This is a genomic window from Eionea flava, from assembly GCF_055393785.1.
Map to the genome: position 1 here is coordinate 1,567,101 of NZ_AP036018.1, position 57,671 is coordinate 1,624,771.

The window sequence follows — 57,671 nt, forward strand, 5'->3', positions numbered from 1 at the left end:
GAAGCACACCAAAGTACACTTAATACTTACCAGCAAGCAGCGCAGCATGCGAATAATATCGGCCTTACTGTAAATGCCGGGCATGATCTCAATCAAAAAAACCTCTCCGAATTTCTGGCCATTGCGCCAATTGCTGAAGTCTCGATTGGTCATGCATTAACGGTTGAGGCGCTAGAAAACGGTTATACTGCAACAGTATCGGCTTATAGTAATATTTGCCAATTCGACTACAATAAGAAATAACTTAATGGTGTACTACTGAATACAATTTAAAATAATACTCGGAGAGCTGCCTTATGCATTCAATACTTGTTACTGATTATATGGATCACGACCCTCATGCTATTCACGCCTCAACGAGCATTAAAGAGGCCGTTGCCATGATGCTAAAAGAAGGCGTTATTGGTGCACCCGTTATTGATGAAAAAAAGCAGCTTATTGGGTATTTATCAGAACAAGACTGCGTAAAAGATATGCTAAATGATGCTTTTTATTCTGAAGAACCCGGCGCCGTATCCAGCGCTATGCAAACCGATGTGGTGAGTGTTACACCAGAAACCAGTATCGTTGAAATTGCACAAACCATTATGACTAACCGCCCTAAAAACTATCCCGTTGTTACCGATGGAAAACTCGTCGGCCTGATTAGCCGAAGTGATGTATTACGCGCATTGCTTGAACATGAAGAAGACGGTTATTTTACAAAACCAAACGTACAAAGGTAGCCAAGCCTCTTGGTATAAAGTCAGAGCTATTTGAAAAAATAGACTCTGGCAGCGCTGCACCATTGCTATCTCAACTTTTACGGGTATTGAAAAAACACCACGATTTTGGTGCTTCTCTTCTAGTACGCCGTTATTTTAAAAGCACACCACATATTTTATGCCATCTGATACCGAACAATACAAACAAAAAAAGCAATTTTTTAATCAAGTCGTAACACTCTTTGGTCGAAAACCTGTGTTAGAAATACTACAGGACAAAACACTAACTATTTATCGTTTGCACCTTGCGGATAGCAATAAACCCCAAGGTATCATTCAAGATATTGTCGATATTGCTAAAAAACGTAATATCGACGTGCTTTATCATAGTAAACAGGCACTATCGCGACTTTCAAAAAATAGTAAACAAGACCAAGGCGTGTGCATTGATGTGCTCTGCCCACAGCACCGCTCTTATAAGGATTTTTTACATCATGTGGAAAATGCTAAAAAGCCCATCCGCCTGATAGCATTAGATCGTATTACTAATCCGCAAAATCTCGGCATGATCATCCGCTCGGTATGTGCTGGGCAAGTGGATGGTTTATTGCTACCGGATAAAGGTTGCGCAGCGATTGACTCACTGGTTGTCAAAGCCAGCGCAGGCACACTATTTAAAGCGCCTATCTTACACTGCAAATCATTAGCTGAAGCGCTAGCAGAAGCCAAGCAACATAACGCCTGTGTCTATGGCTTATCATCTCATGCTAAGCATTCGATTAATGACCCAATAGGTGAAGCATTTATTATCTATGTATTAGGGAATGAAACCGATGGAGTGAGCAAAGAAGTGGCTCAGCAGTGTGATCGCTCGATTGCCATACCGATGAATAACGGTGTGGAGTCACTGAATGTTGCGGTAACCGCTAGTTTGTTAGCGTTTAAGGATGTGTTCTCTTAGTGTTGCCCTGTATAGGATACGTATCAACATTGGGGTATAGAACACTACCCGGCAGTATTTTTTCATACTCTTGAAAACGCTCGTTAGCATCAACGGCATAACGATCAGCTGCACGTGTAGAGTCTACTTCTAGCTGCTGTAAATAGTGCGCCCCCGAAGCAGTAATAACGCCGGCAACCGCCATTGACATAATCGTATTAAACACTTTCTTCCCCAAACGCAAAAAGCGTATTAAAGCCAACGATAAGCATCGCGGCAATAAAATAGTCATTAGTTAGGATGATCAAATACTTGGAATTTCTAGATTGTTTGTTAAAGAGGCTGAAGTGTAAGTGCCACTTTTGATTATAATTTTTGACAATATAGAAAAGAACTCAGTAAAGAATGGGCTATATGCTAATGCCAAAATGGTTGAAATTCAAGCAATAAGTATAGTTTTTGTTCTATACACACTCATCAAGGCTTATTAACGCTTGTCGTTTCCACATCCCATAATGCTCTAACCCCCATTAAAGCCGCGAACATCAACAAACTGGCAATACCACTCACTTTTAACAAATCCATAACCCCCCACCATTGCACAGCGTAACCAGCAAATAGTGCGCCGAGAGGTGCAAAACCGAATAGACATAACTGATAAAGAGAAATCATATAGCCGCGACAATGATCCGGTGCCATTGATTGCAAAATTGTGCGCCCCATAGTAGCCGAGACACCCACCACAACCCCCCAAAAAAATAGCAATACAAATAAACCAACAATGGTGGGCTTTGCACTAATGGATAGGAGAATAACACCGCCATAAAGCAAACCAAAAATGACCCTGCGACCCGGTGAATCTAAGCCCTTCTTAAAAATGACAGCCAAGGTGGTCACGATTGTCCCCAATAAAAAAACAAGCTGTAAACCGCTAAAATAGATGACTGACTGCCCATACACTTGCTGAACAATTAATGGCAAGGCAACAATAAAAACACCGATATGAAAGAAACCATTAAAGGCAACAATACACAGTAAACTGCGCAATGCAGGTAAACACCACATCTCTTCCCAACTTGTTTTTAGCAACTCGATTATTGGTTGACTACGATGACTTAACGCATTTTTTCCACCAGTATTATTATCGATTTTATTAACCGCAAGCGAAGAGAGCAAATGTTGTACCCGATAAAAACCGAAAATAGACAAGCCTACAAGGCAGAGCTGAATAAGTAATAACTGCTCAGAGCCTATAATATCCATCGTTGATGATAAAAAAACACCAGCCGCTTGCCCGATATAAACACAAAGACTCGACTTTGCCACTAATGACGGTAAACCGTCGTCACTATGGCTTTCAGAATGATGATTAACCTGATGAAGCAAATATTCGCGCCAAGGCTGAACAAACGCATTGGTAATACCTAAAGCACCGGCATACCCCAGTAGCAATACAATACTTAACCAATGTGAATGAATAATATAAGCGAGCATTCCATGTAACAGACCATTAACAAGCAATACAAGCCACAAATAACGGACACCATCTCGATCGGCCGACAAACCACCTAACAATAACAACAATAAGTTAGGGATCAACACCGCCGCTTGTATCCACCCTACCCAAACAGAAGACAAAGACAGTTCATCAATCACCAACCATGGTAATAGAATAAGCTGAATGCCCAGAGCGACAGATAAAGCTGACAAAGCAAAAAGGTAAAAAAAATGAGGAGTCACGCAATATGCCTATAAAGGTGATGAACGAAGTGGGTAATATTAGAGCGTGTTGGCACTAACATTATCTCGCAATCATCCGTTAGTTTGTGTTGCCAACTGACAGCTTTTCACCCTTTAAGTCTTTGGCTATCAGCATATAAATAGAGGGGATAACAAATAGGGTAAATAAAGTCCCAATAGCCATACCACTCACCAACACTATACCAATAGAGTTTCGAGCTTCTGCACCAGCACCTACAACAAGAATAAGGGGGAAATGTCCGGCGACAGTGGCAACACTTGTCATCAAGATCGGGCGTAGTCGAGTCGTCGCCGCTTCCTTAACCGCGGCGAGCTTTTGCATTCCTTGCTCTTGCAGCTTATTAGCAAATTCAACCACTAAGATACCATTTTTGGCAACGAGACCAATGAGTGTTACTAAACCAACTTGCGAGTAAATATTTAACGTTGTTGTCCAACCGTCTGTCCAAAAAGGCAGTTGCGGGTTAGGCATTTTCAGAAAAATAAAAATCAATGAACCGAACATAGCTAACGGAACAGAACCGAGAATAATCACCAGTGGATCGCGAAAGCTATTAAATTGCGCAGCTAAAACAAGAAAAATTAACACGATAGCTAGTACAAATGCCGGTAAAAATTTATTCCCTTCTCGCACCAACTGTCGTGACTCTCCGGTGTAATCAATACCATAATGCGATGGCATTATTTGGTCTGCTTCATTTTTAAGAAAGTCTAAAGTTTCGGCAAGCGGCTTAAGACTAACGCCACTCAGCTTTACTGCATTTTGTTGTTGGAATCGATTTAAACTGCGCGGCACAACCATTTCTCGAATACTCGCAACGGTACTCAACTTAATGAGACTGTCATCGGGGCCAGAAATATACAGGTTTTCTAACTGTTCAGGGTTAAGACGTTCAGAACGTTTTACTTGAGGGATCACCCGATAACTGCGCCCCTCGATATTAAAACGATTAACAAAATTACCGCCCAACAAGATGCCTACATCTGTACCGACTTGCTGCAAAGTTAATCCTAGATCAGCAACTTTGTCACGATCAATCACCAACTCTGCTTGGGGTTTATCTATTTTAGTATCAATAATGGGAGGAAACGGAAATAAACCGGCTTGCATTCCCTTTTCTTTTAATTGCTCAACAACACTAAGAATATCAACCGCTTCATCGGTTGAGGTAATAATAAATTCCACTGGAAAATTACCTCCACCGGGTAAAGCAGCGGGAGTAATGGGGAACATATTAATACCTGGAATGGTCGATAGCTCGGTTTGCACATCGAGCAGCACATCAAATACCGTTCGTTCACGCTGATCCCAAGGCTCAAGTACCATACCTCCAAACGTTGCGCCTGGTGCAATTAACTGAAAAACAAAGTCGGTTTCTTCTGGTGAAGAAAAAATGCGCTCCGCCTCATCTGCATAGAATATCGCCTGATCTAAATTTACATTCGCGGCATCTTCTACAATGCCAAAAATTACGCCTTGATCTTCGGTGGGCGCTAATTCACTAGAAGACATCATAAATAATGGAACACAAAGTAAACTAGCAACAATCCATACACCGAGAACCAAAGGTCTGGCTTCTAGCGTCGCATCCAACCAACGAGCATACCGCGCTTTAAAACGATTAAACGCTTGATGTACTTTGAGTGCAAAACCGGTTTCATCATCACCTTCTTTCAATACCCTTGATGACATCATAGGTGAAAGCGTTAATGCCACAATACTCGAAATAATAACCGCACCAGCCAGTGTAAAGGTAAACTCTTTAAACAAAGAACCCGTTAAGCCGCCCTGTAAACCAACCGGTAAATAAACCGCAACTAGTACGGCTGTTGTTGCGATCACCGGCCCGACTAATTCGCGTGCGCCCTGCAGTGCGGCTTGCACTTTACCCTGCCCCTCACTAATATGCCGCTGTACGTTTTCCACAATAACAATGGCATCATCCACCACTAGTCCAACAGATAAGACCACCGCGAGTAATGTCAGCAGGTTTAAACTGAAGCCCATCATTTGCATAAGAAATATGGCACCGATCAGTGAGATAGGAATAGCAATTACGGGAATAAGAACGGTGCGTACTGAGCCTAAGAATAAAAAAATCACTAAAATAACAATCAATAGTGTTTCAATTAGCGTATTGCGTACTTCGTTAATCGACGTATCAATATATTTAGTGGCATCGTAAGCAATACGCGCTTGCATGCCCGAAGGCAATGTTTCTTGAATAGCCTCCATCTCTTCTCTTACTAGAGCGATCACATCCAAAGAATTTGCATTGGGTAATGGCCAAATCCCCATAAAGGTAGCCGTCTGCCCTGAAAACCGAACTTCTGCATTATAGGACTCAGATCCTAATTGAACATCAGCAACATCGTTAAGACGGATAACAGCGCCTTCGTCTGACGTTCTTAACACCAGTTGCTCAAACTCTTTGACGGTTTGCAAATCGGTATTGGCCGATAAACTCACCGTTACCAATCCGCCTTTTGTTTGCCCCAAAGCCGATAGGAAATTATTAGCTGCCAATGCCTGCCTAACATCCGTTGGAGAAATATTGTGAGCGGCTAAACGTTCAGGTTTTAGCCATATACGCATAGCAAAATTACGCGCCCCTAATACATCCGCACGCTGCACACCATCAAGCGCAGATAAACGCGGTTGCACAACACGCACAAGAAAATCGGTAATTTGGTTGCTATCAAGAATATCAGAGGTAAAACTCAGGTAGGCAGATGCAAACTGGCTATCGGCCGACTCGACATTAATCACAGGTACTTCGGCCTCAGCAGGTAAATCATTACGTACCTGATTAACTTTCGTATTAATTTCGGACAGTGCCTTTATCGGATCGTAATTTAACTCTAGACGCACATTAATCGTCGATATACCTAGTTGGCTAGATGACTCGATATAATCGATGCCTTCGGCTCCAGCGACTGCTCTCTCGATCGGTGTTGTGACAAAGCCGCGAACAAGTTCAGCACTAGCGCCAATATAACTTGTTTGAATGGTAACAACGGCGTTATCACTCCTTGGGTATTGGCGAACAGAGAGGGAGCTTATCGCTTGTAACCCCGCGATCACAATCACTAAACTGACCACAATAGCGAGTACTGGGCGACGAACAAAAATATCAGTGAAACTCATAAGAATGCTGACTCGTTAATCTTGGTTTTAAGCAATCAACGTCGTATCAAACGCTGTATCAATAACAATGACTTATTGGTCTTGTAACGTGGGGGCTAGGTTAAACTCGGGCACAACCTTATTATTAATAACAACCGAAGCACCATTGCGTAATTTAAAGACGCCGGCATTAACAATTTGCTCACCTTCGCTAAGACCTTTCGTCACAACAACAAAATCACCTCTAGCCTCGCCTAAACGCACAAATTGTTGGCGAGCGATAAGTGACGGTTGCCTATCAGCATTTTCCGTATCACTTACGTTATCTAAAGACGCTACAGCCGTATCCTTTTCTGTTGGTTTAGAAAGTGAATTGTTTGAACCAGCAGTATGACTGTCACTATCAGGCACTGCTTCTGAAGCATCATCGATTTTTTCTTCGATAACAAAAACCGAATCACCATAAGTGGAATAACTCACTGCCGTAATCGGTACCAGAAGCACGCGCTGAACATCAGGCAACATAACATCAATACTCGCGAACATACCCGGCAATAACGTGTTATCTGGATTAGATAAAATTGCTTGAATTTCGACACTACGCGTATCGCTGTCTATTTCAGGATTAATCGCGTTAATGGTGCCGGTAAATACCGTATCGGGCACAGCATCACTCGTGAGACGTATAGTCAAACCACTAGCTAGCAAAGGAAGATTTTGCTGTGGCAAGAAAAAATTAACGAACATTTGATCGGTCGCTTGTAGTGAAACAACCGGCTCACCGGCTGAAATCGTTTGCCCTAAATTAACCAAGCGAATACCTAAGCGACCATTAAAAGGGGCTCTAATACTTTTTTTCTCGATAGAAGCATTAATATTATCAACATCCGCTAATGCGGATTGGTAAGTGTTTTTTGCATTATCGAATTCAGACTTGGAGGCGACTTTACGCTCATAAAGTTGACGAATGCGAGTAAAGTTACTTTTAGCTAATGCCGCCGCTGAAGTTGCTGATCGCAGCTGTGCTTTTTCGACGGAAATATCTTGTTCAACCAGTAAATCACCCGCTTCAACTTCACTGCCTGCCTCAAATAAAATACGATTAATTCTACCCGATAAGTCTGCGGTCACCTCTAAGCCTTTTGCTGCTTCTAGAGAACCAATTGCTTGTAGAGTCGTTTCCCATTCATGCGCTTCAACAATACTCGATGAAATTGTCGTCGGGGGTTCTTGCATCGCCTTTCCGGATTCAATCAAGGCCGATATTTGTAAACCCTTGACGAAGGCAATAGCGCCAACAACAAAAATAATACCCACAAGCGTAAGAAGCACACGTGTAATAGTCATTAAAATACCCTGAGATAGCGTTGTACTAATGAGTTAACGATAAGTTGATTAATAGTAACGTTGATTATAATTAAACCCACGTAGTGTCATTCATACGACAAGACAGCGATGTGGTTTTATATTAGGTTAAATTATTGGCAAAAAAAGATAACACACCGTTAAAGTGCAGCGATGCCTCGTTGGCAATCCGCAATAATATCGTTAATGTCTTCTAAGCCAACGGCAATGCGAATAAGGTTTTCGGTAATCCCTGCCTGCGCTTTTGCTTCATCCGATAAGCGGCTATGCGTGGTGGTTGCTGGGTGAACAATCGTCGTTTTCGTATCACCTAGATTCGCCGTTAACGATAAGATCTTAACTGCATTAATAAAGCGCCATGCTTCTGCACGACCGCCCTTTACACGAAATGATAATACACCACCAAAGGCTTGTTGTTGCTGACGAGCTAATGTATGTCCATCGTGAGTGGGTAAGCCGGCATAAAACACTTTTTCAACAGCGGCTTGTTCATTCAACCACCACGCTAGTTCTAGTGCGTTGTTTGAATGGGCTTGCATGCGTATACGTAATGTCTCTAAACTTTTCAAAAACACCCATGCATTAAATGGGCTCAACGTCATACCGCACGTACGTATCACGGCCAATACTTCGTCCATTTCCTGTTGTCTGCCAACAACCACACCGCCCAAGCATCGCCCTTGCCCATCAAGATATTTTGTTGCTGAGTGGATAACGATATCAGCGCCGAGCTCGATAGGACGTTGTAAAGCCGGTGTACAAAAACAATTATCAACAACTAACAAACAATTTTTTGATTTAGCCAGTGTGGATAAGGCGCTAATATCAGCCACTTCACATAAGGGATTAGACGGGGTTTCTAAAAATAGTAAGCGTGTTTTATCCGTAATAGCTGATTGCCATTCATCATAATCCGTTAATGTGACAAAACTAATATCAATACCAAATTTACTGAGATATTTAGTAAATAACACATCCGTCGTACCAAACACACTACGGGAACAAACAATATGTTCTCCGGCATCTAACAAAGCAATACATGTTGTTAGTATCGCCGCCATGCCTGATGAGGTAGCAACCGCCGTTTCTGCGCCTTCTAAAGCGGCTATACGATCTTCAAAGGTACGCACTGTCGGGTTGGTATAACGCGAATAAACATTACCGGCTTCATCGCCGGAAAAACGTGCGGCGGCCTGTTCAGCAGAGTCAAACACATAACTTGAGGTGGTAAATATCGGTTCGCAATGTTCGCCCTCACCGGTACGAGAGATACCCGCACGAACAGCTAAAGTATCTAAGCCTAGGCTAAGCTCGTAATCTTCGATAAAAGATTCTTTAGGGCTTTCATCAAAAGGATTTTTAAGAGAGTCGTCTCGGTTAAGCGATGTATTATTTCCGATATTAACGGCTAATTGCTCTTGAGGCTCTTTACTCATTTATCCGTTTTCCACTGAGTCGTTGTGAATACCGACAACACTACTACTATCTAAATCTAATTCTCTTTGTTTGGTTTGCGCTTTTTCATTGCGCTTTTCTGCCAAGCGATCGAGATATGATTCGTCCACATCATGGGTCACATAATTACCATCAAAAACCGCGCAATCAAAAGATGTGATTTCAGGATTACCTTCCGACGATGCCATCACCAAGTCTTCTAAATCTTGGTAAATAAGCCAATCAGCACCTATGGCTTTACACACTTCTTCGGTCGTCAAACCATGGGCTATCAGCTCTTGTGTGGTTGGCATATCAATACCATACACATTCGGATATTTAACAGGAGGAGCAGCTGAAGCTAGATAAACTTTAGCCGCACCCGCATCTCTCGCCATTTGAATAATTTGTTCAGACGTGGTGCCTCGAACAATTGAATCATCAATTAACAAGACATTTTTGCCTTTAAACTCAAGAGAAATAGGATTGAGTTTTTGTCGAACCGATTTTTTTCGTTGTTGCTGACCCGGCATAATAAACGTACGACCAATATAACGGTTTTTTACTAAGCCTTCTCGAAACTTTACCCCTAATGTATGCGCCAGCGCCTGACCTGCAACTCGGCTACTATCAGGAATAGGAATCACTACATCGATGTCATTTTCAGGAAACTCTCGAAGAATTTTTTCTGCGAGCTTTTCGCCCTGACGCAAGCGTGCTTTGTAGACTGAAATACCATCAATAATTGAATCTGGGCGTGCGAAATAGACATGTTCAAAAATACACGGGGTGCATTCTGCAACTTCTGCGCATTGACGAGTATGTAATTCGCCCTCTTTGCTAATATAAATCGCTTCACCGGGACGAACATCACGAGTCAGCGTAAAGCCAGCCACGTCTAACGCGACACTCTCTGAGGCGATCATATATTCAGTACCCAAAGGCGTTTGGCGCTCGCCAAATACTAAGGGGCGAATACCATGAGGATCACGGAAGGCAACTAAACCGTAATTAGCAATTAAACTAACCACTGCATAACCACCAATAATACGTTTATGCACACCTTCAATAGCGCCTAAAAAATCTTCAGCGACGGGTTGGTGTTTATGAATTTTTTGCAATTCCTGTGCAAAAACATTCAATAACACTTCGGAATCAGAATCGGTATTCATATGACGTAGATCAGTACGATATAAATCTTCACATACCGACTCTGCATTGGTTAAATTACCATTGTGGGCTAACGCAATACCGTAAGGCGAATTCACATAAAAAGGCTGAGCAAGCGCGGGACCAGAGCTTCCTGCTGTGGGGTAGCGCACATGAGCGATACCATAGTTACCAACAAGACGCTGCATGTGTCGAGTACGAAACACATCTTTAACTAAGCCATTCGCCTTTTGCTGTGAGATACGGCCGTCATCACAAGTGACCATACCTGCCGCATCTTGCCCACGATGCTGTAACATCGTCAGCGCATCATACAATTGAAGATTTACGTCACTTTTACCAACAACGCCAACAACACCACACATAGGCTATAACTCTTAGATAATAAAACGGAAACTATACAGGTTGAGAAAAAATAGCAGAAAGACTAGAAATTATGCCATGAAAATCTTCTTCCATACTGAGGAAGTAAGGGATTAAAGCAGACTCCATCCACCAACTATCTTGATCAATAGGCACAACAATGGGCACGTATAATACAATCGCTAATATCACCAACACGCCTCGAGCAAAGCCAAAGAATACACCGATTACTTTATCTGCATTAGATAAACCAGCAACACTAACCAAAGACGCCAGCAGATAACTCGCCGCACTGCCCAGTAGCAAAGTCACAATAAATAAGGTAGAAAATGCAGCCATTTTTTGAGTCGATGGTGCCGAGGTATAAGCTTCAAAATGAGGTTCTAGATGAACACTAAACGTCGTCGCAACAATAAAGGCAACTACCCATACCGCAAGCGACAGTGCCTCTTTTACAAAGCCACGTTTTAAGCTAATAATGCTAGATATCAGCAAAATAAGAATGATGACCCAGTCAGCCCAGTTCATTGCCATGATTACACGCCGTGCTATCGAAGATGCGGCATTTTAACAGAGCCTACCTTGGGTTTATAGCCAAGTGTGCGAGCTTTTACTGCCAAAAACCTTTATTTAGAAGAAAATCGCAGTATTTGTCCTTTAACCTTATAGGTTTTATCTACCACTACCTTGTCAGTCTCCGCTCGCGATTGGCTAATATAGGGGCCAATTAGCACTCTAAAGAACTGGCCCTTGGAGGTTTTAACGGGTCGTACATAGGCTTTCAGGTTTTTGCCACGCAGCTTATTCATTAAAGCCTCTGCATGTTCTTTCGATTGAAAGCTCGCAGCCTGTATCACCCAAGATTTCGGTAAACCGCTCGTATCGATGCGCAGAGCATTATCATCAATAGTCTTTTTCTCTGGTGCTTTCGGCGATACTTTAGGCTCGGTCGATGCCTCAGGCTTATCATTATCCACATCACTATTACTTGAAGATGCCGATAATAAATGCTCTGTTGATGGTTGAAAGGCATCACTGGGTTTAGCTGCTGGAGGTTGCTGAGTCGCATTGGGCGGCCTAATAACAATAGTGCGAACCACAGGTTTAGGAGGGATAACTGATTGAGTATCCACAACGGTACGCTCACCTGTATCGCGATAAAATAGCGATGGTAAGAATATAATACCTAACGATAGTAGCACCATAACACCTACAAGGCGCTGCTTTAGTGTTATATCCAACGTTTTCTCCTAATTTGAACGGCTTTGATTCGAATCCACAGTGTATACATTTCTGTGACGAATATGCTCTTGTATTGCAGCAACAGTAAAAAATGATCCAAACACAACGATTCTATCATGCTCTGCTGATTCGCTTAGCGCCTGATCAAAGGCCTGCTCTATAGTTTCCACACCGTAGTAATTCTTTGTTTGTTCCTTTAACACGTCAATCACAAGGCTCGCTGGCGCACTACGTAGATTATTCGATAAACCACCAAGGTACCAATGATTAATAACCCTGTGTAACGGGTTAACAATGCCAACAATATCTTTGTCTTCCATAACGGAAAAAACGGCAAACGTCTTTGATACTATATTTTCCTTATCATTGCTGGCTTTCTGAGATAAGCGATGAGCCAATACCAATGAAGCTGCAGGGTTATGCGCTACATCAAATATTACCGTACGATTGTCAATACACTGCTGCTGATAGCGACCCGCAAGAGATAATACTGACAGTACCTGGCGACATTGTGCGATATCCGGTAATAGATCGCTTAATACTAACGCCTCCATCGCTGCTGCAACACTGCTAAGTGGAAGTGATGGTAACGGTAAGGAATAACTGGTTTCACGATGCTGCCATCGCCATAAATTTTGACCATCGGTAGTTGCAGAAAACGACTCATTAATCACAGACAGATCGGAAGACTGACGATGTTGAGCAATAAACTCATACAAACTATCCGTAAGATGCTGTTCAGCAATCACTACAGGACTGTTAGCTCGAGTGACACCTAACTTTTCTCGTGCAATTTGCTCTCGATCACTGCCCAACCATTCTTCATGATCAACAGCAATAGATGTCACTACCGCAATATCAGCATCGACTATGTTCACTGCATCCAAGCGGCCACCTAAGCCCACTTCAAGAGCAATATAAGGGATGTTACGCTGTGCAAATATCCAGAGTGCAGCTAAAGTGCCAAACTCAAAATAAGTCAGAGAGATGTCACCTCGCGCCTGATCAATCGCTGCAAATGCCTCACATACCAATGATTCGGCCACGGGTTCGCCGCCGATTTTTATCCGTTCGCAATAATGGTGTAAATGCGGTGATGTATAGCTACCCACTTCTTTTCCCTGTGCAAGCAGCAGGCTTTCTATTGTTGCCACGCAGGAGCCCTTGCCGTTAGTGCCTGCAACAATAAAGGTATAGGCGCCACTGGTTAATGAACCAGAATAAGCGTGACTTACAGAAGAAGGAGGGTTTAGTAATTTAAGCTGTTGAGCAACACGATAAACGCGTGATAACCCTAAATCTATCGACTTAGGGTGAAGGGTTTCTAGCCACGCTAACCAATCGGATAATAAAGTAAAACGCGGCATAGGCTATAAAACGAAGAATAATGAGTTAAGCTGCGGAATAATGTGTGAATTTTGCCAGCAGTGCTGCAATTTTTTCTTTCGATTCTTTGCGATGAATAATCATATCAATCGCACCATGATCCAATAAAAACTCACTGCGCTGGAAGCCTTTAGGTAACTTTTGGCGAATGGTTTGCTCAATAATATGAGGACCCGCAAAACCTACTCTCGCGCCGGGTTCTGCCGCGTTAATGTCGCCAAGCAACGCCAAGCTCGCTGACACACCACCGTAAACAGGATCTGTCATAAACGAAATATAAGGCGTTCCCTGCTGTTTTAAACGCTCAATCACAGCACTTGTTTTTGCCATTTGCATTAACGAAATCAATGCTTCTTGCATGCGTGCACCACCAGTAGCAGCAAAACAAACAAAAGGAATATTTTCTTCAAGAGCCACTTGAGCCGCGCGTGTAAACTTTTCGCCGACAACATAACCCATTGATCCACCATGGAATGAAAATTCAAATGCTACGGCAACAACGGGGCGGCCATTAAGCAGACCTTTCATCGCAACCAATGCATCTTTTTCACCCGTTGACTTTTGTGCGGCTGATAAACGATCTTTATATTTTTTAACATCTTTAAAGTTAAGACGGTCAATCGGTTCAACATCTGCCGCGAGCTCTTCACGAGCGTCTTCATCTAAAAAAATATCTAATCGGCGACGGGCGCCCACTCGAAAGTGGTGATCACACTTAGGGCAAACATCGAGGTTTTTTTCCAACTCTGGACGATACAGTACAGAACCGCATTTAACACATTTTTTCCACAAACCTTCAGGTACACGGCTGTTACTACCACCTTTAGAACCAGAACGACTAGGAACAATCTTATCTAACCAACTCATTGCAATCTCTTTTACTGATCAATGAATAGACAATATATATATTCATTTGATGATGTTAATTACACGCGCTTACGCGCATGCTCAATCTAGCTATCCAGACCTTGACGAATACCTGCAGCCAGCTCACCTACAGCAGACACAATACATTCTCTAGACTCGCTTTGCAGTGCGCCCATTTTATCAACAAACACACTGCCAACAACAGCACCATCGGCATATTCAGCAACAGATTTTGCTGATTCACCATCTTTTATGCCGAAACCGACGCAAATAGGCAGGTCTGTATGCTGACGAATGATAGTTAATTTATTTTTAACTGATTCAAGGTCTAAGTTCCCTGCACCCGTGACACCTTTTAGAGAAACGTAGTAAACAAACCCACTGGCCAAACTCACAATTTCACGAATGCGCTGAATAGTGGTCGTCGGCGCCAACAAAAAGATATTTTCTATCTCGACACGCCTTAACTCATCATTAAGTAAGGATGCTTCTTCTGGTGGTAAATCAACAGTTAACACACCATCGACTCCCGACTCTGCTGCTCGACGCGCAAACTCAACATAACCCATACGCTCTATTGGGTTTGCATACCCCATTAATACTACCGGGGTATTATTATCTGTTTTTCTAAATTGCTGAACTATCGCCATGGTACTTTTCAGACTGACGTTATGTACCAGCGCTCGCTCGTGACCGAGCTGAATAACAGGCCCTTCTGCCATAGGGTCAGAAAATGGAATACCTAATTCGATAATATCCGCACCATTAGCAACCAATGCATGCATTGCGTCTAATGTAGTGTCAGGCGTTGGGTCTCCACTGACAATATAGGTAACAAGTGCTTTTTTATTCGCTTCTTTAAGCGCTTGCATGCGCTGATTAATACGATTCATTTATACTGTGATTCCGTCTAGTTCAGCCATTGTAAGAATATCTTTATCGCCACGCCCTGAGAGATTCACTACGATAATTTTATCGCTTGGCATATCTCTCGCCATTTTTTCAGCATAGGCCAATGCATGGCTGGTTTCTAAAGCTGGCATAATGCCTTCAACTTGGGTCAACTCTCTAAAAGCGGCCAAAGCCTCTTGGTCGTTAACGGCCACATACTGAGCGCGACCTATATCTTTCAACCATGAATGCTCAGGACCAACACCGGGATAGTCTAATCCGGCCGAGACTGAGTGCGTATCGATTATTTGCCCATTTTCATCTTCCATTAAATAAGTACGACTACCATGTAAAACACCGGGAATACCATCATTAAGTGGCGCTGCGTGACGACCGGTTTCTACGCCATCACCACCGGCTTCCACACCATACATTTCAACGGACTCGTCATTAAGGAAAGGGTGAAATAAACCGATGGCATTAGAACCACCACCCACACATGCGACTAGAGCATCGGGCAAACGTCCCGCTTGATGTAAACATTGCTGTCTTGCTTCTCGACCAATAATGGCCTGAAAATCCCGCACTAATTCTGGATAAGGATGTGGGCCTGCAACCGTCCCAATAATGTAAAACGTATCGTCAACATTAGTAACCCAGTCACGCATAGCTTCATTCATGGCATCTTTAAGTGTACGTGTACCCGACTTAACCGCGTGTACCGTTGCACCTAGCAATTTCATACGATAAACATTCAGTGACTGCCGACGAACATCCTCTTCGCCCATAAATACTTCGCACTTAAGCCCTAAACGAGCGGCAACGGTAGCGCTAGCCACACCATGCTGACCCGCACCGGTTTCGGCAATAACACGTGTTTTACCCGAATATTTAGCCAGCAATGCCTGGCCAATCGTATTATTAACTTTGTGAGCGCCAGTGTGATTAAGGTCTTCGCGTTTCAAATATATTTGCGCGCCCCCCACTTTTTTACTCCAACGCTCTGCATGATAAAGCGGCGATGGGCGCCCCACATAATGCGCCATATCTTTATCAAACTCAGCCTGAAAAGACGCATCATTTTTAAGGCGCTGATACATAGCCGCCAAATCATCTAAAGCCGATATTAGAGTTTCAGAGACAAATCGACCACCATAAATACCAAAGTGCCCTGTATTATCAGGAAAACTGGAAAAGTCTATATCTGCAACATTTGTTAAATCATTCACTGAGAGATCACTCCACATTACTTAAATCGCAATGCTAATACATTGCATCACAAACTATTATTGTATTGATTTTGCATTCGCTATAAAACGAGCGATTTTTGCTTTATCTTTTTTACCTGCCGCATCATGAGACTCAATTTCAACTCCGCCACTCACATCAACACCATAAGGAGAAGTCGCATTAATCGCATCAGCAACATTAACGGGATTTAAGCCTCCCGCAAGAATAATGGGGGGCAAACTCTCATCACCGACAGGAACCCTTCCCCAATCAAAAGTTTCACCGGTGCCGCCAGGCACACCTTTTCTATAAGCATCAAGTAATACGCCCACACTACTAGAGTACGACTCGATTGCTCGTTTAAGCTGTAGATCAGGCTTCATACGAATAGCTTTCATGTAAGGGCGATGAAACTGCTCACAAAATTCTGCCGACTCATCACCATGAAACTGTAAAACGTGTAGATCTACCGTTTCTAACACATGATTGATTTCTGCCTTACTAGCATTCACAAACAGGCCTACTACGGTAACAAAGGGGCCGACACGATTAGCAATAAGAGACGCCGTATGCTCATCCACATAACGTGGGCTAGGCTGATAAAAAACCAGCCCAATAGCATCTGCACCGGCATTAACCGCGGCTAATGCATCATCGACGCAGGTAATACCGCATATTTTTACGCGAGGAATAAACAAGTGGTCTTGCACAGTTAAAGGTTTTCCATTCAATCAGAAGCTGGGAGCATAGTCGTTGGGGTATTGATAAGCCATAAAGAAAAGTAGAAACAACTATATAGCCTGTAAACAAATCCACGCCCAGTAAATAACAATCAACTTAATAGATAACCATGTTAGCAGACTTCACGATGCTAAGAAATAAGGCCCTTTGGGTCTTAATGATAGATTATGCGTCTTCTCGTAACACACATCGACAAGATACAGCCCATCTGGGGGCGCTGTCACGCCAGCAGCTTGTCGATCCCTTCCTTCTAAAACTTCTTGAGCCCAAGAAACGGGGTGATCACCAGCACCAATCGCCGTTAATACACCAACGATATTTCTCACCATATGGTACAAAAATGCCGTTGCCTGAATTTCTAAGATAATAAATTCATCTTGGCGCGATAGTGTAATGTAGTGAATGTTTCGCACCGCATTTTTAGCTTGGCATTGCGATGCCCTGAAAGCACTAAAGTCATGGTGCCCCACCAAAGCCTGACTGGCTTCATACATTGCCTGCATATCCAGTCGTCGCCTATCCCAAGTCACGAAGTGTTTTAGCAACGCTGAATGCGTCACTGTATTATAAATAACATAACGATACGTTCTGTGCAGAGCACTAAAACGAGAATGAAAAAAGGGCGAAACTTCTTGCGCCCAACGAATTGATACTCCGTCGGGTAGCTTCGCATTTGCACCTCTTAACCATGCCGTTTCTCCACGCACGGCTATAGTATCAAAATGAACCACTTGGTTAGTCGCATGCACACCCGCATCGGTACGGCCAGCGCAAACCAAGGTAATCGATTCATCAGCAATTGAAGACAATGCATTCTCTAATGCTGTCTGCACTGTATTAGCATCGTGAGGTTGCGATTGAAAACCATGAAATACATGCCCAACATATTCAATACCTAAAGCGATACGGTGCATCCCTTCTGGAAAGCCATCAGTCATTGCGATGTCACAATTGCGGCGGTATGGCTTTATTTGTTTTTGCATATTTTCAATAATCAATAAATGACTAAATAACACCTACCAAACAAGAAAATTATTTACCCCAATAAAAAACGACCGCCAATGCGATCGTTTTTATGTAACTAACTTCATGGTAATGGTGTTTTTAGATAATTTGCCTTAACTAAATGTTTTGAAGTAATTTTTCAGCAGCCGACTTTTGATTTTCGTCACCCTCTTCCATCACTTCCTTGAGAAGATCTTCAGCACCTTCTAAGTCACCCATATCGAGGTAAGCCTGCGCAAGATCTAGCTTGGTATCAACTTCACCGTCTACCGTTTCAAATTCATCATCAATGTCTTCTTCGATGCCTTGAATATCAACTGGCAAGCTTAATTCATCATTCTCATCTTCTGAAAGATCCAGCTCATCATCCAATACATCAAGAGAGAAATCTTCTAACCCATCAAGCGCGTCAGTCTCAGTCTCAGTCTCAGTCTCAGTCTCAGTCTCAGTCTCAGTCTCAGTCTCAGTCTCAGTCTCAGTCTCAGTCTCAGTCTCAGTCTCAGTCTCAGTCTCAGTCTCAGTCTCAGTCTCTAGTATATTTTGATCAAGAGGTTCTTCGTCAAACAAGGCTGACATTTCATCAAGCTCTTGATCGAGAGACGCCATATCAACATCATCCGGCGGCAAATCTAAATCAAACTCAGTATTTTCATTTTTTTGAATGTCAAAAGGCGCCAGATCGTCATCACCTTTATCACTCAAAGACGTCTCTTCCAAAATCACACTATCAGCTTCTTCTACAGCCTCGACCGGCTCTTCTAGATTGAGGTCTTCTAAGGCAAGCTCACTATCTAAGGAGTCGAATGTTTCCTCCAAATCTAACACTTCCAAGTCTAACTCTTCATCATTACTTAATAATTCTTTTTCTAAAGAAGTGTCGTTATCTTCGCTTAAAAGGTTATCTAGCTGAGTCTCTGTCAGAGTCACTTCGCTATCAAGTTCACCTGAAACTAAATCATTATCTAAATTCACAAGTGAAGAGTTTTCATCATCAATATCTAACGACAAATCAATATCACTTAAAAAGTCTTCATCTAGATCTAAATCTTGTACCTCGCTTTTTTCAAGACTCACATCTTCAAGATGACTATCATCTTCATTTGTTACTTCAGCAACATGCCCAGAAGAACTCTCTTCAAAACTATCACCGACATCCGACAATTCAGCATCTAAATCAAAATCCAACAACTCATCTTCTAAAGATAACTCCTCATCTAAATCCTGTACATCTTCAAGATTGCTATTTTCAACATCCAGCTCTAACAACTCATCATCTAGCTCTAAGTTGATTAAATCAGTGGACTCGTTGGTAAAATCACCAAGACCAACATCATCATCCGTACTTAATTGCTCATCTAGTTCTGATAGAATTTCCTCGTCATCAATATCTGACAAATCGCCTATTAAATTTTCCGCTTCTAATAACTCACTATTATTTTCACCCAAAGAATAATTATCGACATCAAAATCACCGTCGACATCAAGTTCTTCACGCATAGCGTGCGCTTTATCATTTGCAGACTGATCACCCAACGGGATTAATTGAGCATATTGATCATCAAATGCCTCTGTATTACTAGATTTAACATAAAGACTTAAGAGTGCAAGGCGAGCTTCTGCATTACCTGGATTTTGCTGTATCTCTCTTTGTAATAACCCCTCTGCTTTATCAAGTTGATCCAGACCAATATAAATTTCGGCCTCGGACACAGCATCGTCAGTTTGAGCCTCAATATCTTCTTCATGAGACAACTCATCCAGCGCTACATCATCCAACTCTGCTATGTCTTCTAATTCTGCCTCCTTATATTCATTCAACTCCTCATCTAGAGGAATAAAAGAGGAGTCCTCATCAAATTCATCTTCGTCTAAGGCATTAGATTTAGAGCGAATTAAAAATAGAATCAGCAGAACAATGACTAATAAAACGGCAGCGATATAGAGTAAATTACGCGATAAAAAATCGCCCATTGACGCTTTAGAAGACCCATCAACACTCGAGTTGCTATCAGTTTGAACAACAGAATTCGAGTTATCTCCAGCTAAGCTTTCTTCTTGGGAAGAAGGCATCACGTCAGTTTGACTACTTGCACTTGTAGAAATTGCTTCTAAGGCTTTCAACTGATCATTGGTGACAGACACTATTTCCTCTAGTGTTTGTATTTGCTTTTCCAATTCATCAATTTTTTCTTTCAAATTAGCGTTTTCTCTAGAGGAGCGATCTAACTCCTCTTCGGCAATAGCAAGTTCGTTTTGCAATGATTCATTAACGCCTTGCTGACCATTAGTTCCTATACGCTCAGAACTGTTAGAAGATTTAACGGCTCCCAATGTAACCCTTCCCTCTTGCTTTTCGGGAGCTGGGGGATCAATGAGATTTGGCGACACTGCTGACAATACTGGTCGTTTTTGAGACTTTTGTTTCCATGTTTCGGTTTGCTGCTTAACCGCAGCCACTGCATCACCTGCACTGTTTTTTTGGATATCTGATAAAGTCGGAGCTCGTAGCACTTGGCCTTTTTTCAGCATATTAATATTATTGCCAATAAAAGCGTCCGGATTACTTTGCTGAATAGCAAGCATCGTTTGCTGTACGCTAACACTTCTGTCGGGACGCATTTTTAAGGCTAATGCCCATAAAGTGTCGCCATCCCCCACTGTTAATTCTTTAAGAGGCAACGCATTACTCTGACGCTCTGCCTTTACTGACGAAAGTTTCGGTACTGTCGAACTCTTGATCAAGGCCGGTGATTCAGCCTGAGGAGTAGAAGCACTCACAGTTTTTTGATCAATAACTCTTACATTTTTCGTTTTTCTAGCTGATGCTTTTGGCTCTATAGAAAAGGAAGACTTTCTTTCTGCTGCTTGCTTTGATAGCTGCTTAATAAAGTCGTCAGCAGCTTCACTAGCTGTCGAAAATTTAGGAGGCGCTACAGTGGTTTTTGGCGCTAAATCTCGCTCTAAATTATTAGCCTCTTTAAGCAGAGCTGGCTCTGCTGAAGGCTGTGGTGATATTGACTGCTCGGAGACAGTATCCGTAAGTGGCTCAACAACTTCGATCAGTTCTGGCTCAAGCGTTTGTGTAGTTGGTACTTTTAATGACTCTGAAACACTCTCACTAGCTTCGAAAACAGGCAAATCGAGTAATAGCGTGTATTCACGCAATAGACGACCGCTAGGCCATTGCATGTCTACCAAAAAATTAAGATAAGGCTCCTGAACAGGCTGGCGAGAACTGATTTTTACATAAGGGTTATTTGGATCATCAAGGACAACTTCAAATTTAAGACTACTAAGAAAAAAATCGCGATCCAACCCAATCCTCTCGAAGTCTTCACTGGATGCGAGGTTAACAAATATTTCATTTTCTGATAGTTCTTGAGCCTGAAGAATTCGAATCTCAGCATTAAGCGGCTCGTTATAAGAAGAGTTTAGTGTCACATCCCCTAACCCCAACGCAACACTTAATGAGGAGGTAAATAAGCTGACCAAAATAACAATGAGTGTGCTTAGCTGACGCAACTGCATGAATTTACCCTTGACTAGTGAATTTCTAATCATTTTTATATCTTATTTTTTAATTAGTGGTAAACACTCAGCATATTAGGCGACTCACAGCCCAACCCACACACTCAATATTTACAGACTCGTCTTACGTATACTTAATACAGCAAAAGCTCGAATAAACTTTCACTATCACCGCTAAGTATTCATTATAAATAGCTTTTTTTCAACTCTTGTGCAATAAGTATCGTATTTACTGCAGCCCCACGTCTAACATTGTCTGCGACTATCCAAAGGTTTAAGCCTCTTTGGTGCCCCATGTCGTTACGAATACGGCTTACAAAAATACTATCGTTGCCTGCTGCAGAAGTCACTGGCGTTGCAAACCCTTCTTGTTCAGCATTGTCTAACACTTTGATTTGTGGATGATTTTCCAAAAGAGCCCTTACCTCATTAGCATCGATGGGGTCACCCGTTTCAATATTAACGGAAATACCGTCTGCATAAAAAACCGGCACTTGAATACAAGTAGCATTGACCTGCAATTGAAAATCGTTAACTACAGCCTGACTTTGCCTCACTATACGTTGCTCGACATCAGAATGGCCGCTTTCATCTAATTTACCGACATTCGGCAACACATTAAAAGCAACTTGCTGAGAAAAAAACTTAGGATCCGCACCCTGAGCATTTAATAAACTGGCCGTTTGTGTCGCGAGTTCATGCGTTGCTTTTTTACCCAAACGTGATACCGAATCGTAAGTACTTACGTTAATTCGCTGGATACCCACAGCATCATAAATAGGCTTGAGTACATTCCACAAGCTAACCACTGTACTATCTGGATTGACCACAATTTCCGGTTTTTCGTTCGATGCTAATTGATCACTATTAACACCCGGAATAACCAGCTTTGCGCAATCATTCACAAGAGGGTCAGAAAATGCTTGGCTATTATCTATCACTAAGCAACCGGCTGATTGCGCTTTAGGAATGTACTCTTGAGAAACGCCATCTGTTGCGACAAAAATAGCCAAGTGAGCCTGAGAGAAATCAAAAGCATCAAGCAAATTCACCATAATCGATTTATTGCGGAACATTAAGCTCGTTCCAGCCGTACGATCACTTGCCAACAAATGAAGCTGATCGACGGGTAAAGTACTTTTTCCTAGCAGTTCTACGACCACTTCTCCAACAGCGCCCGTTGCACCAACAATAGCTATATTCACTGAATCCATAAACATCCCAAAACTCTACTTAAAAAAACCAACAACATACCGCACTTTTAAATGGTGAGCAGATCATACTACTCACCATTAAGTGTAGCTTACTACTCCGATTTAGCGGTTAAGCAAAATTTGCAGCATCCTACGTAGAGGCTCTGCCGCTCCCCACAACAATTGATCACCTACAGTAAATGCACTTAGGTACTCTGGACCCATATGCATTTTTCTCAAACGGCCCACTGGAATAGACAGCTTTCCCGTTACCGCTGTTGGCGTTAACGCGGCCAAACTATCTTCTTTATGGTTGGGAATAACTTTTACCCAATCATTAGCATTTGCAAGTAACGATTCGATCTCATCCATCGGCAGGTCTTTCTTAAGCTTGATGGTTAATGCCTGACTGTGACAACGCATAGCCCCTACACGAACACAAATCCCGTCGACAGGTATGTGTTCGGCAGTTGCAGATGTACCGCTAACAATTTTATTAGTTTCGGCATCCGCTTTCCATTCTTCACGGCTCTGACCATTATCTAGCTCGCTATCGATATAAGGCAAAACACTACCCGCAAGCGGCACACCAAAATTGTCTTGTGGCAAACTACCATCACGCATTTTATCGGCAATTGCCTGATCAATATTAAGAATAGCCGAAGCCGGATCCGACAGTTCATCTGCTACGGTATCGCGCAGCGCACCCATTTGAGCAATCAACTCTCGCATATGACGAGCACCACCACCGCTAGCGGCTTGATAGGTCATCGCTGAAACCCACTCTACATGACCAGCGTTAATGAGCCCGCCTATCGCCATAAGCATTAAACTCACGGTACAGTTACCACCAATAAAGTTTTTAACGCCGTCGTTAAGCGCAGCATCAATAACTGAAGCATTGACAGGATCCAGTACGATGATGGAGTCATCGGCCATACGCAATGAAGATGCTGCGTCAATCCAATACCCTTGCCAACCTGAAGCACGTAAAGGAGCAAAAACTGACTGCGTGTAATCACCTCCCTGACAAGAAATAATGGCATCCATATTTGCAAGTTCGGCAATATCGCTAGCATCTTTCAGTGCATCAATGGTTTTGCCAATGTCAGGGCCTTTACCACCCACATTTGAGGTTGTAAAAAAAACAGGCTCAATGTTTGCAAAGTCGTTTTCTTCAATCATACGACCCATTAATACTGAACCCACCATGCCACGCCAACCAACAAAACCTACTTTCATTACCTTATTCTCATCCTAACGCTCAAAAACAATAATCATAAGCGCTCTACACGCTTAAAATGAAGCTTGCAGTTTACCTTAGAACGCTACGATAACAAACCGAAAGGCTTAAAAACCAAGCACTTAAGCGGGCATTCATCACTTTTGTGTTAATATTCTCCCAATTAACGACTTAGCCCACACACACGCAGCTAACAACCGCTTCCCCATGCATACATTTAAACGCCTTTTGATTTTTTGCCTAGCAACGCCTTTTGCATTTTTGCCACTTCGTTGGTCCCAAGGTATTGGCCACTATTTGGGCCTTTTATTGATCCGCTGCAATAAAAAACGCCAACATATCGCATTAACTAACTTTAGCGTTTGCTTTCCTGACGAAACAACTAAGGAACATCAACAACGCTTACGAGCAACGGCTATAGAGGCCGGCAAATGGTTTATGGAATCTGCTTATGTATGGTTTCGTAACCCCAGCTTTTTATCCAGCAAAGTAAACATAACTAATCCCGAATTATTGCAGTCTGCACATGATAAAGGCAACGGCGTCGTTGTCGTACTACCTCATCAGGGAAATTGGGAAATGCTTAACTTTTGCATCCCTCAGCACTACCCCTTTGGCGCTATGTATCGTCCTATTAATTCGCCACTTTTTGAAAAAATTATTTTTGATAGCCGCAGCCGCGTAGGCACAAAAATGTTCGCCGCTAACAAACTAGGCGTACGTAAAGCGTTAAAAGCATTAAAAAACAATCATGTGGTTGCGGTACTCTCTGATCACTTACCTTCGGAAGACGCTGGTGTGTATGCCCCATTTTTTGGACGACCCGCACTCACCGGTAAATTGACGCACACGCTGGCAAGATATAATGCATCTGAGGTATTAATTGCCACAGTGATACGTTTACCCTACGGGAAAGGATATGAAGTTTGTTTTTCTTCAATCGAAGGGATAGATACGAAAAATGCTATTGAGGCGGCAGGAGCGCTCAATCAAGCAATAGAAAAAAGTATTATGTTGGCACCCGAACAATACCAATGGGTCTATCGACGTTTTGCTAAACCACCCAAAGGGGTGGCCGACATTTATTGACATGAAAAGTGTATTGAGTATCAATACACTTGATTGCTTACAAAGAGTGTTAAGCTAACGCTCGAACCACCGCATCACCCATTTCAGATGTGCTTACCCTTATCATATCACCAGCTTCACCTTGTGGAAGAATATCAGCAGTACGCAAACCTTGATCAAGCACCTGCCCAACGGCTTGAGCAATAGCGTCTGCGGCTTCTGACATTCCGAGCGAATAACGCAACAGCATCTCTAACGACAAAATAGTCGCTAATGGATTAGCAATGCCTTGATTCGCAATATCAGGCGCCGAACCATGTACCGGCTCATACATTCCTAAACCATCTGCATTAAGAGAAGCCGATGGCAACATACCAATTGATCCAGTCAACATAGCAGCACAGTCTGATAGAATATCTCCGAACAAATTGCCCGTAACAATCACGTCAAATTGCTTCGGCGCTCGTACGAGCTGCATTGCAGCATTATCAACATACATATGCGATAGTTCGACATCAGGATATTCGCTCGCCAATCCCTCCATCACCTCGCGCCACAATCCAGAGACTTCTAACACATTAGCCTTTTCGACAGAACACAAACGCTTACCTCGCTTTTGCGCAATTTCAAAAGCATTACGACCGATACGTTCGATTTCACTTTCGCTGTAAACCAAGGTGTTATATCCCTGACGCTCACCATTATCTAGTGTTCGCACACCGCGTGGCTCACCAAAATAAATACCACCGGTTAGCTCGCGAACAATAAGAATATCTAAGTCTTCAACCAATTCTCTTTTTAATGAAGAGGCATCCGCTAGCTGAGGGTATAAAATGGCAGGACGTAAGTTGGAAAACAAATCCAGCTCTGCACGAATTTTTAACAGCCCTTTTTCGGGGCGAATAGCACGATCTAGCGTATCCCATTTAGGCCCACCAACCGCGCCCAACAAAATACCATCACTCGCCCGGGCCTTGCTAATAGTCTCATCGGTAAGCGGCACACCATATGCATCAATAGAACAACCACCCATTAACCCGTGTTCGTACTGAATATTCAGTGAAAACTTTTCATTGAGCTTATCAAGCACTTTGACAGCTTCATTAACAATCTCTGGGCCGATACCATCACCGGCTAGAAGAAGAATTTTTTTTGACATAGTATTTTCTCAGTTTCTATTTTTTAGACGGCATCACACACAAAGGAGACACTCGTCATGACAAACCTGCCTCAATATAGCAAGCAAAGCTAACTCTTAATCGCATTAAACAGCCAAGGTGACTGCGCTTTTAGCTTATCTTCATAGGCATGAATCGCATCAGCATCTTCTAAGGTCAAGCCAATATCATCCAAACCATTTAGCAAGCAATGTCGACGAAACTCATCTAACTCAAAAGAAAAACGCTCACCTTTAGGGGTGACAACACATAATTTTTCCAAATCGATAGTAAGCTCATAACCTTCTTCGTCGTACATTTTATCAAATAATTGATCGACAATTTTTTCATCCAAAATAACCGGTAACAAACCGTTTTTAAACGAATTGTTATAAAAAATATCAGCATAGCTCGGTGCAATAATGGCACGAAATCCATAATCATCCAACGCCCACGGCGCGTGCTCACGGCTAGATCCACAACCAAAATTTTCACGCGTCAATAAAACAGACGCGTTTTGATAACGCGCAAAATTTAAGGGAAACTCATCATTTAATGGCCGACCATCACAGGATTGATCCGGTTGCCCTTCATCTAAATAACGCAATTCATCAAAACAATTTTTGCCGAAACCACTACGTTTAATAGACTTTAAAAACTGCTTGGGAATGATCATATCCGTATCGACATTCGCGCGATCCATTGGCGCGGCAATACCTTTATGTATAGTAAATGCTTTCATCGTGTTTACTCTATCTATATTTATTAACGGTTAATCCATAAGTATGTATTTGTAATTACAAACTACAGCCAGTCACGTACATCCACAAAATGACCAGCAATAGCGGCTGCAGCCGCCATTTCTGGACTGACTAAATGCGTACGACCACCATAACCTTGACGACCTTCAAAATTTCGATTTGAAGTAGAGGCACAATGCTCTCCAGCGCCTAGCTTGTCAGCGTTCATAGCCAAACACATTGAGCAACCCGGCTCTCGCCATTCAATGCCTGCAGCAATAAATATCTTATCCAGTCCTTCAGCTTCAGCTTGCTCTTTCACTAAACCTGAACCCGGCACCACTATGGCCTCTTTGATTGATGCTGCTTTTTTTCGCCCCTCTACAACCTTGGCCGCAGCACGCATATCCTCTATACGTGAATTAGTACATGAACCAATAAAAACACGATCCAACTGTATATCGGTAATCGCCTGATCCGCTGCTAACCCCATATAATCTAGCGCCCGCTCCATCCCTGTTTTTTTCACAGCATCCGTCTCATTTTCTGGATTAGGAATAAGATCCAATACAGAAACCACCATCTCGGGAGAAGTCCCCCAACTTACTTGTGGAATAATATCATTACCGTTTAGTTCAACCACACGATCAAAAACGGCATCGCTATCACTGGATAGCTTTCGCCATGCACTCACTGCAGCCTCCCAGTCATCACCTTTGGGGGCAAAATCACGATTCTTTACATAATCAATCGTTGTGTCATCAACAGCCACCATCCCAGCGCGCGCACCAGCTTCAATCGCCATATTACACACCGTCATGCGGCCTTCCATCGACATATCGCGAAATACCTGCCCACCAAACTCAATAGCACAACCATTACCGCCGGCGGTACCAATTTTAGCGATAATCGCTAAGACAACATCTTTTGGCGTGACACCTTTACCCAATGTGCCATCGACCTTAACGAGCATATTCTTCATTTTTTTCGCAACAAGACATTGCGTCGCCAATACATGTTCAACTTCACTGGTACCTATACCATGCGCTAAAGCGCCCAAGGCACCATTAGTTGCTGTATGCGAATCTCCACAAACCACTGTCATTCCCGGCAAGCAAGCACCCGACTCTGGACCGATAACATGCACGATACCTTGGCGACGATCATTAATTTTAAATTCTGTTATCCCAAAGCTATCGCAATTATCATCTAGCGTTTGGACTTGAATTTTGGAGACAGGGTCTTCAATACCCTGCACGCCAGATGCTCGCTCAGTTGAAGTCGTTGGCACATTATGATCTGGTGTCGCCAAGATACTGTCCACTCGCCAAGGTTTTCGGCCCGCTATCCGCAAACCCTCAAAAGCCTGAGGGCTGGTCACTTCATGAACGATATGGCGATCGATATAAATTAACGCAGATCCATCATCACGTTGCTTGACTAAATGTGCTTCCCACAATTTATCGTAAAGTGTTTTTGCAGTCATTGGGTTTGTCCTCACAAGAATATTCATCACTCTTTGCGTAGATAGATTTCACACAAAGCGTTTATTTAAACAATAAAGAAATTTTACGCTCTCCATAATCACAACACAAATTCATCTTTTTCTCACCTTGCATTCCAAATAGGAATGCAAGAGAATGAACGTATGGATATTCAATTACTACGTGCATTTGTCATCGCAGCGGAAGAGCATTCATTCTCTTCCGCTGCCGAACGCTTACACATCACACAATCTGCCATCAGCAAACGTATTGCTTTATTAGAGCAACACATAGGTCAGATACTATTTGACCGTATAGCCCGCAAGGTTCACCTCACCGAAGCTGGACAGCGATTGCTACCCAGAGCTCAAAGCATTATTAATGCGATTGACGACACTCAACGCTATATGTCGGCATCAAACAATACTGTGAACGGTGAATTACGTCTGGCAACCAGCCATCATATCGGCATTCATCGACTACCCCCTATTTTGAAGAGTTACCGTCAACGTTATCCAGACGTGCATTTACAACTTCAATTTATTGATTCTGAGCATGCTGAGTCTCTGCTATTACAAGATAAGTGCGACTTAGCCATTACCACACTACCGTCACATAACGATGACATCGTAAACAATGACATTCAGTACCATACACTATGGCATGACCCTCTTCAGATAGTCATTAATCCACAACACCCTTTATTACAGAAGGCAAAAAAAAGACAAGTACAACCATCCATTGCTGAGCTACTTTCCTATCCGGTGATTTTGCCCAACATGAGCACACGCACCACCCAATTGATACTGCAACAATTTAATACTAAGCAACGCCAACTTAATATCGCGATGACGAGTAATCACTTAGATGCGATCAAAATGATGGTAGCGGTTGGGCTCGGCTGGAGCGTGCTCCCAGAAATCATGATAGATAATAGTTTGGAACTTCTACACATCGAAGAGTTTTCAATAATTCGTCAATTAGGCTGCCTTCATCATCGCCATCGCACACTCTCTAATTCGGCTAGAGCGATGCTGCACAGTATGCAAGAGATACCTCAACAAACAGAATAAGAGTAAGCTATGATATTAAGTAACGTATAACAAACATTCATCACACTATATCTGTTCAACATTAACAATGTAAAAACAAGAGGAAAAAAACATGGGCAACCCCTTTAAGTATGGCGATATTGCTTATCAAGATATGCAGCTGGTCAATCGCAAAGATATGTCAGATATGTCAGTTGACCCCATCGCATGGGGAAAAATGGCAGAGACACTACAACTGATACCCATTAGTGTTAGCGAATGTAAATTTGTTTGCAAAACACTCCCCATTGTATTTTCGCCCGCAGACAAACCCATGCCTATTGCAATCACAGGGTTTTCCCCTCAAAAAAACACCTTAGTAAAACAAGGACGCTGGAAAAACAACCACTACATCCCTCTTGCAGCTAAGCGCTACCCTTTCGCACTAGCTCAAATCAATGAAGAAGAAAAGCAACTGCTTTATGTCGATGCCAAAGCAATTAAAAACAACAAGTCTACAGATAGCGCTGACTATCGTTTATTTGATGAGAAAGGGGAGAATACTGAAACACTCAACCAAGCTATTAAGCAATGCAAAATTTTTGATGAGCAAATTCAAGCAACCAGCACCATTGTGCAAACTATCGACGCTATTGGCTTATTCAAAGAGACCCAATTAATCATTACAGATAAAGACGGTGTCGAAAGAAAAACCAGTCCATTCAAGATCATTGATGTGGAAAAACTGACTCAACTCAGTGATGAAAATATTGTTAAGTTACAAAAATGCCGAGGCTTATGGTTGATTGACGCGCACATCATATCGATGACCAATATAGAATCTATCGCTCAACAATCATTATCGCTTTAAACAATCTACCAAGCCGGCGCAACGGCTGATAAATAGGTGATATAGGCAATCAATAAGGCTTGCTGAGCAGTAATGGCACTCGTTTCTGAAGATACCCGCGTTTGTTCTGCCAAGATAACCGAGGTGTAATCTAACTCACCGGCTTTAAAGAGTTCTTTAGAAAGCTCAGCCGCTTCATTTGCACTCCCCGATGCTAATAAACGCTGCTCATAGATCGTGCGGTTTTTATCAATTGATACAATTGATGTATCTAACTCACTCATAACCCGAAGCGCCGTTAGCTCAAAGGTTTTATGCGCTTGCTGTAAGCGTGCCGAACTCGCATCAATAGCCGCCAACAAACGACCTCGACCAAAAATAGGCATTGCCAGATTAGTCAATATCCCACCGGTAATAACATCTAACGCCGGAAATGCACCGGTTGTTCCACCATCCGGTGCTTTGCCTAACTCTACTCGAAAACCCAATGTAGGATACAAAGCCGCCGTCGAAGCGTTCACATTGTATGCCGCAGCAACCAAATCTCGCTCCACTGCACGCAAGTCGGGCCGATGCTGAATAAGTAAGGGAATAGAAGGAAGAGGCGCTGTTTTTGCGGGAACAATCAATTCTCCGGTATTGACAACGTGCTGTCGCATAGTAACACCATCCACGCCCACCGAAACTGACAATTGATTAAGTAGTCTCACCTCTTCCAGCTCAAGCTGAGCCAACAATGCACTAGCTTCATAGAGCTGGCTATCAGCTCTCGTCTTATCAAGTGCTGTCGCATAGCCTTGAATTAGCAGCTGGTTAATACGTTCAACATTCTCTGCACGGCGTTCAACACTGGTTTTTGTTAGCTCAATTCTCTTACGAGTACTCACTAATTGATAATAGTTTTGCACTACCTGCCCAACAATGACACGCTGAGTATCGCGCACTCTCGAAGACTGCCCTTGAAGCCGCGCTTTATCCGCGCCCGATAAATTGCGCAATTGCCCAAACAAGTCCGACTGCCATGCCAATACGAAATCAGCAGATGCTGTGTTTACCCTATTGGGATTAGACTGCAACCCACCCTCTTCCAAATCTGTACTACTAACCCCTGCTTGCGCATCTAAATTGACTGTTGGAAAAAGCCCAGCCCGCGACCCTCGAGCGGTCGCCACCAGTTCATCCAATCGAGCAGCAGCAAGTCCAATATCTTTAGAATTTTCCAAAGCCAAGTTAACAACATCATGCAGTACCGGATCATCAAATTGCTTCCACCAAGGCTCGGCATCTCCTGCTAAATAATGCATATCTTGCCACTGTACCTGGCTCTTTTCTAAACTTGGCAAAGAAGTGTTAACCGACTTAAGCGCAAGCTCACTTTGCTCTTCGGGCGGTTGACCAACACAAGCGACAAGCACAAATGGAAGACCAATAAGCAATACTAAATGTACCCGCATAGCCCGTATACATACAGAATATTTTGTTTGAAAAGCCATTAAAAAGAAGCGCATAAATACATCATTACTTTGTTAGTTACGTCCACTAAATACTCGATGGATCATGTAAAAACTGTTATAAAAAATCAACAAGATTTCACCTAAGATTCAGGTAAAATAAGCTATAGGAGTCTCTAACTAACCTCGGATAACTGCTGGCTTTCAGACGCTGCCGAGATCAAGGCGTCTTTTGACGCTAATGTCTAGACCTTAGCAAAAGAGACAACGCAGAGATTGGTAGCGCCTGAAAGCCCCGAAGGGCGTGGCTAAAATTCGCTTATGCTGCGTTGGACTTCTTGCTAAGGACGACGGCCATTAGCGACGAAGCCCGCCTTGCCTAAGCGAATTTTTGACTCACGCAGAAGTCATTCGAGGTTAGTTAGAGGCTCCTATATTATTAGTTATCAAATACCAGATTTACTAGAATCTGAATTCACTCGTAAAAGTATAAACCATTCCGGTAATTATACGCTGTTTTAAGGCAAATATGCTTTATACTCCTTTACAGCCATAAGTTATTGACTGTATTACACCACCCACCAAAAGATTATTCATTATGTCGCCACTTTATCGTCTACTACTCGTTTTTTTATTAAGAAAGAACATATTGCTTTTTGGACTATTAATCTCTTCTTTTGCATCTGCAATGGCTATAGCAAGTAATGAAGAATATGAATTATTTAATGGTCGTTATCACGCCGTATTCGAAATAAAAAAAGAACGACTACACGACAAATATACTCCCGACACACATTCACAACAGCTCGGCGTACTGGGCTGGGAACGCATTAAAGCCCTTTTCCCCCCTCAATATAGAGAAGGCATCATACAGTTCAATGTGATGGCGGGCCGCCGTTGGGCTGGGCAATTTAGTGGTGACGGTGAAAACGATATTGGAAGAAAGGGCTATCGTTTATCAATTGCTAAATATTTATTAGAAAAAGAGAACAACTTACGCCTTTCTCATCGACCGGTAACAGCACGGCGCGCAACACTAGACTGGACACTAGTCCACGAAATGGGGCATTACATTTGCCTAACACGTAATGCTATTGAATTATTTTCGCAATCCTTTGATGGCGATATGGTTGAACAACCGCCAAGAAGAAAGCGCCCACTAGACTACCCTGTAGATGGATCACCAAAACTGGATGGCAATTTTGTGACTTCTTATGCCGAACGCGTTGGTGGCGACGAAGAAGTGGTAGAAAGTTTTACAACCTATATGACCGTGAAAAAACTACCCACAAACAACTCATTAGCCGCACGAAAAATACGCTTTTTTGACTCACTCGAAGGGTTCCCTGAATTACGACAGCACATTCAGTCCATTTCGAAAAATTAACAATGAATAAGCCGGCCTCGAAACACAATCATCCCCCTAAAATGCTATAATAAGCAATGATAATCAGGGAGTATTTTTTAGGGAAGATGTAACCGATGACGACTATTCACATGCCTAATATCACTCAGCTCCCGCCTAAAACACCCCTAGAAGCGCGTTTTTTTTGGTTCAGACGTTTGCGCTCTATGATACTGTTTTCGTTCATCATAAATTTGCTATATCTAACCAGTCCTTTATTTATGATGCAAATTTATGATCGCGTTCTCGCGAGCGCTAACATCCCTACTCTTGTCGGCTTATTATTAATTACCAGTTTGCTCTATTTATTTTTTGGCTTACTGGACTATATTCGATCGCAAGCGTTAAACGCACATGGTGAGATTACAGCCAACACCTTATCTGAAAAAGCCTATACCACTGCAGTACTTAATAACTGCGAAAAATCACCCAGCCACGATAAAAAGCAAGCGTTAGCTGACGTCACTAATCTACGTAGCTTTTTAACCTCTCCAACGTTTGCTGCATTCTTTGACCTGCCTTGGGCCCCTATATTTTTATTGGTTATATTTGGTTTACATCCAATGTTAGGGGTCTTTGCCATTATCGCTAGCATTGTGTTGGCTATTTTAGCTTTTTTAAACGAAAGGCTCTCACGAGAGCAATTACAAAAAGCCACAGCATTAAGTATTCAAGCCAGTGAACGAGCACAAAGCGCTCAACGTAATGCTGTCGCTTTACGTGGCAATGGCATGGTAGAAAACATGCATAGGCATTGGCAAAGTAGTGATTTAGAAACGAGAAAGACAGCATTAAAAGGCACTGATATTAACGGTCGCTTTTCAACAGCAACAAAAACATTACGCATGATGATCCAATCCTTGATGCTTGGCTTGGGTGCTTACTATGTCATTAAAGGCGAGCTTTCGCCCGGTAGTATTATTGCCTGCACAGTAATTTTATCCCGCGCTCTTGCCCCTTTAGAAAGTATTTTAGGTAGTTACTCCAGTGTGGTAAGAGCGAGAGATAGTTGGGACAGTATTAAAACATGGCTATTCGAGGAAGATGCCGATATTGAAAAGCATAAATTGCCCGCACCCAAAGCATCACTTTCGATAAACGAACTCAGCGTCTTTGCTCCCAATAACAACAGTAAATTTATTATCAACAACATTCATTGTTCATTAAAAGCTGGCGACGTGCTGGGTATTAGCGGCCATAGCGGCTCAGGAAAATCAACACTAGCCAAAGCCCTAGTAGCTGCTTGGCCCGCTGCAAAAGGTAAAGTGTGCTTAGATGGTGCTGACATTCAACAATGGACAAGAAAACAACTCGGCAAACATATTGGTTATCTGCCTCAAGAAATTGAACTATTTGATGGCACAGTCACGGAAAACATTGCACGCTTTAGTGAAGATAGCGACTTTGAAAATGTACTCGCCGCCAGTGAACTCGCCGGAGTTCACGAACTTATTGTAAGTTTTGATGATGGATATAACACGCGCTTAGGTGAAAATGGTCAAGCGTTATCTTCAGGACAAAAACAACGCATTGCACTTGCTCGCGCACTCTATAACAACCCCTTTTTAGTTGTTTTAGATGAGCCTAACTCAAACCTTGATAGTGAAGGTGAACAACGCTTAAACCAAACCATCAGCCTATTACAAAAAAATCAAAAAATTGTAGTTTTTGTTTCTCACAGACCTCAACTATTAGAGAAAGCTAATAAGTTACTCATTATGCATGAGGGGAATATGAAAGCATTTGGCTCACCTAGCGATATTGTTAATGCAGCCAAAAAACAACAAAAACAATAGGCATTCACCTTAACAAAAGTAACGAATCACATATTATGAACGATCAATCTGATAATCCGTCAGCACATTTTTTTCAAGAACAATATAGGCGACACATACGCACGGGATATGTCGTGTGCATTACATTCATCATCGCCGCCTTACTCTCAGCCACATTAATTAATATCAGCGGTGCAATTACAGCTAAAGGAACTGTTGTGCAGATAGGAGAAAACAAGCCCGTACAACACGTTAAAGGCGGGCCAATTAAAGAACTACTTATTGAAGAAGGCGATTTAGTTGAGCAAGGCCAGACTATTATTATTTTAGATAGCGTTAGCATTGATTCAAAACTTTCTCGTTTGAAAAAACAAGAGTTTGAACTATCACTAACTCTAGATCGCCTTAACACTATGATTCAAGGCAATGAAACCTTCATCATAGACGAAGCCAAATACGACAACAACCAGCTAATAGACTATCCAGATATTATTAACACTGAACAAGCTGTATTTTCTGCACAAACCAACTTATTCAAAACTAATATAGAAGAATTAGCAATACGCCTGAGTGGTTTGAAGAATGAAATTAAAGCGCTCAAAAAACAACGAAGAACCAGCCAGCAGCAATTGGCCATATTAGATGAAACGATTGAAGAACTTACTGCCCTTTATGATCGACAGCTTATATCAAAATCTCGTCTAACCACATCTGAAAGAGATAGAGTGACGGTGCTAACACAGCTAGAGTCGTTAAAGGTCACTGAATTACAGAAAAAAAATACATTAAATGAAACCGCTCAGCGTATTGAAAAATTAGCCAAAGAAACTAAGGAAAAAATATGGCAACAAATTGAAAAGACAACGGAAGATCTCGCAAAGGTTCAAACCGAAATACCCGCCACTCAAGATGACGCGACACGGCTAGAAATTACCGCACCCGTTAGCGGTCGAGTACATAATCTTATTGTTAACAATACCAATGCGGTAATAAAAGCGGGTGAACCTATATTAGAAATAGTGCCTAACTCGGGTAACTTTATCATCCACTCAAAAGTAAAGCCGGCTGATATTGAACAATTATATTTTGCACAAGAAACGAGGATCCGTTTTGACACCTTTAACCAACAATCGACGCCAGAAATAACCGGCCGAGTTCTTTTTATCTCTGCAGACAGTATCACTGACGATAAAGCAAAAGGAGAAAAACATTTTTTAGTAAAAGTTAGCTTAGAAAAAGAAGAGCTAAAAAAGATAACCGACGCCACTATCAGCTCGGGTTTACCGGTTAGCACCATGTTTACAACAACAGAAAGAAGCTTACTCAACTACCTTATCAAACCGCTTTCTGAACAACTTTTTTCAGCATTTAGGGAAAATTAATATAATGAGACCTGATTAAGCCTCATCGCCATATCAGGCTTGACCTACTATCTCTATAAGACAAGCGTTTACTAGATTCCATAAAAAAGCCTCGCGACATAACAGTAACGAGGCTTTTAATTCAAAACAGCCTATCCGAATCAGAATTTATTTTTTAACTGGGTATTGAGACATATTAAAACTAATAATAACACGCTCAGAATCTTCTTGAGTCGCTTCCTCTGCTAGATTTGGCATAACTGCATGATACAACCATGCAGGGAAAATAATCATTTTTCCGGCTTTAGGTTCATACTGCACCTTGGTCCAACATTGTCTTGGTCTTTTTGCATCGGGCTCAAATTTTGCTTGATCCATTAAATGTTGAGTTCTAGGTTCAGTAAATTCTATATGTCCAGAATTTTTAGGCGCCTGCACATAATACACCCCACTCCATAAGCAGCCTGGATGAATATGACTACGATTAAAACTTCCTGGAGAGTTAATAATTGACCACATGGTTCCAATTCCTAAACGGTATTTAGAATCATAACCACAATCTTCTGAAATTTTTGCTGCTGTAGCTCTAACCCTATCAGCAATAACCTTAAATGCTTTTTCTTTATGTAAGTTATTATGACTATGCCAACCACCTAGATTGGTAAAATTAGAACGTTGAATGCCTTTACGATCTTTTTCTTGTTCCTTTCGAATATCAATCAGCAACTGCTTATTTACATCTTCAGCATCGTGTAATTTGCTGCTATAGATCATCGTAGGAAAATACACTTCCTGAAGAAAAGTATCTGATGAATTGCTTTTTTTAGTCACGAGTTATGCCTCTTATTATATCTTTGTCATTGTTTCATTATAGCGCCGATATTTTATATGAGTAGAACTATTAGCACTTGATTGAAAACAACTTTTTAATACTTATAGAAAAAACCCCCGCCAGCAATGGCGAGGGTTTTGTATGGCTAAGAGTTAAACACTCTTAAGAATCACCGTGATTAGCAATCGCCTTCATCATAGAGATCAATACCTACGATAAACGGTTGAGTAAACCCAGGCGATGTAACTGGGTCAACAAATACACCGACCAAGTCATTTTCACCCGCTTCAAAGCCTTCACCGTTAGCAAGCGCTAGATCGACAATTTCTTGAGCATTATCGACAGTACCAAAAGCGGATTCAACATACACACCACCAGGTTCACCATAGCTCGCTAATTGCTCACCATTAGTTAGTGCCCAAATAGCACCTTGAACTTCTGCTCCCGTATAGGTTTCTCCTGTACCATCACCATTATCGGTATTTTCGAAATCTTGATTAATAATCCAATTAATCAAATCTAAATTTTCGAGGCCTGTTTCACCGTTAATGCCGTTATGACTCAAGAAACCTTCTTGATCATCGTTCAAGAATTCTTCATCTGCTACATCTAAAGTGGCTCCAACAGTAAAGGCATTGTTGATATCAGTACCAAAACCACCCGGCAATACCGGCGCAAATAAATCTAAGCAATAAGCTTGCGCATAAACACCATTTTCAGAATCCGCATCAGATAGCTGAATAGTAAATGCTCCCGAACCCACGCCATTACCTACGTTAAAGTCTTCTGCTAATAGCTGTAACCCAACCAAACCATCTTCTAATTCAGCATCAACCTTCGCTAAAGTATCAGTTGCTCCATCAAATGTGACATTTGCCGTTGCGGTTGCAACACCGCCATTGCCGTCACTCACTGAGTAGGTAAACGATTTTGTTGCCTCTTCACCTGCCACTAAACCAGCGTAGGCGGTAGAACCATCAACGACAAGCTTGCCAGACTCTAAAGTCACCATAACACCAGCAACATTAACCGCTGGGCCACCTTCACTAATAGCTTGGCCATTAACAGATGTGATAGTTAGATTATCGCTATCTGCATCGGTATCGTTGGCAAGCACATCAATATGAACGGCTTCGTCGTAACAAGTGTCGGCTGAGTCATCATTAGCAACTGGAGCGGCGTTTTCATCACCTTCATCGCCCTCATCACCTTCGTCATTCTCATCGCCTTCATCGTTTTCGTCGCCTTCATCGCCCTCGTCGTTTTCGTCGCCTTCATTCCCTTCGTCGTTCTCGTCGCCTTCATCGCCTTCGTCGTTTTCGTCGCCTTCATTCCCTTCGTCGTTCTCGTCGCCTTCATCGCCTTCGTCGTTTTCGTCGCCTTCATTCCCTTCGTCGTTTTCGTCGCCTTCATCACCTTCGTCGTTTTCGTCGCCTTCATTCCCTTCGTCGTTTTCGTCGCCTTCATCACCTTCGTCGTTTTCGTCGCCTTCATTCCCTTCGTCGTTCTCGTCGCCTTCATTCCCTTCGTCGTTCTCGTCGCCTTCATTCCCTTCATCCTGACCATCTAAACCAGCATCGATGCCGGAGATATCTTGATTAGGATCGACCGTGAAAACGCCGGTTAAGCCGTTAGCATTAACGTCAGAGTCAATATTATCGTTATTACCAACATCCTGAGATGTAAATATTTGACCATTTGGCGCCTCAAACTGAAGCGTGTATTCACCCGGAGGAACATCACTGAAAGTATAACTACCAGACGCATCGGTTAAAGTTGTAATGGGTTGACCATTATCATCTAACACAGCAACACCCGCAGAATTTAACAAAGATACCTCTATCCCCGCTTGGCCCAATTCGGTGCCAGCATCAAAGACGCCATTTTCATTTGCATCGTCAAAGACTTGACCTGTGATTGACCCAGGTTCATTACCTTCATCACCCTCGTCGCCTTCATCACCTTCGTCGTTCTCGTCACCTTCATTCCCTTCGTCGTTCTCGTCGCCTTCATCGCCTTCGTCGTTTTCGTCGCCTTCATTCCCTTCGTCGTTTTCGTCGCCTTCATTCCCTTCGTCGTTCTCGTCGCCTTCATCGCCTTCGTCGTTTTCGTCGCCTTCATTCCCTTCGTCGTTCTCGTCGCCTTCATCGCCTTCGTCGTTTTCGTCGCCTTCATTCCCTTCGTCGTTTTCGTCGCCTTCGTCGCCTTCATCGCCTTCGTCGTTTTCGTCGCCTTCATTCCCTTCGTCGTTTTCGTCGCCTTCATTCCCTTCGTCGTTTTCGTCGCCTTCATTCCCTTCGTCGTTTTCGTCGCCTTCATTCCCTTCGTCGTTTTCGTCGCCTTCATCACCTTCGTCGTTCTCGTCGCCTTCGTTCCCTTCGTCAGCACTATCGACACCAGCATCTACACCTGAAGTTTCTTGTCCAGCCACAACGGTTACAACATCCGATATGCCTGCACTATCGGCATCTGAGTCAATTGAATCATCAGAACCAACATTTTGAGTCGTGAACTCTTTCCCATCAGGTGTTTCAAATTTAACGGTGTAATCACCTGGGGCAACGCCACTAAATGTATAATCACCATTGGCATCTGTTGTCGTCGTTATTTGCTGGCCATTCCCGTCTAGCACCGGCACACCGTTTGCGTCGAGTAAAGTGACTGTTAAATCTGCCACTACTGGCTCAGTTACCACCTCTTTACTCTGAAGCTTAACGTTATCGATAATCGTGCCTATGCTGTCTGAAGTGCCCGCACCTTTAAAGTCAATTCGTGTATTACCCACATCTAAATCGATCTCAAATATTAACGTCTGCATATTTTGCGACGTAGGATAAACCGTTTGCTGTGCAACACCATCAATGTAAACAGTAAAGCCGTTAGTGCTTGTGTCAGTACCACGCATAGCATAATCAACGCTGAATTGATAAGTACCGGCTTCGGTGACATTCACCTCCTGACAAATAATGGCATTGGCATGAGCATCAAGCTCAACGACTGCGTTATCTGCAGCGTTGATTGTTCCACCAACCGCACCTTCTTGAATTTCTATCTTGTCTTGAAGTGCAACCCAGCCTTCAATATTGTCGAAAGTACCCCAGTTACCATTTTGAAGTGCACCGTGACTTTCAAAATCACCGTTAACAACAAGATTGTCTCCTAAGACACAGACCTCATCGTCAATGCCATTGTCGTTGACGTCTTCAAATACGTGACCGGAGATAGAACCAGACTCATCGCCTTCATCACCCTCATCACCTTCGTCGTTCTCGTCGCCTTCATTCCCTTCGTCGTTTTCGTCGCCTTCATTCCCTTCGTCGTTCTCGTCGCCTTCATTCCCTTCGTCAGAGCCATCTGTATAGTCAGCTCCCCATGCATTACTTAAACCACTGTAATCTTCGACCGATAACGTTACTTCTCCTGTATTTGTATCAACTTCGTAGACATCGTTACCATCAATTGCGTACAACTTACCTTCTGGTGAGCTCGCAAGACCGTAAGTTACATTCAAAGGTTGACCGTTGAGTGTCAATTCACCCACTTCAGTTACACTATTCGTTGTTAGATCGACTTTAACTAGCGTGTCTGCGCCATAATGACTGCCTTTATCGCCAACAATGAACAGGTCATTACCAATAATCGCAATATCACCACCAGAATTAATCGGCAAATCAGCTACTTTTGCTGTACTACCGTTAGTTAGATCTAATTCGTAAAGACCATTACCACCCGCAACGTATGCAGTGCCATTATCACTAATTTCTAACGCATTAAGACCACCAACACCAAGGTCAGCGATGAACGTAGTGGCTCCTGTTGAAGAGTCTACGGAATAAAGATCATTAAACGAAATACCGAATAGCTGATCACCATTACCAAAAGCAATATCGGTTAACTGAACACCGGTGTTTCCGATGACGCTAGTTTCGCCGGTATCAACATTGATGGTGCCAAGGGTCTTGTTGGAATCAACGATGTATAACTGACCTTCATCGCCCTCATCTCCCTCATCACCTTCGTCGCCCTCATCGCCTTCGTTGCCTTCATTTCCTTCGTCGTGCTCGTCGCCTTCGTTTCCTTCGTTATTCTCGTCGCCTTCGTTTCCTTCATTCCCTTCGTTATTTTCGTCGCCTTCATTCCCTTCGTTGTTCTCGTCGCCTTCGTTCCCTTCGTTATTCTCGTCGCCTTCGTTCCCTTCGTTTCCTTCGTTTCCTTCGTTTCCTTCGTTTCCTTCGTTTCCTTCGTTTCCTTCGTTTCCTTCGTCGTGTTCGTCGCCTTCGTTATTCTCGTCGCCTTCGTTCCCTTCGTTATTCTCGTCGCCTTCGTTCCCTTCGTTTCCTTCGTCGCCTTCGTTCCCTTCGTTATTTTCGTCGCCTTCGTTCCCTTCGTTGTTCTCGTCGCCTTCGTTCCCTTCGTTGTTCTCGTCGCCTTCGTTCCCTTCGTTATTTTCGTCGCCTTCGTTCCCTTCGTTATTCTCGTCGCCTTCGTTATTCTCGTCGCCTTCGTTCCCTTCGTTATTTTCGTCGCCTTCGTTCCCTTCGTTGTTTTCGTCGCCTTCGTTACCCTCATTCCCTTCATTTTCTTCGTGGTGTTCGTTACCCTCGTTTCCTTCGTCGCCTTCGTTACCCTCATTACCTTCGTTGCCTTCATTCCCCTCATTTCCACCATGAGGAGGGCACCACCAACTTCCTTCGTTACCTTCGTTACCTTCGTTACCTTCGTTACCTTCGTTGCCTTCGTTGCCTTCGTTGCCTTCGTTTCCTTCGTTTCCTTCGTTTCCTTCGTTTCCTTCGTTTCCTTCGTTTCCGCCGTGGTTCCACCAGTTATAATAAGTCATGAAAATTCCCCAATTATAGTTTTGTATGTAAATACTGTTAGTAAGAAAATAAAACGACGAAAAGCACCAAGGTAGGCCTGCTCACTTAAAAATTGCTCAAAAAACAACCTATAAACACTTCAATATGTTAAGTACGTCACAAATTTTGAAGCATTATGTCAAAAGGTTATTTCAACAACAAGCTAAGAAACAGGCTTTTTAATGCTTATTTGGAATAATAAGCATGCCCATTCATCACAAATAATGTGATGCGTGTCACAAAACAAGAGTGTGACCTGTGTCACACAAATGGATTTATCCGTCGCTAATGCTTTAAGACATTAAAGCTCTGAGAAAGGGGGCATTATTTTTTAAAAGATGTTTATCAATAATGAATCATTAAAAAGAAGGGATGTGATTATAAGTCTAAGTTTATTGATGTCTCCAATAGAGGATGCGATCATGACCACGATAGCTTTTAAAGCGTATCGTTGCTGCTGGGAGTTCATTATCATTATTATCGTCACCATCTTGCCTCCAATCGTGGCTTAACCAGAGGGTATCGATCAAATTAACATCGATAGAAAAGCTGTCTAATGCAATACCAACACCCGGAGCACTAAAAGACAATCCTGCCTGCCCTTGGTTAAAGTTGATAAGCAGAGGGGATAATTCAGAGAACTGTGCAGTGGTCGCTCCTCCACTGAGATCAACGGTTAATTGACTATCAGCACTAATGGCTACGCCACTAAAGGAAACCCTATGTCGAGAAATTGAAGTGCAGTCATCAAAAAGATGCGTAACATATTCGGCTCCGTTCCAATATTCTGTGGCAAAATTAACAGGCAAATCGGCCGTTTCTGGGCCATACGCCGAATCCAATTTTAGGCGTCCATAGTAAAAAGAACCTGTCCCGATTATACCAGCGTTACAGCTATTATCTGTTTCGCAAATAACATCAGTGCCTGCATTCATTGTCATAGACTCCAATAACACACTATCTGCATCGTCTATACGCACACCAAACTGTACATTTAATAATGGGGCTTCTGGGTTAGATGCTCTATTGAGTACGGCATTATTATCCAGAACCGAGTATTCCCCAGCTTGCCATACAGCACTAGCCACTTGCAGGCGAGAAGCAATATCGAAACCATTATTCGCGTATTCTGCAACATAAGTAATATTCCCTACGGGGTACCCTAATCCATCATCGTAATTTTGAACCACCTCACCAGCTTCGTTAATAGCCGATAAGGTATAAGCGATACTCAGCTCAGGTTGAGAAAGATAAGTGAAATCGATACAGCTATTGGTGACCATATTTGACCCCAATAGGAAGTGACTGGGGTAAAAACGACCAATCGCGGTGGACTCGGAACTCGTAATATTACCGGCACCTAAATAATCGCCGTCAGATACTTGTGCATTTACCGCTATAGTCCCTACCTCGTTCCAACTTAGATCAGCATTCTCAAAGTAATCTTTATCTTGATTAGCGATATATTCACAGCGCTTTAATACGCCAACGAGTGGATCACCAAACACACTATTACTACAACTAAATGCCCCAGTCATATTATCGACAATCGTATAAGTACCGTTGGCTCCATAACGAACAGTAGCTACTGACGGTAGCGAACAGGTGCTATTTTCTATTGCGCACTCAACCCAATTGTTATCACCCAATGCTTGCTTACTAAAGCTACCGGCATTACTCAGCGAACCCACATTGCCACCACTAGGAAAAAGTAAGCTATCAAGTACCAAACTAATATTTTCAGGGGGCGTTTCATTGCCATAATTAGGCGCCACAATGCCATCGGCATTCACCGCTTGCACTTTGGCACTAAATGCTGCACCGGCAGCAATAAAGCCATCGCCACTTTGAGCAGTTGCAGGGTTATCATCAATGGCGACAACAAAATCAGCGGGTTTAACAACAAAAGTATTACTCTGACCACTGATATCTTCATCTAGGTCGGTAAGGCTTAGTTGAATCTGCCCTACATCATCGTACTGCACCGCTGTTGATGCCTGTCCATCAACAAATGTAATACTACTTGCAGCCACTGCCTGAGTATTGCCTGTAGTAGGGTTACTATAAATAGTACTCAACGTTAAATTTTTATCGCCGGTATAGTTTTCTATAATGCCACATTGACCATTTTCAGGGTCGGTGCCGTAAGCGGCGATATGTACGGTAAAGGCTTGTGCCGATAGCTGATGATCAATAGGGTCATCAATCAGCACTGGCGGTGGATTAGTCAATGGGCTGGCGGTAACACTAAAGCCAGTGGCAGAAAAAGATAAGGAGCCCTCGGTGTCGTCATCACGCGCACTGCTATCATAAACATCGATATCTATTCCATTATCGCCTTCTGGGTAGTAGAGAGAAAATTGCGCTGAGCCATTATCACTCGATGCAAAGGTATAGGTGGCAATACCGTCATCTATCGTCGAATCGATCAAGGTTCCATTACCGCTCACTAAGGACCACGAACCATGGCCTGTTTGAGTATTCAGTGTGACCGTATCGTTATAATTGGTAGCCACAGAAGCGTCGCTATTGTGCGCGGTCACAGCTAACGGCTCACTAAGGCAGTAAACGGCTGCATTATCATGATAAATAGAAAAATAGCCTGCAAGCGCGCTCGTACAAAGGTGTGTTTCGTTCATGATGCTCACGACCTGAGCAGTTGTTAGTTCTGCATCATATACTCGCACTTCATCCAAATTGCCGTGAAAACGATAATTTGTACTATTAACGGCTCCACCTAAACGTAGCTGGTTTCCTGCAGAGCGATAGCTTGAAGAAGGCGAACCAATACGCTGAGATAGCACTTGCTCAACACCATCCACCCAAAGGCGATTTTCACTGACGACAGAGCTACCGTTGGTAAATTCAGCTGTAATATGGTGCCAACTATCACGTAAAGCCGAAGAGCTAATACCGTAAATATCGTTGTTCCATGTATTAAAGCCAAAGCTACCGTTATAAAACCATAAATCGTAGTAGGACCAACCGATAGGCATAGAGCCATTGGTACCATCCCAACGCATCCAAAAACTCACGGTTGTTTTTTCGCCGTTTGTAGTCTCAACAGGTAAACCGTCTATCGCGATAGCGCCAGAAGAAAAGCTGCCATAGGCACAGGTACCTTCGCTACCCGATAATGCAGGAAGGCTACTTTCGGATGAAGCGTTATAGAGTAGTTGGCCGTGGTGATCGTTCCCGCTGGAATCGATAATCTCATCTGCTTGACCGCTCCAACTATCTTCTTCTAATCGCCACTCGGCTATTAGTACTGGATCACAATGGCGCTCAGACCCATCCCAACTATTACCGGCAAGCTGATTGTTATAAATACTTTGCACTTGATCAGCATCGATAACGGATGCAAAAACTAATACCTCGTCTAGTAAGCCCGAAAAATAACCGGGCGTACCGGCGGTATCTTCAATACGCCCTAAACTACTGAAGGTAAGAGGTATACCACCCAAACGCCCTTCTACAGCGCGATTAAACGTACCATTAATATAGATGGATATATCGCCACTCACATCATCACGCGTAAGTACGATATGCTGCCACTGTGAATTGTTGACAGAAACAGAAGAAGCTACATGATGTGAACCGCCTTTACCGAAACCTAAACGACCATTACGACTTAAATACCCCCAAAAAATGTCGTTACTACTTCTATTCGCTTCTTCTATACCAGTGATTCCTGGAGCTCGCCAATAGGTATTATCTCCTTGCTGTTCCGTTTTTATCCAAAAGCTCAATGATGAAGACCCGTTCAATGTATCTGATATACCTGAGACAGTCACATAGTCATCAATACCATCAAATGATGCTGCCCGACAAATTAAGCCATCAGCCACCGTATTAGCACCATTAACAGCGATGCCATTGATAGCGCCTTGATTATCAATCACCTCGTTATTCGCGCCACTCCATAGCTCTTCATCGAAGTGCCATTCTGAAATTAAATTAAGCGGCGTATTGGACGTCCACGATGCGGAAAAACCCGAACGCTGAACAGAAAAATCGGTACTATGAACAATATACATTGCTCCTGATATAGCAGTTAATGACGCCGGTATAGACGTACCCGTAAAGCTACCAAGAAGAACGCCGCTATCGTCTGTGCCATCGTAAACATAAAGATAGTCAAAAAAGTTTTCATAATTAAATGCCGAAAAGCTTAATGTTATATCTCGCTTTTCAATAGGTTCAATAAGAAAACCACAATTTTCATTATTATTATAATTAGAGGCATTGCCGCCTGAATCAAACAGTACACCTGACTCACTAACACTGCTCGTATTACTGCAGATCGCATTACTTTGCACTTGATAAGAAAAAAGCCACAAACTAAAAGCAAGTAAATAACGAATCGATGTAAAGCAGTAGCGCATTATAAGCTCGCCCCCACTTCAATGCGGTGGTGAGATAATGTAGGCTCAACACCACATTGAGCACGAGAGCTAATAGTATAAAAGCTATTTGTCACACCGGTTAGACCTAGGTAATTAGCGCTATTAGTGCTATCGCAACTATTACCATTTTGATAATGACAGGTACAACTCACAGCAACGGTACAATTTTCTAAGCCAATTGCCGATAGCGTTTCAGATATAGCCATAGCCGCACAGCGTCCATCGACTAACTGACGATCATTATCTAAAAAATACAGTGCATTAAGCCCTGCTTGCGCACCACTCTCGGCGGCATAAAATGTTTGTGTCGACAAACCCGCAGAGACATAACTAGACGCACTTTCAGAAACTTTTTTAGAAACAAGAATAGCCATAGCACCTAATACAATGATAATAAACAAAGCTACAGGCATTAAAAAACCTGACTGCTTATTCACGGATACGAAAGCCATTGTCAGCGAACCATGACGCTTATTAGTAGAATTAGGGAACATTACGCACCACCACTTGTTTAACCGTATCCATGTGATGCTGACCATCAAAAAAACGTAACGATAAGGTAACTCGAACATTACGGTCTTCTACAGCAGATGAAATGGAAAAGGCATTTTCCAGCGCTTCTACATTCTGTGATAACAAATCATAATCATCACTTGAATTAATGAATGAGTGGCTGATATCGACACTTCGATATAAACGCAACTCATCGCTAAAAACGCAGAACGCACTGGGTGAGGCGGTAATATAAAATCGTTGATTGAGAGAGTTGCGCAACCATCGTTTATCTTCCGTTAATGTAATGGTATTTGTAGTAATAGCATCTATTTCAGCGATAGAGCCTTGTGCAACACCATATATTTCGTCGGCGCTACTTGCGGCGATGGTGAGGAACTCAGGGCTACCTTCGTAAACAATAAAAGGGGAAACCGAAATCGGCGTAAAATTTCCTGAAGGAAAAGCGCCATTGGCTTCTGAAGGCAAGGTATTAAGGTATAAACCACTAGAAACAACGGGCATAAATTGTAAACACGCCCCATCGTTAATCACACGCAAGCTGTAAGGCAACGCATTGCGTAATCGACGAACCATATACTCATTAGCTAGTTGGCTATTACTGAGCACACGATTTTGCTCATTAACCATCGCCGTGCTACGCATGGTACTTACTACAAACGTCGTACTAAAGGAGGCAACAGCACCAAGAATGACCATAACGGCAATCAGCTCTATTAGTGTAAAACCATTCGAATAACGTAAAACACAAGCGCGTGATTGAATATATGAAGTTGGGCAACCGCCGAAAATATTCATCGTCATGACTTAGAAATTAAAGCGGTAGGTAGATAATGACATAGATACACCTTGCGGTGATGTAATAGTGACCGTAATACGTTTAGCTTGATCGTTACTCACACCAAAATCATCCCCAGCCATAACAACCACAACTTCGCGCAAAAATCCGGTATCAGGTTCATCTTGATAAAGATGAAAATCATCAACATCATCTAACGTTGATGACGACGTTAATATTTCTGCCGTATCTAAACCAATACCAGAACAGGCAACAGCGTTGTTAATCGTTGTATCGCAGGCAGGTACGCCACCTGTCGGAGTATTTTCATCGAATTTTCTAGAAGAAATTTCGTCAAGCTGAGATTGTGCCATTGCCAACATACGGCTATTAATTAATGGATTTTGACTGCGCTCGGTGGCATAAAGAAACACACTGCCAATAGCTACCATACTGACACCAACAACCACAAGAAACGCAATAAGCTCAATCAAAGTAAAACCACGATTAGTATGCATAACCTGCTCCGCTTATTGTAATATCTACTGATCGCTCGCCCTCAGTTAAGCTAATAACATTCGCCGTAGTTTCCCCTAACGCGCTAAACGTTAAGACCGATTCTTCAGACGTCAATGACACATTATTTTCAAAGATTAATGGATAGCGCTGATTTAAATTATCAATACTTGTGCCATTATTTCTTACGTCAACACCATTATCGGATATAACTACAGTAATAACTGCGCTACCATCTGAACGAGCCATGGCTGTTTCACGCGCAAAAATTAGCGTTGCCATAGTTTGGTTTTTCGCTCGTTGTAAATTAACATCACCGGGCGTAAATCGAATCAGCGCTGTTGTTGCCAAAATACCAACAATCACTAAAACGGCCATTAATTCAATTAATGTAAAACCATAACGATGGTATAAGATGGTATGAGTTGTATCTTTCAAAATGACATCTAGCCGCTAACTAATAATCGATATTTTAGAAATCTCTGATTAACCTCGGATAACTTCTGGCCCCGTAGGGCGTGGCTACAATGCGCGTAGACTCACGCATAAGTCATTCGAGGTTAATCAGAGGTTCCTTTAATTATAGTCGAAGATAACAATGGCGCTTTATACACAAGACCCTAAAAGAGATCCGCGCTAAATATTGGAGATATAAAAGAGAGAAAAGCTAAAAGAGAAAGGAGCTAAAAGAAAAGAAGAAAAAGGTAGCTGCCATATTTTTCAGTACTACGCTAAAGAAAAATACGGCAGCTAGAGCAGAAAACTTATGAGCTTGGAGGAACAGCACCGTAAGCCGTAAAAGTTGCATCGGGCGTATCGGTTGCATCGTATTGGTTATTACCATTTGAATCAAAACGTACCGTACATGTTGCCGTAGCGCCTTCAGCGATAGCCGTTGTCACGGTATCAATATAATAATCATCGTCCAAACCACCATCTAACAAGCCTCCTACATCATCACAAGTATTCACCAAGGTTGGCACGTCCGATGTTAAGTTTGCATCATTAGCAATATTTTGTGCATGATTAAGACTTGCCGCACTCGCTAGCGCGCCGGCAATACCTTCTACCGCAGCGCTTTTCGCCGAGCCCGACAGGTCTACAAAACGGGGGACGGCGGTTGCAGCAAGAACACCTAAAATAACAATGACCGACATCAATTCAATTAAGGTAAAGCCTGCATTTCTTTTACGCATTGGAAACTCCGTAACAAACTATAAATAGTAAAGTGTTATTACTAATAATAGCGATACAATAAAAGAATGCTATCCGTAAATTAGATGGATATGGAATAGAAGTAAGCAGAATATGGAATAATTTTTATAGATAAAAAATTAATGACATTACTTTGTCACTTCCAAAAAAATCCATGAAAAAAATTGGATAATGTCAAAATCATGATGTGATTTAACACGCAATTTAAATCACTTACGATTGAATACTAAACATTTCCCACATGGGTAAAAATATTCCTAAGGCAAGCACAACAACAAAACCCGCCATGACAACAATTAACAAAGGTTCTATTTTTGCACTAAGGCTTTGCAAGTCGTAATCAACTTCACGCTCATACGACTCTGCCACCTCCATTAACAAGGTATCGACCTGCCCACTACTTTCACCAATATTGATCATTTGTAGTATTAATGGTGAAAACATATCGCTTTTTTTATGCGTGCGGTACAAGGTATCGCCCCTTTCAACACCTTCTTTTATTTTTTCTATTTTTTGAGACAAAAAAGTATTGTCTATAATATCCGCACAAAGACCAATCGCTTTGTTAATAGATACACCTGCTGCCAACATCAAAGAAAATGAACGGATATAACGAGATAACGCCGCTTTATGAATTAACGCCCCAACGATGGGAATGCGCAACTTATACCGGTGAAAAAACAATTTGCCTTCTGGTGTTGCTCTCCACGAGAAAGCACCCACCAATAAAGCAGCTAATAACAGAATGACCAACCACCAGTAATCGACAAAGAAAGTAGACGTAGCAATGAGTATTTGAGTAGGCACAGGAAGAGCGGCATCGAAACGGCTAAACATATCGGCAAATGCTGGAATCACCATTAAATTCACCACAAACAAAGCAACAACCATGGCACTTAATACAAATGAGGGATACCTGAGAGCCGCTTTAATGGACTTTTTCGTTTCAACATCACGCGTAATATAATCACTCAATTGCAAAAATATACTATCCAGCTTACCGGTTTGCTCACCAATCTTAACCATACCGATAAATAAGCTACTAAAAATCGTTCTGTGATGACCCATAGCGACCGATAGCGTCACGCCAGTTTCTAATCGAGAAGTAATATCCACTAAACACCGTTTTAGTGAGCCGGATGCAATACTTGCCGATAAAGCGGATAATCCCTGAATTAGCGGTATACCTGCCTTATTGATGGTGTACATTTGCCGGCAAAACATAATCAGTGATTCATCTGAAACCGATTGCTTTTCAATATAAGTACGAACATTTTTAACTAACGAATGCTCTTCCTTGATCACTGTAATCGAGGTAGGCGTAATGTTTTTCTTTAATAAGTAATTGGCAACATCACTATCTGTTGCACGATCTACAGTCCCTGCCACTGCAGCACCGTATTGGTCTCGTCCCGTGTAAGAAAAGTCTGCCATATTTTTTCTCTACGCTCTGATCACAGTGATAAACGTTCGACTTCTTCAAGTGATGTGTGCCCAGACACAGCAAGCTGCATAGCACTCTCGACTAACGGAACATAACCCGTCGAAGACATCGCTAGCTCTGTAAATTGCTGAACATTATTAGCACGTAATGCACCCGCCAGCTCATTGGTCATTGATAACTGCTCAAAAACCCCTAAACGGCCTCGGTAGCCGGTATTTAAACAACGAGTGCAACCGACCGGCTGATAAAAAACGGGGGGAGCTTTAGATGATTTCGGCAAGAGTGACAACAAGTGGCTATAAGCCTCTGTCGAGGCCAGTGGTTGTTTACAGGATGGACATAAATGACGAACGAGTCGCTGTGCAACGACAGACTTTAATGAAGAGGCGACTAAAAATGCGTCGACTCCCATATCGATAAGTCGCAAAGCGGAACTTACCGCATCGTTAGTATGTAGTGTTGATAAGACAAGATGCCCTGTCATGGCAGCTCGCAAAGCTATTTCTGCAGACTCAAGATCTCTAATTTCACCGACTAACAGAATATCAGGGTCTTGCCGTAACGTTGATCGCAGTACTTTAGCAAAGTCTAAACCAATTTTAGTATTAATTTGTACCTGACTCAAACGCGGCAAACGGTACTCAACGGGATCTTCTACCGTAATAATTTTCTTATCGGGAGTATTCAGTTCTGATAAAGCTGCATAGAGTGATGTTGTTTTACCACTACCGGTAGGGCCTGTAACCAATACAAGGCCATGAGGGTTAGCGATTGCTTGAGAAAAGTGCTTGAGCGTATGTGCATCCATACCTATATCAGATAGTTTTTTAACGCTATCATCTAGTACTAAAATACGTAGTACGACAGATTCACCATAATGAATGGGCATCGTCGATATACGTACATCGATACTCTTTTTGTTAATTTTTAAGTTAAAACGACCATCTTGCGGTATACGTTTTTCTGATATATCTAAACCTGACAATAGTTTTAGCTTAACAACCAACGCTGTTGCCACACGTTTTTCATTCAATACTTGTTCACTTAGCACTCCATCAATACGCTGACGGATGCGTAACACCTTTTCATCGGGTTCTATATGTATGTCAGAAGCATTATATTTGACAGCCTCTTCAAAAATTTTCACCAGTAACTTCGCGACAGGGGCTTCATCGTCATTAGAATCACTGATTATTTCGTCAATATCAATGGAGTCTTCGCCAAGATCTTCATTAATTTCTTCTACCAACGATGCTATTTTTTCAGATTCCCCGTAGGAAATATCGAGCACATCTAATAATTCAGACTCTTTAACAATCACCGGTTCGATAGGTACGTTAAAAAGTTTTCCTACTTCATCTAAACAAAATATGTCTGTTGGATCAGACATACCCAAAATAATTTTTTCATCGGTTTTTTTCAGAACTGACACACGAAACCGACGAGCAATTGTCTCTTTTAATGCTCGTACATCATTACGTTCATAATTAAAATTTTGTATGTCAACAAAAGGGATATCTAATTGCTTCGATAGAATATCTAATAAAACATTCTCATCAACAAAGCCCAAGGTAACCAGTGTTTTACCAAGCTTACTACCCGATATTTTTTGCTCTTTTAGGGCGTATTCTAATTGTTCATTGGTGATGACCTCCTCTTCAACCAATAAATCACCCACACGTATTTTTTGAGGCATTTTTGCAGTTAGCATATAACTACCTATGGCTTGTTATCACGTAGAGACTCAAATCGAGCTTTACTGGCTTTGAAATCGTCTACCCAAGAATTTTGATCAACAACCGTGGGTTTCAGTAAGATAATTAGTTCTGACTTAACACGTGTATCATTAGTACTATTAAACAGCCGACCAATAAGCGGAATATTACTCAGGCCCGGCCGGGTTCCTTTAACGTTATTCAAGCGCTCCTGCATTAAACCGCCCAATACAATGACCTCCCCGCTTTTTGCCTTTACAATACTGTCAGACTCTCGAATATCACGTAGCGCTAATGGCAATGAAAATGCCGAATCACCAACAACAATATTTTTTTGCTCTTCGCTAACAGTACTAATAACAGGGTGAATATGTAGAATGACATCACCGTCACTAGAAATCTGCGGCGTCACATCTAAAGAGATTCCACTAAAGAAAGAAGATAACTCTATATCCGGCGACGTGGTGGTTGAAGATGCATTCGACACTGTAGAATTAGAAATTCCGGTAACAAAAAACTGATCCGTACCTACACGAATAACGGCTTTTTGATTATTAACCGTTGATACTCTTGGGCTAGATAGTACTTGTAAGTTACCTTGCGTCTCAAGTAGAGACAACAATGTACCAATATCTGAAATGCGCAGCAGTGAGGAAAACACTTCACCCACCCCCTCTGAAACTTCTTCGATAGAGACCCCAGTATCAAAGGTACTCACATTGTTACCTAATAATAATTGGCCATTAATTGAGTCCCAATTAACGCCTGTTTGATGATTTTTACTTAGTTGAATTTCTAATATCTTAGCTTCCAATATCACTTGGCGTTTTAAACTCAAACGCGCATCATCTAAGAAACGTCGAACGGCAGAAAGCTCGTTAGGCATTGCGGTAACAATAGCGACACCTGTCTGAGGATTTACAATCACTTTGCGTGGATTAGTGGCATCACTAGCATTACCCGATGCTTGATCGCCCTCCTGAATAAGCTCAGATAAAGCCTCTTTTAGTGAACGCCAAAAATCTGTTTCACTCCGTGTTTGAATACGAGAACCAGGGTTAATATTGCTGCCATCTCCCGACAAATTGGTCGATTGTGTACTCGTTTGCCCACCCGCCTGCGCTGTTGACTCAACATTACCGGTTAACACACTGGTGTCGGACACACCAATTCGTTGCACGTCAATATAGTTAATAGGGAATATTTCTGTACGTAATGCATTGGGATATATCGTATAAATACCATTGCTGTATTTATAATCGTAACCATAGACTTCACGAACCACATCAAGGACATCAGAAAGAGTGACTTGGGATAGCTGCAATGATATTTTTCCCTCAACTCGTGGATGAACAACGATATTTTGCTCTGTCCCCGTCATAAGATTGATAAAAAACAAGGGGGCGTCGACGTTTTCGGTATTTACATCAAAGCGTAAACTTTCTTTATCGTCCAATTCTTCGCTATTTAGTGCCTTTATTTTGTCAATTTCCTCTTGAATTAAGGCCTTTTTTTCTTGTTCTTTTTTAAAGACATCCACATTTTTATCTATTTCATTCAATTCGTTATTCACTACAGGTTTCACTGGCCCTGAAGAACAAGCAGTTAACAAGATAATGCACAATGAAATGATGTACCACTGACTATTTTTCACGCTTTTCACCTGTATGCTTATCAATATAAATTTTTTCTGAAATAACCAAGGTTATTGACTGGCCTTTGTATTTCAAAACAACCTGTCTTTTTTTAACATCGTGTAATGTGATGCCGTCAATCATTTCTCCCTGTTTAAAAACAGTATCATTAATAATGGCGGATTTTCTTTTTGCACTATAAAAAACTGACTGCAACAGTAATGGCATAGTTTGCGCTACAACAGGCTTAACCGTTACAGTAGATGGTGTGTGTGTTTCAAATATTGGACGCGTAGGATCATTCACGACTGTAGACGCTATCGCGTTAGGCAGTATTAAAAAAAGAAAAATAAATAAACTACCTTGAGGCATAACGTTCCTCCTCGATAATAGATAGTGTATATATTTGTATTGTTATAGTCGCCATTGGGTAGTCTACAACCGAATACTCTACGTCTTCCCAAAAGACACTCCACTTAAGTTCTTCCATCTTCTTTAGATAAGAAAAAATACTCGAATAAGTTCCGGTGAGAGTCATGGCAATCATGCTTTTTTCAAAAGCATCTTCAAAACTTCCTTCTTTTCCTCTGTCATTTCTAATAATTTCTGAAGGGTATACTTTAAGAGATTCTAGGCTGAGCTGGCTATTAGCCGTGAGTAAGTCACGAAGTAAAAGAACGATTTGATCAATAGGAATAGTTTTTTGGTTAAAGTCTTTAATTTCTCTATCAATCAAGGTCATTTTTGATTGAACCGATGAAATACGCTTATCGATAATGGCAATATTACGCTCAACATCTTTATTGTCTTTTGATAACGCATAACTAGACACTAGCTTTTCTGATAATGTGAGTAAGTTTTCACGCTGTTTTTCGGCGCTTTCTATCGCTTTTTCTAACGGTGAACCAACGAACACATACCAAACAAAAAAGAGTACACAGCATGAAAGGGCCAGTAATAAAATACGCTCTCTTAAGGCTAATGCATTAAAGGCTGTAGGATACTGGCGAATACGTTGATTAATAGGGCTAAAAGACACGTATTACCTCCCACTTACTAACAAAGTATTGGACTCGAATTTTTTTCGATGCGAACGGCCAATCGCCGGTGAATGAGCATCGACTAATGGCATTTTCATAATTTCAGAAATATCAATGCTTCTATTATTCGGTGTCGAAGTATCTTGCTCGGATATTTCTTGCTTATCTAGAGAGAACATTAATATGGAATGCCCATCCAATTTCTCTATCGACAGATGACCGAACACGACGCCATTTAAGGCCTCCTGAGATTTAAGCGCATTGATATAATTAGGAATTTCTTCTGCTTGGCTCGCATAGCCTTTTAGTGACAAATGATTACCTCTATCAGATATACTGATTTCATATAGTGACAACTTGTCTGTTGCTAGATTGGCAATATGATAAAAATACTGAGAAAAGCCATCTTTTCCTGCCTCGGTAATCTGTTTATACTTTGCCCATAATTGATACCTACTGAGCAATTTTTCTTCTAAGCCGGTTAGCTGATTTTTATAAACCTCTATATTAGTCGGCGATGTAGCAAGTTTTTGATTGAATAGGTTTTTTTCCTCTATTTTTTCAATGTCTTGTTTAACAACAGTCAGCGCTTGTTTTTGGTGATACCCCATTCCACTAAACATCAATATCGATAACAGAGAGCACACGATAAGCGCTGTAAATGAAACCGTCGGTGCTTTTAATTTCTTAGGGCGATTGAGCAGGTTAATTTCCTGTCTCAAATTAGTGGTATTATTCATGGCGACATCCTTGCTGTGCCATGCCGCAAAGCGGCACCATATGTAGCGAGGAGACGACATGACGATAAACTTTCTTCTTCTGAAAAAGTATATTCAGACAAACCGCCTTGTGTAACATTAACTATTGATACTGATTGATTGAGGTTATCTTTTATTGTGCTCGTAATTTTTTCGTCAACAATGTTTTCGCCCACAATAAATATGTCAGAGGGCATTGCCTGTTTAAGCTGACGTTCGTAGTAATCTAAAGAACGCTGTAACTCCAAAACAATGTCGGTATCCGGTAATTCATCAAATAAACCTCCCCTATAGTTCACCGAAAAGCTACGAGAAAAATACACTGCATCACGTTTAATAACGATGAGCTTACCAAAACCTTTTTTGAGCACTACTAAAGCTAAGTTCTTTTCTTTAAAGTCACTATTTTCTATATAATTTCTATAGGCCAATTCGGGTATATCAATAGAGGTAATGGTTAACCCCAATGATTCGATCCATTGGCTTTTTTCTTTAATAATGGCTTTTTTAACAACGACAACATTAGCAATAAACTTACCGTCTACTTGACCATCCGACTGTAGAAAAACATCGATAACAGCGTCATCAACAGGAAAAGAAAGTAAATCTTTTACTTTCCACTTAACCGCTTCAGGCATTTCATCAGCGGTAACAGGAGGAGCCTCAATACTCAATAGTTGATAATCGTTATCATCCAAAACCAATGAGGTTTCGGCTTGAATCAGTTTACTGTCTTCAATAGTCTGCTTTATTTCTTCTAGTTGGGGATTAACGTCCCCTTCGCGGTTTATTAGGCAATTCATGTAGTGAATAATGATCGGATTTGAGTCACTATTATCCAGAACCATAATCGATAGATTATCGTCGGATAATTGGACACCAACTGATGTCGTGCATTTTTTTTTCTTTAGGAACTCAAACATATATTATTCAATATACTTAATTAGGCCTTAATTGAAGCATTCCCCTAAGCAGTTAACAGAACTATTAAGGCTTAGGTTGAATATCTAGAACACATCGAAAAGAACAAATAGTTACTTTAAGCGTAGCTCTTATATAGCGTAATGCGAGTAATCTTGATGATGTTATGCATAATAACGAGCAGGAATTGCCTACTTATAGAGGGAGATCAATGAAATACTGACATCTTAGTGACGATGCTATGATGTCGAACTGATGAGTGATTTTTGTGTCAAAAATACGGCGTAACGCGACACCATAAACTCAAAACAAACCAAGTAGTATGCTATGACTCAACTGATTGATCGTTTTAATAGAAAAATTGACTATCTACGCTTATCTGTCACCGACCGCTGCGATTTTCGTTGTGTTTATTGCATGCCTGAAAAGACGACCTTCTTACCGCGCAAAGATATATTAAGCATCGAAGAGATGGGGGCTATTGCTCGACAATTTGTTGAATTAGGTGTTAAAAAAATTCGCCTAACCGGC

General features: G+C 42.1%; 46 protein-coding genes (2 of these 46 cut by a window edge). 10 read left to right on the forward strand and 36 right to left on the reverse strand.

What is annotated here, in order from left to right:
* The 3 genes from ACZ5O6_RS06850 to ACZ5O6_RS06860 form a co-directional block, all read left to right on the forward strand.
* Positions 1 to 243, forward strand: partial view of a pyridoxine 5'-phosphate synthase gene (locus tag ACZ5O6_RS06850; protein ID WP_447091721.1) — the 3' portion only. The gene continues 540 nt to the left of window position 1, outside the view; 243 of the gene's 783 nt are visible here — the last part of the coding sequence; its start codon lies off the left edge, out of view; the stop codon is at positions 241 to 243.
* A gap of 53 nt (positions 244 to 296) precedes the next feature.
* A complete protein-coding gene (locus tag ACZ5O6_RS06855; protein ID WP_447091722.1) occupies positions 297 to 725 on the forward strand; it encodes a CBS domain-containing protein in 429 nt (142 codons plus the stop codon).
* A gap of 157 nt (positions 726 to 882) precedes the next feature.
* Positions 883 to 1,665 (forward strand): TrmH family RNA methyltransferase, encoded by a 783-nt coding sequence (locus ACZ5O6_RS06860; RefSeq protein WP_447091723.1) that lies wholly within the window; start codon positions 883 to 885, stop codon positions 1,663 to 1,665.
* Here ACZ5O6_RS06860 and ACZ5O6_RS06865 read toward each other — a convergent pair.
* From ACZ5O6_RS06865 to asd, 17 genes are all read right to left on the reverse strand, one after another.
* On the reverse strand, positions 1,646 to 1,870 hold the full coding sequence (locus tag ACZ5O6_RS06865; protein WP_464283488.1) for a hypothetical protein: 225 nt from the start codon (positions 1,868 to 1,870) through the stop codon (positions 1,646 to 1,648). The two genes, ACZ5O6_RS06860 and ACZ5O6_RS06865, sit on opposite strands and share 20 nt — an antisense overlap.
* A 251-nt stretch (positions 1,871 to 2,121) precedes the next feature.
* Complete coding sequence (locus tag ACZ5O6_RS06870) at positions 2,122 to 3,384, reverse strand: MFS transporter (RefSeq protein WP_447091725.1); 1,263 nt, start codon at positions 3,382 to 3,384, stop codon at positions 2,122 to 2,124.
* 79 nt (positions 3,385 to 3,463) lie between these two features.
* Positions 3,464 to 6,559, reverse strand: a complete 3,096-nt coding sequence (locus ACZ5O6_RS06875) for an efflux RND transporter permease subunit (protein ID WP_447091743.1) — start codon at positions 6,557 to 6,559, stop codon at positions 3,464 to 3,466.
* 66 nt (positions 6,560 to 6,625) lie between these two features.
* Entirely contained in the window at positions 6,626 to 7,879 is a 1,254-nt protein-coding gene (locus ACZ5O6_RS06880; protein ID WP_447091726.1) for an efflux RND transporter periplasmic adaptor subunit, read from the reverse strand.
* A gap of 158 nt (positions 7,880 to 8,037) precedes the next feature.
* On the reverse strand, positions 8,038 to 9,333 hold the full coding sequence (locus ACZ5O6_RS06885; RefSeq protein ID WP_447091727.1) for an O-succinylhomoserine sulfhydrylase: 1,296 nt from the start codon (positions 9,331 to 9,333) through the stop codon (positions 8,038 to 8,040).
* Entirely contained in the window at positions 9,334 to 10,866 is a 1,533-nt protein-coding gene (gene purF, locus ACZ5O6_RS06890) for an amidophosphoribosyltransferase (RefSeq protein WP_447091728.1), read from the reverse strand.
* 31 nt (positions 10,867 to 10,897) lie between these two features.
* Entirely contained in the window at positions 10,898 to 11,398 is a 501-nt protein-coding gene (locus tag ACZ5O6_RS06895) for a CvpA family protein (RefSeq protein WP_447091729.1), read from the reverse strand.
* Positions 11,399 to 11,490: 92 nt separating this feature from the next.
* Positions 11,491 to 12,105, reverse strand: a complete 615-nt coding sequence (locus ACZ5O6_RS06900; RefSeq protein ID WP_447091730.1) for an SPOR domain-containing protein — start codon at positions 12,103 to 12,105, stop codon at positions 11,491 to 11,493.
* Positions 12,106 to 12,114: 9 nt separating this feature from the next.
* On the reverse strand, positions 12,115 to 13,473 hold the full coding sequence (gene folC / locus ACZ5O6_RS06905; RefSeq protein WP_447091731.1) for a bifunctional tetrahydrofolate synthase/dihydrofolate synthase: 1,359 nt from the start codon (positions 13,471 to 13,473) through the stop codon (positions 12,115 to 12,117).
* Between the two features lie 25 nt (positions 13,474 to 13,498).
* Positions 13,499 to 14,359, reverse strand: a complete 861-nt coding sequence (gene accD / locus ACZ5O6_RS06910; RefSeq protein ID WP_447091732.1) for an acetyl-CoA carboxylase, carboxyltransferase subunit beta — start codon at positions 14,357 to 14,359, stop codon at positions 13,499 to 13,501.
* 86 nt (positions 14,360 to 14,445) lie between these two features.
* Positions 14,446 to 15,252: a tryptophan synthase subunit alpha gene (trpA, locus tag ACZ5O6_RS06915; RefSeq protein ID WP_447091733.1), complete on the reverse strand. Its 807-nt coding sequence runs from the start codon at positions 15,250 to 15,252 to the stop codon at positions 14,446 to 14,448.
* A complete protein-coding gene (gene trpB / locus ACZ5O6_RS06920; RefSeq protein WP_447091734.1) occupies positions 15,253 to 16,479 on the reverse strand; it encodes a tryptophan synthase subunit beta in 1,227 nt (408 codons plus the stop codon).
* A gap of 57 nt (positions 16,480 to 16,536) precedes the next feature.
* Positions 16,537 to 17,211, reverse strand: coding sequence for a phosphoribosylanthranilate isomerase (locus ACZ5O6_RS06925; protein WP_464283489.1), 675 nt, complete (start codon positions 17,209 to 17,211; stop codon positions 16,537 to 16,539).
* 132 nt (positions 17,212 to 17,343) lie between these two features.
* Positions 17,344 to 18,204, reverse strand: coding sequence for a tRNA pseudouridine(38-40) synthase TruA (truA, locus tag ACZ5O6_RS06930; RefSeq protein WP_464283490.1), 861 nt, complete (start codon positions 18,202 to 18,204; stop codon positions 17,344 to 17,346).
* A gap of 139 nt (positions 18,205 to 18,343) precedes the next feature.
* Complete coding sequence (locus ACZ5O6_RS06935; protein WP_464283491.1) at positions 18,344 to 21,787, reverse strand: motility hub landmark protein FimV; 3,444 nt, start codon at positions 21,785 to 21,787, stop codon at positions 18,344 to 18,346.
* A 152-nt stretch (positions 21,788 to 21,939) separates the two neighbouring features.
* A complete protein-coding gene (locus tag ACZ5O6_RS06940) occupies positions 21,940 to 22,968 on the reverse strand; it encodes an aspartate-semialdehyde dehydrogenase (protein ID WP_447091745.1) in 1,029 nt (342 codons plus the stop codon).
* Between the two features lie 102 nt (positions 22,969 to 23,070).
* Entirely contained in the window at positions 23,071 to 24,189 is a 1,119-nt protein-coding gene (gene asd, locus ACZ5O6_RS06945) for an aspartate-semialdehyde dehydrogenase (RefSeq protein WP_447091746.1), read from the reverse strand.
* A gap of 208 nt (positions 24,190 to 24,397) precedes the next feature.
* Here asd and ACZ5O6_RS06950 point away from each other — a divergent pair, with 208 nt between their 5' ends.
* Positions 24,398 to 25,279, forward strand: a complete 882-nt coding sequence (locus ACZ5O6_RS06950) for a lysophospholipid acyltransferase family protein (RefSeq protein WP_447091747.1) — start codon at positions 24,398 to 24,400, stop codon at positions 25,277 to 25,279.
* 49 nt (positions 25,280 to 25,328) lie between these two features.
* Here ACZ5O6_RS06950 and leuB read toward each other — a convergent pair whose 3' ends face one another.
* The 3 genes from leuB to leuC form a co-directional block, all read right to left on the reverse strand.
* Positions 25,329 to 26,417 (reverse strand): 3-isopropylmalate dehydrogenase, encoded by a 1,089-nt coding sequence (gene leuB, locus ACZ5O6_RS06955; protein ID WP_447091748.1) that lies wholly within the window; start codon positions 26,415 to 26,417, stop codon positions 25,329 to 25,331.
* 89 nt (positions 26,418 to 26,506) lie between these two features.
* Entirely contained in the window at positions 26,507 to 27,157 is a 651-nt protein-coding gene (gene leuD, locus ACZ5O6_RS06960) for a 3-isopropylmalate dehydratase small subunit (RefSeq protein WP_447091749.1), read from the reverse strand.
* A gap of 62 nt (positions 27,158 to 27,219) precedes the next feature.
* Positions 27,220 to 28,641: a 3-isopropylmalate dehydratase large subunit gene (leuC, locus tag ACZ5O6_RS06965; RefSeq protein ID WP_447091750.1), complete on the reverse strand. Its 1,422-nt coding sequence runs from the start codon at positions 28,639 to 28,641 to the stop codon at positions 27,220 to 27,222.
* Positions 28,642 to 28,803: 162 nt separating this feature from the next.
* Between leuC and ACZ5O6_RS06970 the strand changes: the two genes are divergently transcribed.
* Both ACZ5O6_RS06970 and ACZ5O6_RS06975 read left to right on the forward strand, forming a co-directional pair.
* Positions 28,804 to 29,712 carry a LysR family transcriptional regulator gene (locus tag ACZ5O6_RS06970; RefSeq protein WP_447091751.1) on the forward strand — a complete coding sequence of 303 codons (909 nt, stop codon included), beginning with the start codon at positions 28,804 to 28,806 and terminating at the stop codon, positions 29,710 to 29,712.
* 91 nt (positions 29,713 to 29,803) lie between these two features.
* Positions 29,804 to 30,541 (forward strand): SapC family protein, encoded by a 738-nt coding sequence (locus ACZ5O6_RS06975; protein WP_447091752.1) that lies wholly within the window; start codon positions 29,804 to 29,806, stop codon positions 30,539 to 30,541.
* 5 nt (positions 30,542 to 30,546) lie between these two features.
* Here ACZ5O6_RS06975 and ACZ5O6_RS06980 read toward each other — a convergent pair whose 3' ends face one another.
* The gene (locus ACZ5O6_RS06980) at positions 30,547 to 31,974 is read right to left on the reverse strand and encodes a TolC family protein (RefSeq protein ID WP_447091753.1); all 1,428 of its coding nucleotides are present in this window, start codon (positions 31,972 to 31,974) and stop codon (positions 30,547 to 30,549) included.
* 595 nt (positions 31,975 to 32,569) lie between these two features.
* Between ACZ5O6_RS06980 and ACZ5O6_RS06985 the strand changes: the two genes are divergently transcribed.
* The 3 genes from ACZ5O6_RS06985 to ACZ5O6_RS06995 all read left to right on the forward strand — a co-directional run bounded on the left by ACZ5O6_RS06985 (position 32,570) and on the right by ACZ5O6_RS06995 (position 36,533).
* Positions 32,570 to 33,358, forward strand: coding sequence for a hypothetical protein (locus tag ACZ5O6_RS06985; RefSeq protein WP_447091754.1), 789 nt, complete (start codon positions 32,570 to 32,572; stop codon positions 33,356 to 33,358).
* A 185-nt stretch (positions 33,359 to 33,543) separates the two neighbouring features.
* Complete coding sequence (locus ACZ5O6_RS06990) at positions 33,544 to 35,172, forward strand: type I secretion system permease/ATPase (RefSeq protein ID WP_447091774.1); 1,629 nt, start codon at positions 33,544 to 33,546, stop codon at positions 35,170 to 35,172.
* Between the two features lie 35 nt (positions 35,173 to 35,207).
* Entirely contained in the window at positions 35,208 to 36,533 is a 1,326-nt protein-coding gene (locus ACZ5O6_RS06995) for an HlyD family type I secretion periplasmic adaptor subunit (RefSeq protein ID WP_447091755.1), read from the forward strand.
* A gap of 147 nt (positions 36,534 to 36,680) precedes the next feature.
* Here the strand turns inward: ACZ5O6_RS06995 and ACZ5O6_RS07000 are convergent, their stop codons facing one another.
* From ACZ5O6_RS07000 to ACZ5O6_RS07070, 15 genes are all read right to left on the reverse strand, one after another.
* Entirely contained in the window at positions 36,681 to 37,343 is a 663-nt protein-coding gene (locus ACZ5O6_RS07000) for a TIGR02466 family protein (RefSeq protein WP_447091756.1), read from the reverse strand.
* Positions 37,344 to 37,522: 179 nt separating this feature from the next.
* Positions 37,523 to 42,181 carry an SdrD B-like domain-containing protein gene (locus tag ACZ5O6_RS07005; RefSeq protein WP_447091757.1) on the reverse strand — a complete coding sequence of 1,553 codons (4,659 nt, stop codon included), beginning with the start codon at positions 42,179 to 42,181 and terminating at the stop codon, positions 37,523 to 37,525.
* A gap of 411 nt (positions 42,182 to 42,592) precedes the next feature.
* Positions 42,593 to 46,585 carry a DUF6701 domain-containing protein gene (locus tag ACZ5O6_RS07010; protein ID WP_447091758.1) on the reverse strand — a complete coding sequence of 1,331 codons (3,993 nt, stop codon included), beginning with the start codon at positions 46,583 to 46,585 and terminating at the stop codon, positions 42,593 to 42,595.
* Complete coding sequence (locus tag ACZ5O6_RS07015) at positions 46,585 to 47,100, reverse strand: pilus assembly PilX N-terminal domain-containing protein (protein WP_447091759.1); 516 nt, start codon at positions 47,098 to 47,100, stop codon at positions 46,585 to 46,587. The genes ACZ5O6_RS07010 and ACZ5O6_RS07015 overlap by 1 nt, the downstream gene beginning before the upstream one ends.
* Entirely contained in the window at positions 47,090 to 47,917 is an 828-nt protein-coding gene (locus tag ACZ5O6_RS07020) for a PilW family protein (protein WP_447091760.1), read from the reverse strand. The genes ACZ5O6_RS07015 and ACZ5O6_RS07020 overlap by 11 nt, the downstream gene beginning before the upstream one ends.
* 9 nt (positions 47,918 to 47,926) lie before the next feature.
* Complete coding sequence (locus ACZ5O6_RS07025; protein WP_447091761.1) at positions 47,927 to 48,415, reverse strand: type IV pilus modification PilV family protein; 489 nt, start codon at positions 48,413 to 48,415, stop codon at positions 47,927 to 47,929.
* Entirely contained in the window at positions 48,405 to 48,851 is a 447-nt protein-coding gene (locus ACZ5O6_RS07030) for a pilus assembly FimT family protein (protein ID WP_447091762.1), read from the reverse strand. The genes ACZ5O6_RS07025 and ACZ5O6_RS07030 overlap by 11 nt, the downstream gene beginning before the upstream one ends.
* A gap of 326 nt (positions 48,852 to 49,177) precedes the next feature.
* Positions 49,178 to 49,609: a type II secretion system protein gene (locus tag ACZ5O6_RS07035; RefSeq protein ID WP_447091763.1), complete on the reverse strand. Its 432-nt coding sequence runs from the start codon at positions 49,607 to 49,609 to the stop codon at positions 49,178 to 49,180.
* A 232-nt stretch (positions 49,610 to 49,841) separates the two neighbouring features.
* A complete protein-coding gene (locus tag ACZ5O6_RS07040) occupies positions 49,842 to 51,062 on the reverse strand; it encodes a type II secretion system F family protein (RefSeq protein ID WP_447091764.1) in 1,221 nt (406 codons plus the stop codon).
* 20 nt (positions 51,063 to 51,082) lie between these two features.
* The gene (locus tag ACZ5O6_RS07045; RefSeq protein ID WP_447091765.1) at positions 51,083 to 52,783 is read right to left on the reverse strand and encodes a GspE/PulE family protein; all 1,701 of its coding nucleotides are present in this window, start codon (positions 52,781 to 52,783) and stop codon (positions 51,083 to 51,085) included.
* An 8-nt stretch (positions 52,784 to 52,791) separates the two neighbouring features.
* The gene (mshL, locus tag ACZ5O6_RS07050) at positions 52,792 to 54,441 is read right to left on the reverse strand and encodes a pilus (MSHA type) biogenesis protein MshL (protein ID WP_447091766.1); all 1,650 of its coding nucleotides are present in this window, start codon (positions 54,439 to 54,441) and stop codon (positions 52,792 to 52,794) included.
* Positions 54,431 to 54,793, reverse strand: a complete 363-nt coding sequence (locus tag ACZ5O6_RS07055; RefSeq protein ID WP_447091767.1) for a general secretion pathway protein GspB — start codon at positions 54,791 to 54,793, stop codon at positions 54,431 to 54,433. The genes mshL and ACZ5O6_RS07055 overlap by 11 nt, the downstream gene beginning before the upstream one ends.
* Positions 54,780 to 55,460 carry a hypothetical protein gene (locus ACZ5O6_RS07060; protein WP_447091768.1) on the reverse strand — a complete coding sequence of 227 codons (681 nt, stop codon included), beginning with the start codon at positions 55,458 to 55,460 and terminating at the stop codon, positions 54,780 to 54,782. Before ACZ5O6_RS07060 ends, ACZ5O6_RS07055 begins: the two co-directional genes overlap by 14 nt.
* Before the next feature lie 3 nt (positions 55,461 to 55,463).
* Complete coding sequence (locus tag ACZ5O6_RS07065) at positions 55,464 to 56,201, reverse strand: hypothetical protein (protein WP_447091769.1); 738 nt, start codon at positions 56,199 to 56,201, stop codon at positions 55,464 to 55,466.
* On the reverse strand, positions 56,198 to 57,142 hold the full coding sequence (locus ACZ5O6_RS07070) for a hypothetical protein (protein ID WP_447091770.1): 945 nt from the start codon (positions 57,140 to 57,142) through the stop codon (positions 56,198 to 56,200). Before ACZ5O6_RS07070 ends, ACZ5O6_RS07065 begins: the two co-directional genes overlap by 4 nt.
* 325 nt (positions 57,143 to 57,467) lie before the next feature.
* Here ACZ5O6_RS07070 and moaA point away from each other — a divergent pair, with 325 nt between their 5' ends.
* Positions 57,468 to 57,671: the beginning of a GTP 3',8-cyclase MoaA gene (moaA, locus tag ACZ5O6_RS07075; protein ID WP_447091771.1), read on the forward strand. It continues 783 nt past the right edge of the window; the window shows 204 of its 987 coding nt (coding positions 1-204); its start codon is at positions 57,468 to 57,470; its stop codon lies off the right edge, out of view.

What these genes read in the sequence shown, in the direction of transcription:
- ACZ5O6_RS06855 (WP_447091722.1), top strand. Translation starts at nt 297, where the DNA reads ATGCATTCAATACTTGTTACTGATTATATGGATCACGACCCTCATGCT.
- ACZ5O6_RS06860 (WP_447091723.1), top strand. Translation starts at nt 883, where the DNA reads ATGCCATCTGATACCGAACAATACAAACAAAAAAAGCAATTTTTTAAT.
- ACZ5O6_RS06880 (WP_447091726.1), bottom strand. Translation starts at nt 7,879, where the DNA reads ATGACTATTACACGTGTGCTTCTTACGCTTGTGGGTATTATTTTTGTT.
- ACZ5O6_RS06885 (WP_447091727.1), bottom strand. Translation starts at nt 9,333, where the DNA reads ATGAGTAAAGAGCCTCAAGAGCAATTAGCCGTTAATATCGGAAATAAT.
- purF (WP_447091728.1), bottom strand. Translation starts at nt 10,866, where the DNA reads ATGTGTGGTGTTGTTGGCGTTGTTGGTAAAAGTGACGTAAATCTTCAA.
- ACZ5O6_RS06895 (WP_447091729.1), bottom strand. Translation starts at nt 11,398, where the DNA reads ATGGCAATGAACTGGGCTGACTGGGTCATCATTCTTATTTTGCTGATA.
- folC (WP_447091731.1), bottom strand. Translation starts at nt 13,473, where the DNA reads ATGCCGCGTTTTACTTTATTATCCGATTGGTTAGCGTGGCTAGAAACC.
- accD (WP_447091732.1), bottom strand. Translation starts at nt 14,359, where the DNA reads ATGAGTTGGTTAGATAAGATTGTTCCTAGTCGTTCTGGTTCTAAAGGT.
- trpA (WP_447091733.1), bottom strand. Translation starts at nt 15,252, where the DNA reads ATGAATCGTATTAATCAGCGCATGCAAGCGCTTAAAGAAGCGAATAAA.
- truA (WP_464283490.1), bottom strand. Translation starts at nt 18,204, where the DNA reads ATGCAAAAACAAATAAAGCCATACCGCCGCAATTGTGACATCGCAATG.
- ACZ5O6_RS06935 (WP_464283491.1), bottom strand. Translation starts at nt 21,787, where the DNA reads ATGATTAGAAATTCACTAGTCAAGGGTAAATTCATGCAGTTGCGTCAG.
- ACZ5O6_RS06940 (WP_447091745.1), bottom strand. Translation starts at nt 22,968, where the DNA reads ATGGATTCAGTGAATATAGCTATTGTTGGTGCAACGGGCGCTGTTGGA.
- asd (WP_447091746.1), bottom strand. Translation starts at nt 24,189, where the DNA reads ATGAAAGTAGGTTTTGTTGGTTGGCGTGGCATGGTGGGTTCAGTATTA.
- ACZ5O6_RS06950 (WP_447091747.1), top strand. Translation starts at nt 24,398, where the DNA reads ATGCATACATTTAAACGCCTTTTGATTTTTTGCCTAGCAACGCCTTTT.
- leuB (WP_447091748.1), bottom strand. Translation starts at nt 26,417, where the DNA reads ATGTCAAAAAAAATTCTTCTTCTAGCCGGTGATGGTATCGGCCCAGAG.
- leuD (WP_447091749.1), bottom strand. Translation starts at nt 27,157, where the DNA reads ATGAAAGCATTTACTATACATAAAGGTATTGCCGCGCCAATGGATCGC.
- leuC (WP_447091750.1), bottom strand. Translation starts at nt 28,641, where the DNA reads ATGACTGCAAAAACACTTTACGATAAATTGTGGGAAGCACATTTAGTC.
- ACZ5O6_RS06970 (WP_447091751.1), top strand. Translation starts at nt 28,804, where the DNA reads ATGGATATTCAATTACTACGTGCATTTGTCATCGCAGCGGAAGAGCAT.
- ACZ5O6_RS06975 (WP_447091752.1), top strand. Translation starts at nt 29,804, where the DNA reads ATGGGCAACCCCTTTAAGTATGGCGATATTGCTTATCAAGATATGCAG.
- ACZ5O6_RS06980 (WP_447091753.1), bottom strand. Translation starts at nt 31,974, where the DNA reads ATGCGGGTACATTTAGTATTGCTTATTGGTCTTCCATTTGTGCTTGTC.
- ACZ5O6_RS06985 (WP_447091754.1), top strand. Translation starts at nt 32,570, where the DNA reads ATGTCGCCACTTTATCGTCTACTACTCGTTTTTTTATTAAGAAAGAAC.
- ACZ5O6_RS06990 (WP_447091774.1), top strand. Translation starts at nt 33,544, where the DNA reads ATGATACTGTTTTCGTTCATCATAAATTTGCTATATCTAACCAGTCCT.
- ACZ5O6_RS06995 (WP_447091755.1), top strand. Translation starts at nt 35,208, where the DNA reads ATGAACGATCAATCTGATAATCCGTCAGCACATTTTTTTCAAGAACAA.
- ACZ5O6_RS07005 (WP_447091757.1), bottom strand. Translation starts at nt 42,181, where the DNA reads ATGACTTATTATAACTGGTGGAACCACGGCGGAAACGAAGGAAACGAA.
- ACZ5O6_RS07010 (WP_447091758.1), bottom strand. Translation starts at nt 46,585, where the DNA reads ATGCGCTACTGCTTTACATCGATTCGTTATTTACTTGCTTTTAGTTTG.
- ACZ5O6_RS07015 (WP_447091759.1), bottom strand. Translation starts at nt 47,100, where the DNA reads ATGTTCCCTAATTCTACTAATAAGCGTCATGGTTCGCTGACAATGGCT.
- ACZ5O6_RS07020 (WP_447091760.1), bottom strand. Translation starts at nt 47,917, where the DNA reads ATGAATATTTTCGGCGGTTGCCCAACTTCATATATTCAATCACGCGCT.
- ACZ5O6_RS07025 (WP_447091761.1), bottom strand. Translation starts at nt 48,415, where the DNA reads ATGCATACTAATCGTGGTTTTACTTTGATTGAGCTTATTGCGTTTCTT.
- ACZ5O6_RS07035 (WP_447091763.1), bottom strand. Translation starts at nt 49,609, where the DNA reads ATGCGTAAAAGAAATGCAGGCTTTACCTTAATTGAATTGATGTCGGTC.
- ACZ5O6_RS07040 (WP_447091764.1), bottom strand. Translation starts at nt 51,062, where the DNA reads ATGGCAGACTTTTCTTACACGGGACGAGACCAATACGGTGCTGCAGTG.
- ACZ5O6_RS07045 (WP_447091765.1), bottom strand. Translation starts at nt 52,783, where the DNA reads ATGCTAACTGCAAAAATGCCTCAAAAAATACGTGTGGGTGATTTATTG.
- ACZ5O6_RS07055 (WP_447091767.1), bottom strand. Translation starts at nt 54,793, where the DNA reads ATGCCTCAAGGTAGTTTATTTATTTTTCTTTTTTTAATACTGCCTAAC.
- ACZ5O6_RS07065 (WP_447091769.1), bottom strand. Translation starts at nt 56,201, where the DNA reads ATGAATAATACCACTAATTTGAGACAGGAAATTAACCTGCTCAATCGC.
- ACZ5O6_RS07070 (WP_447091770.1), bottom strand. Translation starts at nt 57,142, where the DNA reads ATGTTTGAGTTCCTAAAGAAAAAAAAATGCACGACATCAGTTGGTGTC.